The organism is Sphingobacterium sp. JB170, assembly GCF_900163865.1.
In the GTDB taxonomy this organism is placed as follows: domain Bacteria; phylum Bacteroidota; class Bacteroidia; order Sphingobacteriales; family Sphingobacteriaceae; genus Sphingobacterium.
Genome location: NZ_FUKU01000069.1, coordinates 1 through 51,674 on the forward strand (window position 1 = coordinate 1; position 51,674 = coordinate 51,674).

A 51,674-nucleotide genomic window follows, 5' to 3' on the forward strand; every position below is an offset into this window, starting at 1 on the left:
AAGCAGACATCACGTATATACCGATGTTCCGAGGCTTTATGTATATGTTTGCTATAATCGATGTATACAGTCGCAAAATCATGGGTTGGGATATTTCCAATACGATGCCTGCAGAATGGTGTACAGATGTTACCTTAGAGACGATTGCTCGGCATGGTAAGCCCGCGATATTTAACACCGATCAAGGTTCGCAGTTTACCTCCGAAGTCTTTGTAAAAGCCCTTCAAAAAGAGCAGATACAGCTCTCCATGGACGGCAAAGGACGTGCACTAGACAACATCTACATTTATCCAAACTTATTCAATATCCCAACTTCTAATTTAATAGTGTCATAATCAATAACTTCTGTGTAGAAAGTTGGGGTAATATTATCGTAAATTGTGTCTGTAATTTAAATATCACAACTATGGACACATCAAATCTTCGGAAGACCCATCACAAGTTAATGGAATTCCTTGTTGAAAACGGTTACAAGAGAAATGCTCTCAGGCAAACTAGAAAATGCATCCGATTGGCTCTGGAAGTTGGGGCATCACCACAAGTTACCTCCTATGAGGAACTCTTTTTTATAGAAGCCGAGAAGCAGGGTTATACGCCTGGGGAAGGAAGATACATTTCCTTAAAGACCTATCTGGGAAATGTCTGGCGATTTGACTGCAAAGGCTTATACCCCAGTAGAATCCGCCCCAAGAATGGTTTTCTCGCACCCAAACCCTTATACGATCAACTAAACACAATTTTTCGATCGGCTATAGACCATCATTTAGCCACCGGTGGATTACAAGGAAAGCTGGAAAAGACCGTATGGACCGAGTATCGTGCAACGATGAACTTCTTTCTGCATGTACAGGAGCTTGGGGCAGAAACATTCGACGATATCGAGAACAAAATGGTCTATACTTTCTTTTTCGATGGAGATCGGCAGATCAGAGGCAAGGATTATTGCAGCTTGATTAAAGCTGCATTGAAAACCGCTGTCCCATTGTACGCAGAAGCGGTACTAAGAACGCTAGAGATGCTTCCCGCCATAAAATCCGGCAAAAAGAACTTTCAATACCTGACTGAAGAGGAGTCTACGAAAATACGGACGTGCCTTGAAAAAGAGGATTCGGGACTGACGCATCTTGAGCGGAGTATCGTATGCATACGTTGTTTCAATAGGATCTCACACTTACTTAACGGAAGAAAGTACCTCAAATGCTACGCTGTGAACCATGGCTTGAACTGTTTGTGCCGTAATTCTCTATCACACTTGAAATTATACTGCTTATCTGTGTCTGTTTTTAGCAAAATGATCGAATAAAAGATAATCTGAGTAGCTCTTAAGTTGGCGAAAATACTTTAGGTAGTTCAGGCATCGATCTTCCAATGCAGGAATATTTATTTCCAAATTTCGAGCGTCAGTCTCCGCGATATCACCCAATAATTCAATAGAATACATGCCGTCTTTTGTTATTTTTTGAGATATTTTTTTATTAGTTGAATTCGGCAAGTACCGTTGAACAAATTCCCACACTCTTTCATCGTCGTATGTAACGTCCCACTTCAAAAGATTTCTATGTAAAAACTGGATAGAATGATCCGTACCAAATTGAACCATTGTGTTGCCTATAAACATACCGTCTACAATTCGTCCGCAACTACCAGGAAGCACGTCGATCATATAGTAGTCGGTGTTACTGGCGAGCCAACTAAATTTAAATGTATCTTTATCACCCAATAAAATGCGGTAATAGTATTCTCCTAGACGATTAAAATATAGACATAGATTTAATGCTTTCCAACACCTTTCCACGTCGATGAGTATTTGTCCGCTTTCTTGTTCAATAAGATCTTTCGGTTTTACACCTGTGATTTTCCAAATAGAATTGCTTTTTCCGGTTTTCCAAAAATCTGGCCAAAATAGAGCACCGTGCACTCGGTATTCCACGCTCTCGAATAAGTAATTTGGATCTTTTACACAGATATTGTCGGCGTCCAGAAATAAAACTTCTTTAAAACTACTATTCAAAATCGCCAAGGGTTTCAATATATAACCTCTTTGAGTGACATTTGTATAGCGGTTAAAATCCCTGAAGGTCACATCCAAATTCCGAAATTCTGCGATGATCTCATTCGAAACCTCATTTCCAACGTGCCATACTTCTATTGGCAGTGTACAACCTGTATTCCTTAACTGCGAAATTGATACCCACAAACAGGTCACATAGCTCACGCCTCCAGCCGTATATACGATTCCTTTCCCCTGATATCTATCTCGCGGAAATTTGCCGATATCCGATAGGTAATCTTGCCAATCTTCTTTCAGATGTGCTGCCTGATCCTCGGTATAAGTAAAAGAGACTGTACGAAATCTATCCTTTCTAAAATTGTTTTTCATGCTCGTCGGTTAATTGTTTTGTGGAATTATGGGGTAAATTTATCAGAAAAGATACGTTCTACGTAGGGTTTCCATCAGAGAATCTTCTGCTGGATTTAAGTTTCCCTCGGTGCCAAACCAATCCCACATCTTATTCCAAAGATGAATGGCATATGCTTCTTCAGGTAATTGGTTCGCCTTCTTGGTGAGTATATCTTTATAGTCGTAGAAGTTGATTGGACAAAATACAACCGGATCTAATACATTTTCCTGCCTGTTTTCAATTATGATATGCTTCGTGAGGAGGCCTGCACCAATCTCTGTCCATTGTATATCCCTAGTATTTTTCTCTTTTAGTAGATCGCCAATGTCTGCTAAAATCCCGAGTAATAGCGGTGCGTTTGCTGGTGATTTTATTACCGCATTGCAGATGGTAATGTTACCGTTTTGATCTGCCAGTTCTGTCGCGAATGCGTAATCGTCTTCCAAGTGAAAATGCTTTAAGCAAATCACGTCCGAATCAACCCACCATCCACCACGTGCATTCAAAAGTGCTATTCTAAACCAATCGGAAAAAGTAGCGTACGAATTATATTGGTCGCGAAACACATTGCCGGAAGGCAGTATTTCGTTGGCATCACAAAGCACGACACCTTGTGGCAAATTGTTAATATGTCCATATGAATACAGCTTCACGAGGTGTCCGTGTGCACAAAAAGAATTGTAGCACATGCGTTGAAGATCGGTAATTTCATCGTCAATCCATAAAGATTGAACTGTTCGGTTTGAACTATTTGCATGTGTACTCATAACTTATCGAGTTTGTTTTTTGTTGGATATGGTCTGCATTAATGGTTCGATTCGCCGAAGCCAAATAACTTTTTAGCTTTAAAATAATATAGGTCAGCGTGATCAGAAATGATCGGTAATATACCTGAGAAAATGCGTGTCGTAGAATGCTACCTGTATTTAAGTTTCGGGTGTTCGTGTAGAACTTAGTAAATTGGTAATTGATCAACTCTAGAATAGTTAATTTGTCATTCAAGAACATTTTCAATGCCGTAAGTGAGAATATCGGAGATTCATTGATGTTTACTTGTAATAATACGTTTGACGCGATATTATTGAAGCTCGTTCTGAGTTGGAGCTTATTCTGAAACTCAAAGTTCAATAAAACACAGATATTTCTGTGAAATCCATGTTTCTCAGGCGTATTGTTAACAACATTTCCTTTAAGTCGCAGATCACTAGTTAATTCGTTGAGGCCTATACGAGATTTCTTTGATATCGACGGATTTATATGGACATTGACATCTCTCGCGTAGCCAATATTGGCAAACGAGGCGTTCAATATTGAACTACTAGCTAAGTGTGTGACTTTTTTGTTGTTGTCGTTGATGATAAATCCCAAACCAAAAATAGTCGTACTCTTTCCCATTTTGAAAAATGAAAGGTCAAAATTATTAGAAATGGCTGTCCCCAACAACGGATTACCGAAAGACACAGAGAACCGACTTGACTGACCTACGGATGGATTCCTCACGTTGATATTTGGTCGCTGAATGCGTTGATTGTACGATAGATTGTTAGACTTTTTTGCTCGCTTCCGTTGTAAATTAACCGGAGGTAAGATACACCAGAATGAGCTGCCGTGGGTTTCGTCGTATACGGTTGGTAAATTCGTGTAATCGAATCGCGCACCCGCTTTTACTACATGTTTTTCGGTCGAATATTCTAGACTTTTGTATAGGTTGTACACATTACAATTGTATATGGAATCGATCGTTGCTACATTTTGTATTCCCCGATAAAAGGTGTTTGGATTTTCTTGGAGATTAATTTTTACTCGCGTGTCCATAACAATATCTTTGATCTTGTAAGAATAATCGGCTTGTACAAAGTTCTCTAGTAATGTTGTGTTTTGTTTTGTTGATCGAATGCATCTGATTGATTCGACGTTTCTAAACTCCATAAGTGATTGTTATCGGTGATATCGTTTTTCGTATTTGCATGTTTGTTTCTGAAATTAAATGTTTTATATTTCTTGTCTTTGAAAATGTGTTGATAATTCAAAACGACATCTGTTGAACGCCAGTTGGCGAAGGAATTCTGGTCGATGAAATTCGATATTCCTTGATCCGACGACATTATGTTTTGCTGTAGTTGAGCCATTCGATAAAAATCATTGAGTTTTGTATTGTAGCGCACGATAAGGGTATTCAAAGCGTCGATCTCGCAATTCAACTGTAAGTTCACATTTTGTACATCGCCATTGTACTTTTGTGTGCCATTTTGTGCGATGCTTCTTCCGTTCTTCGGAAAATTAATGCCTCCGCCAAACGCGGTTACCAGTTGGTGAACGTTTAAGTAAAAAAGAAAACCATCCACACAAATTTTCCGGTTTTTATCTGTGACGCTAGTACTTCCGATAATAGCGAATTGGTTATTGTATGCCGCGGAAATGCTTCTCTTGAATTCCTCCACGTTGTTTTCCAAGATAACAACATTTACTAAACCTGGCAAATTTTCGGAATCATATTTCGCTGGATGCGATGTAATGACTTCGAAGCGCTCTATTCTGTTGGCAGAGATGGTAGACAGAGCACCCGTTAGATGATTTTTGAGTTGGGCAGAAGGCTTTGCGTTTAAAAGAACTTTGAAATTTCGTATTCCTTCGCGCTTCACGTTATTTGAATCGTCAACTGCCATGAGTGGCATCTTTTGCGTAATATTTAATGTGGATTGTACACTATACGCAATGCGATCAATCTCTTGTCTGACCAAAAGACGAGAGCCAGTTGCGCTAATCTCTTTGAGACCAATGATGTTTCTTTTCAATTCTATTTGCCGGGCGACATAATATGTTTGTTCGATTTGCATTGGTACGCTAATATTCAAAATTTTCGTCGCGCGCGTTCTCGCTTCGACGCCCAACTTGTATTCTATCTCTTTTCTGCCATTAAATGTGAATGACCCGGTTGAATCACTTATTGATATGGATATACGCGTGTTTTGAACAAGATACTGTATATCATTCAACAGACGCCCTATAAGTGATTTTGCATTTATATCCAAAACTTTATCCGTGATAAATTACGTCCGAGGAATCCCGTTGATATTCATTCGTGACTCCAGCAATCGTGAACAGGGACAGGGGGGCTAGATAATTTTTCATGACATCAAAACTTTAAAATAGGAATCACAGATGTTAACAAGCGTTCATTAGATATAATCACCTGTGCCGGTATATCCAAAACGTCTAACATTAACTGGTTGCTGTCTGTCCGTACATCGTTTAAATCGATCCATACGCGGAAATTATTATTCTTTATCAGTATCGGTGAAAGTATTTCAAAACTGTATTTTCCATGTACGGAATTACCATCATTGGGGTTTCGGTAGATCATTTCTATTTCTTTCCGGTTTTTTATACTTTCTAAGTATTTTGCGGGGATATCCAAACTTCCGAGCACGTCGGGGTCTTCAACTCTTAATATGAAAGCAGAATCCACCTTCCATATTTTTCCGCTTTCATTAACGTTTGCAAAATAAATGTTTCCGCTTTCGGGGGATACAATCACGTTATTCGTGTCTCCGAACGTACATATCGTATCGTTCCGCGCGATATGTTGGCCATGTTTTAGGCTTGTATTGATTTGTTTAGTGCCAATCGGTAGATCTATAGCAATTTGTGAACCCGACGTGTCGATGGTCAATATTGTGTCGGCAACAACACGTTTTCGGATCAATAATGCTGTTAGAATTAATAAAACTAAAGCCGCGAACACGGCGAAAGTCCCCCAGTTGGTTATCCATCCAGGCACTTTATTCATCACTTCTTTGACATTCGGGTTTATATCGTTCAAATATTTATTCGCCATTTTTTTTTGATTAGTACGTTTAGCCAAAAACAGGAAATGTAACATTGCATGATTCTTAAAAAGATCATCAAGACAATTGTTTTGTGACCAATTGATAATATTCGCCTTGTAAACTAATAAGTTCTTCATGCGTGCCTTGTTCAGAAACGGATCCATCCTTCAATACGATAATATTGTCTGCTTTTCGTATGGTGCTCAATCGGTGAGCGACGATCAAGGCCGTTCTGCTAGCGAGAAAGTGGTCCAGATTATCGAGTATTTGTCCCTCATTGTTTGCATCTAATGCATTAGTCGCTTCGTCTAGGAATATAAATCTGGGATTTTTTGCAAAGGCTCGTGCTAATAAAATTCGTTGACGTTGTCCTTGACTGATGCCGTTTCCCTCATCGCCAATTCGTGTTTTGTATTGGAGCGATAGTGCATCAATAAATTCGTGAATATTGGCTAGCTTTGCGGCGGTCATGACGGTGGCTGTATCGATTGATTCACATCCAATTCCAATATTGTTTTCGATCGTGTCGGAAAAAATAAAGCTGTCTTGTAAGACACTTGAACAATACGAACGCCATTTTCGGTGAGAAATTGTTCCGAAGTCAATGTCGCCAACCGTTATAGTTCCACTAGTCGGCGTGTAATACTTTAATAAGAGTTTGCAAATCGTGGTTTTTCCTCCACCGCTTGATCCGACTATTGCGGTAGTTTTCCCCTGTGGGATTTTGAAATTTAAATTTTGTAGAATTGCAGAGTTTCCTGCACCGGGATAGGTAAAGCTAACGTTTTTGAATGTTATGTCGCCTAGTTCGGGCAGTTGGACGACAGGATGATCGGTTGTATTTTCCTCGTCTTGTTCTTGCTGAATTTCGTTCAGACGATGTAGGCTTAGTTTTGCATCTTGAAAAGATTGTATAAACTGTATGAACTGTTGAATAGGGCTATTTAGTTGACCAATAATAAATTGGATAGCTATCATCTCACCAATCGAAATCAATCCGTTAATAACTGCAAGTGCAGAAATAAATGTAATTACTATATTTTTTCCCTGATTGATAAACGTTCCACCAACTTCTTGATATTGCGTCAAGGTAAGACCGCGTATTTGTAGTTTGAATTCCTTCAATTGTATATCTTCCCAAGTCCATCGTTTTAGCTTTTCGCTGTTCGTCAGTTTGATCTCCTTAACGCCCTGTATTAACTCGATCATAGCGCCTTGATTGATCGATTGTATTTCAAAGCGCTGTATATCAATTTTGCGTCGGTATTTCAGAAAGAAAAAAACCCAACCGATATAGGCTAGTGAAAAAGCAACAAATGTGATGAATATCGGAATGTAATAAAATGATAAAATAATCGAGAAAATAACGACGGTGAAAAGTGAAAACGCGACCGAAACGGTATTTCCGGTAACAAATTCTTCCAATCGTTTATGATCTTTGAGGCGTTGAAGGATATCGCCGGTTTGACGGGTCTCAAAGTAGGTGATCGGTAGTTTCAATAATTTTCGGATGAAATCCGATACGATCGAAAGGTTGATGCGCGTGCTGATGTGAAGTAAAACCCAAGCTCGAGTAAGATCTATAAGCACCTGACCGCATAAAAGCATTATTTGTGCGAGCAATACCAAATAAATAAAGGATAAGTCCTGACCTTTTATCCCAACATCTACTAATGATTGCGTAAGAAATGGTAAGGTCAATTGGATGAGGCTCGCGAGCAGAAAGCCGAGCAGTAGTTGAAATAGTAATCTCTTGTATCTCAAAAAGTAGCTGAAGATACTACGCATAGAAGATATATCCTGCGCATCATCGTCATCTTCGATGATTTCTGCGGTAGGATAGAGTACCAGTGCAGCTCCTCGTGTATCCGAATGTATGTATTTTTCATCTTCCATCATCCATTTGTGCAAGAATATGCTTTTCGAATATTTTATTTTTCCTTTCGACGGATCGGCAATATATACGTGGGTTTTAGAAATTTTGTAGACCACTACGAAGTGATTACCATTCCAATGGATAATACAGGGCAATGCAATTTTTGAAGAAAGATCGTCCCAGCTAAGTTCCGCAGCCATCGCCCTAAAACCGATCGAATTGGCAGCATCGCATAAACCGAGCAACGAGCCGCCTTCTCGCTCGATATTTACTTTTTTTCGAAGGGTATGCATAGCGAATTTATGACCGTAATACTTGGCGATCATTCTGAGGCAGGCCGGACCACAATCCATGCTATCGAATTGTCGGTAATAAGGAAAGCTGCTTGGCAACGAAATATCCATTTAGTACTGAATAGTTAACGTATCTTCTGCCAGGATTCGGCCATTCAGTGTAGTGTACTTCCAATTGTAATTACCCGGAGGTAACGAGAATGTTAAGGTATTCTGATTTCCTTCGATTACTGAAAAGCCAAGAAGCATGAGATTGCTTGTGTCGTAAAATTTGACAATACCCAGATGGTCTGCTTTCTTGCGCTGTGGAATCTCTATTTGAACAATTTCCGCAGCATCCGGTGCGGAAAAAGTTGTGCTTGGATAAGAAATTTCCTTGCGCTCCGGGGAGTAACTGTTCATTTTAGCCAGTCGCTCAATATCGCAGTACACGCATTCGTCGTCCGTATTTTGATAATACAGTAAATGAATGTTGGCCGTGGCTCGTGGAATTATCGCATGATAAATTCGTTTGTTCATCAGTTCGCATTTGTTGTAGTAATATAACAAATGATTTCCTTCCATGTATTGTTTATAACCTTGATACCGTGACGAATTTTGGTCTATATTATTTTGCTCGACCAATGCGACTATGTTATAAAAAGGTTGCGTATCTGGAGTACCTGAAAAAAGTGCCTTAGCGTGTTTGGGAACCTTAAGCTTACGCAACAATTTCTTATCCAACCGATCGAGTTTTGTCGTCGAGAAACCGTTTTCGGTATCTTCATTATACCTCGTATAATCGCCAAACACGTCCAATACAATTTGAGATTCCTCGTTGTAGTAAGTAGGGTCCCCATCTACCATCACTCCGCTTGACAAAACCTTATACCCGCTACATCCACTTAAAAGCAAAGAAGCTACTAGTTGTGCGAAAATTATGTTTCTAACTTTATGCATAGCTTGTATCGTTGTATGGGTTATAATTACATTTAGCAGGTTTTGATAGAAAGTTGTCCTTATCACTAACATAGGCGCGGCAATCTTGACATATATACCTGAACTCACAGTCTTTACAAACTTCAATTTTATCTTTTGTCACGGACCAAATGTCTCTGAAATCTGTGTGATGTACGATGTCATCCAATGTTTTCGTTTGGATATTTCCATACGATTTTACCATAGAAGGGCAGTTCTTGATGCGGCCTTGTGTGTCGATACCGATCTTCTTGTTTAGACAAGAGTTATACGATTTTGCTTCGACGAAAGAAGGTGTGTTTATTGTGAAATACCATGGACTTACTACTCCACAGCATTGTTCCGACGAAACTTTTTCCTTACAGAAATAGAGAATTATGTCGGTGTGTTCGTGCAATTGATCCGCAGGAGCGGAGTGAACCAAAATACGTTTTAGTCGGGGAATTCTCCGTTGTAGCATTAGAATGCTTTCTTCCGTGTAACCGTCTCCATATTTCATTAGAACATGAATTGAACGTAATGTGGAATCTTGCGTGGAGTTCAGCAGTTCTTCAATTGCGCTAAGCGTACGGTATGAAAAAAAACGGATCTCAAGAGATTCGCAACCCAGTGCCGATAATTGATCGACAATAGTTTTTATGTCGTGTTTTGAATTGTCATCAAAATCAACGACCGCATTGGTGACAGTCTGATAATTGAAAAAATGTTTGGTATCTAAAAGCGGAAATTGTTCGGTATCATCCGTAAAGAATCCGTATTGTTGATCTTTTAAATACGTAAAGTAATCATCGATAACGGCATCGTGCTTGTTATTAAAGTATTCTTTAATATCCGCTATACGGTGTCCGCGAAATGTGGTTAGAATTTCATATAGCACATTGGGTATGGAAAGATAATCTTCGCGTTGCAGGTCGCAAACAATGCTTCTTTTGGCACCTTTAACGGGTACACAACATGAAAACAGCAGGAAATAATTATTCATCATCTTTAAAATTTTCGATCATTCGCGTAATATGTTTATGAAATGGTTGCGTATCGTAATTTTTGTTGTGGTGATACGCACAAGATGGCATAAATTCCTGCGCTGGTACAGGTAACTCCGAATATTTACCGAGTTCTTCTGCCAGTAAGGAATTTAATGATAAGAGCGACTTATCGGATCGGCTGTCGATTTCTGTGATAAAATTTTTCATGACACAAGGTTTTTGTGATCCATCTTTATTAATGTTCGAGCAACTTCGTGATGCAGGTTGTAGTTGCAGGGAAAATCCACCATTCCGAATTGTCCGGTAGGATTAATTTCTAAAAAAAAGTAGTTACCTGCTTTGTCTCGGATAAGATCTACCGAACAACAATTCAATTTGAAGCGTTTAATGAGTTTTTTTAATTTCATTTCCAACTCTTTCGGTAGTGTATATGGAACAGTTCTATTGGGTACTTGCCAGTTGTATCTGCGGAAGTCCACTTCGGTTTGGTTATCCAATTGCGAGAAAATTGCCATAGAATAGAATTTTCCAGATAGAAAGAAGCTTCGGATTTCGTATTCCTTTTCTACTTTTTTCTGAATTAATGAGGGAAAAAAAAGGCTTGGGATATGTGGTAAATCCTTTTGCGTCACAACAGTGGTGAACATGGTAAATATGTCGGATTTCGCATCGGATTTGCGTAATATCCACGGATCTTTGATCGATTTCGTGATGTACGAATCGGGATTGTCTTGTAATACAGTTTTGGACGTAGTAACTGCGGAATTGGGAATGTTAATGCCGAGGTTTGAGGCTTCGATAAGTACTTCAATCTTGTTTAAGTTTGTTGATTCCGGCAATGTCAACCATTTTTTCTCTTTTAAAGTGCCCGTTACCGCACCAAGCACTGATGAAAACTCCTTGGATATATTATCTGCCACGTCGATTCCAAAAGTTCGAGATATCGATTGATATTGTTGGCTTTTTCGGAAAAATCCAAACTTGCGAAACCAAACTGCACCTACTTTTTTCAGATCTATTTCCTGTCCGTTTATAGCCATCGTGCAGCGATTATCGGAAATATTAATATAAAATCCAGCATCCAGAAGATCGTAAGAATTTATTCTGTAGTGCGGATAGTCATAGTATTTCAACACATCCATTACGAGGTCTGTTGACAAATCACCATCACCAGAAAGTAGTAAAATCATTGGCGTATATTATTAGTAGTGGACAATTCCAAATAGGTTCTGTTGACAATTCGTGATCAAAGTGATCATTATTTATTATATAGCTACATACATATCATCTAGCTAAATACAGGGGGGAATACACGTATTCACCCCTGAAAAATAAAACGATTAATCGTTTTTGATACCATCGTCTCCATCGTCGGTACCACCTGGTATCGTCAATGTGTTGGCAGTGTACCCACCTTTAACACTTTTCATTCTGCCTCTACCCATTTTTTTGAGGTTGTTGAAATCAACTGCGTCGATTTCCGGGAAATTTAACTTTTTCATAAAAATAAATTTAAAATTTTGCCTACTCTAGTACTTGTTTTCGGCTTCCCAAGTTTGTCTAAAATGTATGTCCAAAAATCATCGTAGCGCGACATTTTTTTGCAGTTTGGCCTTTCGGAGATTCCAGCGCTCCATAATACATAATATGTTGGCCATGTCAATGCCGAGATGGTTTTCTATATGTGTGAGTAAATCAAAAACAATGCGTTTAATGTCTCGATTTTCGTCTTTATTTGCGTGAGATTGGATGGTTATTTTCTTGAGCGCTGATTCCAGTGGAGCTAAATGATGTGGATGTTGTGTTGCTTCCTGGCTTCCGTCAACGAGTTCGATGTATTGTTCAATTAGGTTTGTCGATAACAGGTTGCTATCACCATGATGAACAATATCAAGCTCGCGAATGTGTTCTAATATCTCCTGAGAAATGTGTATACTGTTTACAATTATTCCGAGGTAACATGTGGTCCAGTAGAGTAGCGATGGGTAAGAAACCCCTTCCGTGAGAACGGTGTCCAAACTAAAAAGCGTCAATATTTCTTTGATCTCCTGTAAGTACAAGTCATTCTCCTCGCGATTGAAATTTTTCAGCGTATTATTGTGTATGTTGTAATAGATCACCTGTGACGGAAAATCCATGAATATTTCGTCGTTGTTATTGATTAAATCAAACGTTGATTTACTATTATGTCGCATCAAATAAGATTCAATATGCTCAATAATGGTCTGGACACGACACGTTTGATCGGTATCGGACTCACTAAAAAGGTAGGTGAAGTTGATACAATCTCCACGAGTAGTCGACAGATAGATGACGAATCTTTCGGGACTGTCATCGATTATTATTGGCTTGACAATATTCATAATAGCATGCCAATATTCCATATCAATAAAAACGCTGAAACGCGCCGCAGAGTATTTCTTTGATTCCATAGTGTGTGTTAATGAATAGCAATGTCAGATAACCAATCTTTTGTATTCACTTGAATCGTACTGAAATGATAATTTTGCATCATCTTTCGACGATTCGTGATGGCCTCATGAAACATGATGATCTCTTTTGCCAACTTTTCGTTCTTGATATGGTGTAGAAATTCGGTCGGCCGAAGCAAATTAGGCGACGCTAATCCGAAGGGCGTTTTTAAATACGTTTGGTTCAGCGAGCTCGGTTTGTTTACGAATAGTGTTATGTCATCAATTTCCTGCCAAAATCCCGTGCAAACTGACTCGTCGCGAACATCGTATTCGAATTGTGCTTCTATAGGGGTTGTCAGCCTCGATTTGTTTGTCGCATCTAGCGTTGCCGTGCTGAACATTGTCGCCGAGGCGAGCGAATTATCACCACGTAGTATAAGATAGTAGGTCTCGTAAAATGTCTTTTGCTTGATGTAAACGTCAGATTTGATTTGATCTGTTTTTCGCAAAGAATCTTCGTGTGGTATGGCATTTCTAAATTGATGACCATCTATTACAATTCTTCTTAAACCCAACATTTCCAGTCGGTTTATCAAATCTGCATCCTCAAAACTATATCCGGTAAAGCCTTCATCATATCCGCGTACGCGGAAAAAGTCGCACTTACGGACAGCTATTTTACCTAAAAAGTCGCTGTTTCCAGTAATCCAGTCTTTTGTATTGGGCGAATAGAATGTGCGTGACGTTGTCGATAGAAATATGTTTGCGTTTGTATCGAACTGGTCAATCAGGTATTCGGCAAACCGTGGTCCGGTAAAGTTGTCAGCGTCAATATTGCAAACAAGCTCACCTTTCGCAAGTTTAAATGCTTGATTTTTCGAATGGCTATGATTATATGAGGCTTTACCTTCAATTCGGTAGTAACTCATAGATCTATTCGACAACATGTCATCATAATTTGAATATAGCCATTCCTTTAAACCGTCGCCAGAACTATAATCGAGAATAAGAAATTCCAATTGATTTATACAATCAATGTTATCTATAATGTTTTGAGGAAGCGTCATTTTTAGAAAATCTAACCTATCCATAATTGTTGTGCATAGGGTCAACTTTATATTGTTTATCATGGTTTATAATTTTAAGAAGATATCAAAGATCGCCCTTGAAGATTCTAATTATATTCGTTAATGAGGAACGATTACTAATATATAACGCTATTTTTTGTGATTTGTTGTGAGATATGATGAATTAATTTTATTATGTTGATAATTAGAATGTTGATTCTTGTTGGTGGACACTCAGCGATATCCCCGATTCCATATTTCAACATTAAAGTCGACACTTTTGTTTGTATTTAGTTATTTTGGTAGGTCGAACTTTGGTATGGAGATAATCACCGACTTTATAACAACAGCGACAAGTTGTCATAGTGAGCGTATTGAGTATTCGCCAATATTAAGGCTAAAGATTAAACTTAAGATCTTAACCGGAGATTTATCTACAATGTAAATGGTAAGTAGAAAGGGATCCAGTGCTGAGTTTAGGGCTGGATTAACGTTCGCGGCTCTAAAGGCCCCATGAACTGTTACGGAATTGGCTGTCCTTTCGAAGTCCTTCCCACACTGATCGAAACATGAAAGAGGCATTTCCTAGAAGAAGACAGTCGGTTGTATTTTGAGAAATCTGTTAATGTGAAGGTTCAACATGCGGAGGAATCCTGTGTACACGAACAGATCGGCAAGCTTCAATGTAGAATAACTGGTAAAAAAAGAAGTTGTCTTAAGCTTCAGTGTGTGAGGTTGGTGGCATATGGTCTATTAGGAAACATCCACGGGTAAAAGCGAGAAAGTATGCTTCTGAAGATCCACCATTCCGGATTCCATTGTGTACTCAATGTAGAAAGCGAACTGAATATGGCGTTGCGCGGGCTAATTGATCGGTTTTTTCTGGTGAACGTGCGCAAGGGTGTTGTGTTGATACGCGCGTATCTTTGGATGATTGAAGATGATGGGATCTATGTAAAATGGAGACGTTGTTTGATGCGTCTAATGGCAGTTGGCAATGATACGCTTGGGCCCGTATGCAGTCTTTCCCAGACCAAATTTATTCTCTGTTGGGTTGTTCCCCAGGACTTACACGATTTTGTGATACTTGTGCTTTCTAAGGGTTTTGCATGCAGCTATTCCTAGTTCTTTCAGAAACCTTCTGTTCTAGCGGTTGCAATCGATCTTGTTGGGCAATACCGTTTGTAGAGAATTTCCGAAGCTACTCCGGCATTTTGTGCGCTCGTCGGTATGCATGCAGCCTCATTATATGCGTCCCATTCGAGATTATCCAGTAATGCAAATCCAGAAACTAACTTTAGGTTAATTTTCGTGCCAAACTCCACTTTTTCCGTAGACTTTCCTGTAACGATAGGACGAACGTGAGGCTGATGAATATTGACAATTCTGTCATTTATGCTGTATGCCGATGTCCGTAGGATAGGTGATGTCGTGAGGGCAAGGAGTCACATCAACGTTGAGCTAGCCCGATGATGCGGTGGATCCTCAGGATTGTTTTTACCATTCCAAATTCCCGATAGAACCTACTCTCGATGTTCAGAATTTAGAAAAACGATGAGATTATTTATCTTCACGAACCCACCTTTGCCAAACGGTTTTCGAAACTGAACAAATAGAGAATAATCAAATGGCTCTACATTGCCAAAGCTCGAATAGTCTAAAAAATACTGTATATTTCAATTGAAAAGTATACCACTTTTTCATTTTAAAAGTATACCATTTTTCACAAAAAAAGAAAACTTAGTGACTAATTGAGAGTTTTCAATTAAGAGTATCATCTTCATCGAATGTTCTCGCAATTTTTCATTTTCATTTTTTTTGATTCATTAGTTTTGTTTCTTTCAATCGAAATGACTTTCCGTTCATATTCAGTAAATATGCTTTATGGGTGAGCCTATCTACCAAGGCTGCTGTTAATACAGGATCACCAAATATTTCTTCCCACCGATCAAACCCCAGGTTTGTCGTTATGATTGTTTATTTTCTGCCTGTTCTTAATGAAAGGTGATTGAATAACAGTTCTGCTCTCATTTTATCACGAGACAAATCCGAATTCATCACAGATGATTAGGTCATAGTTCTCAAACCGGAGCTTAGCTTGTCGAAGGGTACGTTCAGAATGGATTCACGCAACTGCGTCAACAAGCGATGGACAGTAGTAAACAACACCTTATGCCCTTGTAGACAAGTCTTTACCCCGAGGTCTACCGCGATATGTGTTTTACCAGTTCCCGGATTTCCTGCTAGAACAATGTTTTGCCCACTTTTAATAAAGTCGAGCTTTTCCAATATCGGAAGTTTCTCTAGGGTATCCTTAGGCAATTGATCTCGTTTTTAGCTTATTCAAATACATTTTTGAAAGAAAGCACGCTTGTCTTATTTACGATTTCTTTCTCGTCTTGGCTCTGTGTTAATATTCTCGTTCCATCAGCTGCAGCAGGAATACCTCATATTCCATTTGCTGCTTGGTTGCCTCCTGGCAAAGTTCCTTAAAATCACGCCTGAAAGCAGGAAGTCGTAATTCTTTGCTGTATTGAATGATGGTTTCATTTCTTTTAGTATCCATGTTATAAGGGGTTTAATTTAGTAATGATGTTTGCTCCGATAATTGTTTCTTAGATAAATGAGCAATGTGATCAAAAGGAATGGGTGGGGTTGGAATGGATTGATTCCCTAAGAGTACAATGATCATCTCTGTGGATAGCTGTCGAACTCCTGATGCATTCAATCGATTCACTACTGCTTCCAACTGCTCATTATTAATCTGGTTTTTATGGCAATAATCTAACAAGTCAATAAAGTCTCGTGCTTCATTTTCAAAATGGGTCAGGAATAATTGTTTCAAGTAAACACTACTGGCAAGCGCAACACTTCCTGACAAAGCTCCCGGTTTCTGTTTAAAGGTTCTCAGGTAATGCTCTATGCAAATTACCCATTGATGAGTTTTATAGCTTCGTTCGTGTGAGGCCACTATGTCATTGAGTTCAAAGATCTGTATTCGCCTGCTGAGTATCTTGACATGAATAAATTTGCCTACTAAACGATCGGGAACTGAGTACCGGTTGGTACGGTAACTAATGGTTGAGTATTTATCCACTATGAGCTGTATTTGCTCGGCACAGGTTAGTTTAAAGGGAGGTATAGCGCAGGTTGCTCTTTTGCAAGTAATTCATTAGCTGAGAGTCCTCTGGTTTGTTGCTTCTTTGCGATAAGCCTTTTCAAAGTGGACTGCAACCATCCTTGAGCCTCCTCAAGACTTGAAAATTTACTTTTTACGCCAAAAGATTTGTGACGTATGTATTCAACGTTTCGTTCAACATGGCCTTCTTATGTAAAACTTTACATAAGAAGGGGCACATAGAGCGTTCAATTTGTAAATGCTAAGTGACAATTTATTATTTTAATGGGTTGATTTCAAAGGAATTTTGGTCATTATTTTCGACCTTTTTCTTAATTTTTTTAGTTTTTAAGTCAGTACTCCCGAAGCTGTAGCTTATACTAAATACAAAAGATCTATAGTTTTGCTGAACAAAAGTATGCGAATCAAATTCAGGTACGGAATAGTCGTTTATACGCGTATAGTATGTTTTAAAAGGATTGTTCACTGAGGCAAAAATTGACATCTTTTTCTTGAGTAGTTGTTTTGTAAAACTGATCGAATACCCCGTAAAGGAATTAGATTTACCTTGAAGGAACACATTAGGCCCGGTATGTCTTATGGATACGTTCGACCTAAAAGAGCTTGAAATGGGGATAGACATATTGAAAGACATATTTCTTTCTAAGCCCTCATTTTTCAATTTAACATCTTTATAGAGCCCCTCTAGTTCGACGTAAGATAAGCTACCGTTGAGGCTCATTCGAATGTTTTTGAGAGTATATCCTAAATTTAGGTTTGCGTCATAGCTGTTCTCTCTACCAATATTAGCGTACGATATATTGATTAAGGAGTCACCCTGAGCGTTGAAAACTTGTTCTATGGCGTTATTCGTGTAATAATAACCGAAATCGGTTATCACGGATAGCTTATTTATATAACTATAAGAAAGGTTGTAATTGTGTCCTTTCGTTGGGCTCAGCAATGGGTTACCTACTGATACAAAGTTCGGATTTGATCTATCGCTAAAGGGACTCATCTGTGATATGTTCGGCCTTGTAATACGTTCGTTATACGAGCCATTAATGCTGTGATGTGCACCTATTTTCCGTTGAATAGCAAGCGAGGGGAGTAAATTAAATTTATGCTCTTGTGTACTGTGATTGTCTGGGAATGTCATCAGATCCATTCTCAGACCTCCTTTGTACGACCAGTTTCCTTGTTCGTACCCGATGGTTTGATATAGGTTAAATACGTCGTAATTAAAATTAAATTCATCGCTATTCAATGTTCCGTTCGCAACGCCGTACTCGTACTTACTGGTGCTGTTTCGGGACACGAACTTACCGCCAGACTCGAGCAATAAATTTCCAGATTGATTTTCATAATCTATCTGAAGCGAATTTTCTGTATATCCGAAGTCATTGTTTTGTTCATTCGCGTCCCAGTTAATTCCCGTGTAATGTAGATTGTCACGTACTGCATTTCTTGATGTTAAATACTTGTAGGAGAAGTTTAAATACTCTTTTGCGTTGTTTTTAAAACCTCGTTGATAATTAAAGTCCAGGTCTGTGGTATTCCAATAGGGGCTGCCGTTTTGGTGTATGGTATAATCTTCAGGCGTACTAGACTGGTGATTTAGAATTTCGGACGTCATGTCATAATTGTAGCCATTCCAGCTGCCAGCTAACGACAACATATTTAAGGAATCTATATCAAATAGGACTTCCCCGCGAATTAATCCGGTGTTACCTTCAAATTTTTGCTGTCCCTGTTGTTCGACTGTTTGGCCGTCATGAAAATAGATATTGTTTGCGGTAGAAGTGGATGGCGTTTTCTGCATAGAGCCTGAGGTCATTAGGCTAAATTGAAGTCTATCCTTTTTTGCGTTCGCAGAGAGACTAGCTAGGGGACCAAGAGGATGCATGTACGATGCGCCAACATAAATATCGTATCCGTTGTCCATCTCCTTTTTTGTCACAATATTGATGAGTCCCGCGATCCCTTCTGCATCATATTTTGCGGGTGGCGATGTTATAACTTCTATGCGTTGGATATCTTTGGAGGGCATCGCTTTTAAAGCTATGCTTGGGTTTCCCGAAAATAATGCGGAGGGTTTTCCATTGATCAATAATTTGAAATTTGATTTTCCTTTCAGTGCGAGATTGTCTTGTCCGTCGACGCTTATCAAAGGTACTTTTTGCAACATATTTAAAGCGTTGTAAACGTCTTTATCCGGGTCGCTTTGTACATTATAGGTGATCCGGTCAATTTTTCTTTCAATCGTTGGGGGTACGCCGGTTATTTCGACCGTCGAAATTGTGTTGGCTTTTGAGTTTAGTAAAATTAGGCCAAGGTCGATGTGATCTGACACGGTGTCTGAAATGTGGACTCTTTTGGAATGGTAATTTACGTGAGTTATTTCTAGAACTCTCACTTTTTGATCGGTTTCAAGTAGAAAAGTGCCGCTATTCGAACTCATCGTTTGTGGGGATTGGTCGATGTGCCGTAAAGTCACGGTAGCGTCTGGAATAAGCTGGTTTGTTAGCGAATCCACGAGTATTCCCTTTACTAGGATCGTTCTTTCTTGCGCAGTAGCAAAGGAATAAAAGAAAGAAAAAGAAATTGTAAGTAATACATTAATCTGCGTACGGGTCATATGAGCTTATAATTAATCGAGGGTTTAAATTTATGCGATCTGTCACGTCAGGGCGATGATTTCGGCATATTTCTATATCCACCGTCTGAACGGATTTCCATGTTAACTTTGTGCGATGTCTATCGTCATTAACAATCACTTTTGCGAATGATACCAACGATTGCGATGCGGTTTACATTTTCGAACGATCTACGAATAAATCGACGATTCTTTATCTTACCCGGTTTATCAATCAGTTGAATTTTTATTCAGGTAAGAAGTAAATATAGTAATTAATTTTAAACATATAGATTAATATTCGAAATTGTCTAAGGGTCGACGTACTATAAATTTACATTGACAATTAACTTCAATGGGTCTGCATTATTCCATTCTGCTTTTTTTTATTTATCCCTGAAGCTGGATTATTGGATCGATCGGCTTTGAGTATATTTAACGCCAGTTTCCTTACAACCGAAAAATTCTAAAGGACTCTTCGATGACTTGTGGTGTGATAGTTTTGGACGAATCCTACATCCAGACGCCTGTGTAATTGATTCTCGATCTCCTAATGTGCATAGATTTAATGATGAAAATATGCTGTACCGTTTTGTTTATTATAGGTGTAATATCTATGCTGCGTATTGTGTTTATAACCTATGATTCGCTCTGAAGGGGGGGGCATGAAAATTGAAGAAAAGCCAAAACGATCTGTAATTGTCTACGAGTATAAAGGTAGGAGTTACAGGAATAGGAAATTTGCTCATTTTTTTCTGTACACATTTATTTTTTTTCCATTAACAATTTTGGTTTGTGAAATTTCTATCAGATCATTATTTCGCACCATAGCAGTTGAAATATATGAACTAGAGTAATCCCATTTCAATACCGAAAAATATTCTTTGATCTCATGGACCGTAAGTCCAATTTTAAATTTCTGCTCTTTCAAAAGATAGTATCGTATGGCGTAACTAATACTAGGCTTCTTTTCTAAAAGTGGACTATAAGCGGTGTGATGTTTATGTTTCGCTAATAGATTATGACGAAAGTTGTCTTCAAATTTTATTTTACTATTATTCATTTTACGAATATCAATTTGAAAAAACGAGGCGGACTTATTTATGTCATCGACGGTAAATAAAGACTGCTGTTCTCTTATTCGCTTAATCGTTCTTACTGACTTTTCCAATAGATTTGCAAATTCAACATCGGTGATTCCTGATTGGTCGATAAGCTTTAAAATATTTTGTGTAACTGTGAGGCGGTTAAGATTCTTCATGTCACAAAAGTCTTTCAGGTCATGATAACAAAAAGTGACATTTTATTCTTTTTTTGTTATTTATTATGTACCTTTGATTTTATAATAGTAAATGTGAGTATTTAATAAAGAGTCTTGCGGCTACATTTTTCTCAGGCCGTAACGCAGGGCAGTAGTTAAGTATCCATATCTATACTTTTATGCTATATTTGCATATAAGATAGATGTGGGGCTACTGTAAAGCCGTGTTACGTAAGGCCTGAGAACTGAAAAGTAGCCACGGTTTGTAGCCCCACATGTATCATGTGGCCTAATTAGCAGGACTCGTTTTTATCCATAACGAGTTATGAAATATAAAAAACAACTTTACAAGAATCTTATCTCGGCGCCAGTATAATCTGGCCCCACGTTAATCATTGGATGCGTTGACACGATACCGTTTGAACCGACATATGAATACCAAGAAATAACCCGCATTCCATCCCAATTTATTTACTAACAGCGTCGCGGTAACCGACCGAGCTTCGAAGACTGTATCAACAGTTTTCGAATTCAATTTTACCGTGGTCGCGTAACCTTAAAAGAATGCGAAAATTACGCAGATGGGAGAACTACGCACTTTTGCGAGGCTTTATTCCCCAAATAATTAATACCATTTTTAAATCAAAATATAACCAAAGCAGAACGCTTTTCAGCTTGATTTTATCTTTTTCGTTATTGTTTAGTAATCTAGTGTTTGCTCAGGAGCCCCGTCAGGACAGCGGGGCCGATGGGCCGACGACGATTAGTCCTGTGCAAACAGGAAGTTATTTACCTGAACGCCTCTGGAACCTTCCGCTACAGATTGTAAACCGTCAGGAAGGAAAAGAGCATATTATGCTGGGTGACTACAAGGATAATAAACTGATTATCCTGGATTTCTGGGCGACCTGGTGTGGGCCGTGCCTATCTTCCCTTAATGAGGTAAATAGCTTTTATAAACGCCTGCCTGATGATGTTCTATTTTTGCCGGTAACTTACGAAAGTAAAGAGAAGGTACAACAGCTCTTAAATGAGAAGAACTGGATTATGCCTTCTGTGTACGGAGATACAATATTAAAGAAATATTTCCCTCATCAGAGCATGCCTTTTGTGGTTTGGATAAAAGACGGTAAGGTGATGAGCAGTACGGGGGGGCAATATTCAAAACTTGCCACAATAGAAGCATTGCTAAAAGATGAAGAGGTAGCCATGCTGCAGGACGCAAATGTGGAGTTTAATACCTATGACCCGGTAGATACGAACAATTTTTTGTACCGCTTTGAAATCGGGTCGAGGCAGAAGTCAAATATTGGCGGTACTATCTGGCAGCCTGCCGGCATTAGCAGCTATAACTTGTCCTTTGTGAATATGCTAGGTCAGGTGTATATGGAACGTATACCGGAATATGATCTGCCGTATCGGCTAAGATGGGAAGTAGCGGACAGCGTGCGCATAGAACTTGAGCGCCACGGCCAGTTTACAGGAAAGTATGAGGAAGATGTAGCATGGCAAGAGTGGTTAGGGCGGAACACATTCTGTTTTAAGCTCGAGACTACACTGCCAAACGTGAAAATATCGCGGCCTGCAATTCGTCTGGCATTGGGGGAGGAGCTGCGGCTATTTTTTGAGCGCAGCCGAGGGGTTACATTTGGTCTAGTGAAAAGAAAAGCTAGCGCATATGTTATACGGCCCGCCGCCGATTACCGGATATGTCAGGCACAGCTTACTAGTGGTAGTGTTACCACTGGCTTCCGGTGGATGTCTCTTACAGCATTTCTATCCACCTGGCGACCAAAGCTGTCACGCGCCGATCTGCCACTTCTAACGAAATTTTCAACTGGAAACGCGAAAATGTGGCTGCCAGATCTAAAAGACGCCAGCGAAGCGGAAATCATTAAGAAGTTAAGGATGGTTGGCGTCGTGGTAGAAAATAAACAGACAGAAATAGAGATGCTAATTATTAAACCAAAAAATGCGAATTTATGAAAAATGTATTATCGGGAATACTGTTTCTACTCTGCCTATGCTGCCAGAGAAATAATGTGCTAGCTCAGCAGCGCTACATGGCACGAGTAGTGGACAGCCAAACACGCTTCGCGATAATAGGGGCTACTGTTCGCGACAGTATGGGGGCTTTCCTATCTGCAAGTAATGAACAGGGGGAGTTCATGCTCCAAGAGATGACAAAAGGGCAAATCGTAAAGATCAGCGCAATGGGGTACCAGGAACAGCAGTCGAGGATAACGACCAGTGACACATTATTCCTTCTTATCCCAGATTCGCACATATTGGAGGCTGTCGAGGTTAGCACGGGCTACCAGAAAATTTCTAAAGAGAGATCCGCAGGCTCATTTTCCTACATTGATCAGTCGCTTATTGAACGTTCAGTGAGCGCGGATATCATTTCGCGCCTAGAGGATGTGACACCTGGCCTTCAGTTTGACAAGCGTAGCAGTAACCCTTCAAATGGAAATAGTGGAACCTCGCTGCGGGTACGCGGGATAAACACAATCAACAGTTCTTCGAGTCCTTTGATTGTTCTGGATAATTTCCCCTATGAAGGTGATATTGAATCCATCAATCCCAACGATATTAAAAGTGTGACCGTACTTCGGGATGCCTCAGCAGCATCTATATGGGGTGCAAGGGCGGCAAATGGCGTGATTGTCATAACTACAAAGTCAGGTGCAGCTAGTGGGGATATGAAGATAAACTATAGCGGGAGCACCGAATGGACGGAGAGACCTGATCAGTATTATAGTCGGGACTTCATCAGTTCGGCAGACTACATTGAGCTAGAGCGATGGTTGTTCGGCCAAGGCTATTTTGACGCGCAAGAAAACTCTTCGGCCCAGCCTGTGCTTTCCCCCGCAGTGGAGCTACTAATAAAAATGCGCGACAACTCCAGTCTTGAGCAGCAGGTCGACGATGAACTGAAACGCATGTCAGGGCTCGATGTCAGAAGGGGTATTGACCGTTATCTTACGCGTACTGGTTCGGCGCAACAGCATCACGTGTCGATATCTGGCAGTCCCGCCAGAGCCGATTACTACGTTTCTGTGGGTTACAATAACGATCTCAATAATCAGGTATCCCAAAGTTCAGGGCGATTCACACTGACAACGCGTAATACCTTCCATGTGCTTCCGTGGCTCCGGTTGAAATCGGACATCAACTGGATGCGCGGAGAAGAAAAGGATAAAGGTCTTTTTTCAGGAATATCCAGTTATCCATATAATGAATTGATGGGTCAGGACGGTCGTGCCGGTTCGATATATACTGGCTATCGGCAGAACTTTAAAGAGGAATCTATGGCGCAGAGCGGAGTGGACTGGCTTTACAGGCCATTGGAGGAAATGGACAGGTACAGCTCTAACGGTGTTACCAACAGGTTGATACTCAATTCCGGACTGGAGGTAGATATCCTCGACGGTTTGTCTCTGCAAGGGATGTACCGATACCAGACCCGACGCGGAGAAACGACGATGGAATATTTTTCAGATTCTTACTACGTTCGAAATTTGGTAAACAGATACATGCAGAGTGATGGTGTTAGTAAATTTCCGGACAACGGCATATTGCGGCTGGACGGTACGGATGAAAAAGGGTATGACATTAGGGCGCAGCTAAACTACCGTAAATCGGTTGGGGAGCTGCTGGATGTTGATGCTTTGGCAGGATATGAAAGGCGGGAGTTGATACAGGAAGGTTCTATTGCACAGTATTTTGATTACGATAGGAATCTACTGACAAATAACAACCAACTGGATTATGTGACGCGTTTTCCGGTTAAGCCCAGCGGAACAGCACGACTGCCAACACCATTAGCGTCTCTAACGCGGCTGATAGACCGCAATGTTTCCTATTATGGGAATATTGGTCTTTCCTTTTCCTCTAGATATACGCTGACCGGTAGCTTGAGGTGGGACGCGTCCAATCTTTTCGGAGTAAAGGCAAACCAAAAGGGTACCCCACTGTGGTCAGTGGGAACAGCGGTGTTTTTAAGTTCGATGAAAGCGTTCCAAAGGCCGTGGCTCGATATGCTGAAATTGAGGTTGACATATGGCTACAACGGGAATGTGAACACAGGAGCCAGCGCAGTAATGACGGCATATTATTCTACGAACTACAGCACAGGGTTGCGGTATGCAGAAATTAGAAATCCGGGTAATCCGCAGCTCCGGTGGGAGCGTGTAGGCGTGTGGAACCTGGGCGTCGATTTTTCATTATTTGACAACCGTCTTCAGGGTAGTGTCGATGTATACCGTAAAAGAGCAACAGATTTGCTGGGCCAGCTTGAAACCGATCCCACCAATGGTTTTGTTGTCATTGATCAGAAGAAGAATTTAGTCAACTATGGCGCGATGGATACGCGTGGCCTTGATCTGCAGCTGTCGATTACTCCTCTGCGGCGGTCGTTTGAATGGCGCATCGACAAAATAATAGGATCCACGGGAAACAAAGTTACTCGCTATGAGTTTGATGCTCTGAGCGGCGAGACTTTAAGGACCCGGGTGGGAAATGCATATTCCGGAGCGATCGTCAAAGAGGGAGTGTCATTGGATGCTCTTTACACGTTGCCTTGGCACGGGCTAGACGAAGCAACCGGCAACCCGTTGGTTATGTTGAATGAACAGAAGAGTCAAGATTATACAGCTTATATAGCGCAGCTTTCAGTAGAGCAATTGCAGCACCAGAAGATCCAAGTCCCTCGATATTACGGATCATTACGCAATACATTTTCGTGGAAAAATTTTAACGCAAGTTTTAATATTGTCTGGAAAGCAGGTTATTATTTCATGCGCAGTACTGTTAACTATAATACCTTGTACAGTATGAATAAGATGAACAAAGATTATGAGAATCGGTGGCAGCGGCCTGGTGATGAGGAACGCACCGATGTACCTTCCCGAGCGCTGATCACCCAAACAAACTTGGGAGGACGCGATTTTGTCTACGCCTCTTCGGCAGCAGTAATGGAGAACGGTGCACACATCCGACTGCGAGATGTACGGCTAGCTTATCAGTTGCCACAGAACCACAGTTTTGGGAAAGGGGTAAGAGCTACCGTATTTATCTATGGAAATAACTTGGGTATTCTGTGGAGGGCAAACAAACACGGGATTGATCCGGATCTTTCACAAGCAACTTTGCTGCCAGGCCGTTCGTGGAGTGCCGGCCTTCGGATTGATTACTAACAAAAAATAGAAACGATGAAAGCAAGAATATTAAAATACGCGATGTGCCTGGTTGGCCTGTCGTTCGGATGTAGCGAGCAGTGGCTGGACGTAAAAAAAGATCAGAAATTGATCGTGCCTTCAACCATTGAGGATTTTCAGGCGCTACTGGACAATACGACGATCTTTAATATGAGTGATGGTTACTTGGGAGAAGTATCTAGCGATGATTATTTCTGTCAAGACGACCAATTGGAGTCAGCGACCGAAAGTCAGCGACGTGGGTATGTCTGGGATAAAGAATTGGTAGAAACATATTCCAATACGAACTTTAATGACTGGGCTAATAATTATCAGAAGATTTTCTATGCGAATGTGGTGCTGGAAGGTTTGAACAAAATGGAGGCAAAGAAAGACGTAGCGGCCTGGAGATCATGTTATGGGCAGGCGCTTTTTTGGCGCTCGTGGGGCATGTTTCAACTTTCACAGCTTTTCTGTATCCCGTATGCCCCCTCCGGGAATTCAGGAGTATTGGGTTTGCCTCTTCCTTTGGAGGCGGACATAAATATGCTGCATGAAAGAATGGGATTAGATGAGACATATCATCAGATAAAAGACGACCTTACCTCCTCGATTGACTTTTTGCCCCCGACGTCTAACGTGAAGACTCGACCCTCGGCCCTTGCGTCCTTTATTTTGCTTTCAAGACTCTGTCTTATAACCTCGGAATATGCCCAGGCATTAATTTATGCAGAGTCGGGATTGAACATAAACGACAGATTGTTAAATTATGCCGATCTATCATCGGATGAAGCTTATCCATTTGTAACAGAAAATTTGGAGGTTGTACTTCATACAACAATGAGCTACCTTCCTAATGGTGTACTTGCTGAGGGTCGCTTACGGGTCGATACCGTACTATATAAAATGTATAATGAAGCAGACTTGAGAAAAGACCGGTTTTTTAAACAGATCGATGATTATCATACTTTTAAAGGGATGTATACAGGGACGCTTCAGTTTTTTGCGGGTCTTGGAATGGACGAACTCTATCTTAATTTCTTTGAAGCAGCGCTTAGAGTCGGTAAGCGTGATATAATCAAAAAATCTCTAGATTATTGGCTATCTAGCAGGTACGTGGAAGGATATGATCTTATTTGGGACAACGATGGCGATATTCTTGATTTTATTATGAAAGAGAGGAGGAAGCAGTTAGTATTCCGAGGAATAAGGTGGTTTGATATCCGCCGGTTAAACCAAAATGAGGGGAGCGAAATTATACTACAAAGAAAGATCAAGGGTGACCTCATCACACTCGCCGCAAATGATCCTAGGTATGTTTTTCAGATTCCGACGAATGTTCTTTCTCTTAACGCAAAACTGATTCAGAACGAAAGATAATTTTAACTCCTACGTTCTTAACGTAATTTTTTTGGCGAACCAATTGCAGATACCTTGTTCGATAACTGATAGATGAGAAGCGTGTTTATCACGTTTTACTACGGCACTTTAGTACTCGCTTATAAGGCAGCAACAAAGATAATGGTAGCGACTTCACCGTAAGGATAGAAAACGGACCCCACTATTAGGGGGTCCGATAACAGTGTAGCATGGACGAAGGTTAGTTTGTAGATGCTTTTCTTGTCGTTTCCTGAATTAATTGATCGGGATCTTGACTTGCATTATCTATTGGAGCATCCCCTTCAGAGGTAAGATCCTCTTGATTAAATGAGACAGCACAATATGCGGTTCCAGTTGAACAGTCTGCTGGCGGTGCCGACATAGGGTTATCCTTATCAATATTTCCGGCCTCATCTGTAGGGAACCATACCAGGGCGAGGTTACCCTCGGCAGGCCGTTGCGCGAATGTGTAGGCTGAAAAACTGGCTGTGAAAATAAGCGCCAAAGCGAACATCATCACGCGTTGTGAAATTTTTAAATTTCTCATTGTTTTAAATTTAATTTTTAAAGAATTTTATTAACTATATAGTCTTTTGGCAGACGTGCCCTCAGCGGTGGCTCGTCCAGAGCCATCACTTCGATGTTGTGATCGTTTTATTACAGCAGCACTAAAGCTGATAAACAAGAAAAGAATGTTAAACAATAGGTGAATATTCCAATCCAGTTTTTCGATAAGCAAATTGCATTTACAGATATAAGTGTTTGCTCCCAGAAAAATAGCCATTCCTATGTAATTTGTATATGCCGTCATAAGAATAGTAGAAATGCGTAACGCAGTTGATGTATAGCGCTGGAACGCCAGTAGTGATGCCGTCAAAAGCTCGGATATGGGAAGTAGATATGCGAGAATCATGGCTGCGAAGTCTGGGAACGGTTGCGCCAAAAGTGCGGCTTTAAAGGAGTTAAAGTGGTACACTTTGTCCAGTCCAGACAATAGCCACAAAATTAAAAGTATGATTTGAAAAGCGGTAAGTAAATGAACGTGTCGTTTCATATCTGTTTGTATTTGTTTACAATAACAAAGTTAGAGGGAATGATAAACGGACGGCGGACAATTTTAGACCAAATAGGGGACATTTTCTGACAACATTCCCAGTTAAGGTTTGACTAGTGGCGGTTAAATTTGGTATCTACTCGAGACACTGAATAAAATATGGTAATAGTTTCCTATATGCAATTAGGTAAATGTATTGATGGATGACTGCGCCTCGAGTTATTTGTTTTGTTTAAAGAGGCCTGTTGACGTCTTTCACTTTTTTCCGATAATCATCGGGCGTTATTCCGACGAAATTTTTGAATAACCGTCTAAATGTTCGAGAATCAGTAAAGTAATAAAGTTCACTTATATCACCTATTCGCGCCTCGGAATAGAGCTGTTTTTTAGCCTTTTCTATTATGCAGAATTTTTTATACCATACCATAGTTTGTCCGGTTTTCTGTTTGAAAATCCTATTTAGGTAGCTTAGACTCATAGGAATGGTGTCAGTCAGAGAATTTAAGCTAAACAGCATGCCTGATTTTTCAACGCCCAATTCTATAAGTTCCTTTGTTTTTAGTAAATATAGATCCATATAATCACTTTGTCCATTCGCTATTTCGATTTTGGTGAGTGAAAGTTTAATTAAATTTTTAATTTCCATCAACAACGAAACTTGTCGATCGATGTCTCCGGTTTTTATATTTGCACACAATCGGTTGATATAATGAGTCGTTAAATGTCCGATTTTGAATTGCATGCTCTTATGTGCAGCAGACGCATTTTGGCGATAGGCATATAATAATTCCTTTAAAAAAGCAAAATTGTTGTCGGCGCCGTCGTCGAAAATCCCGACGTCGAAGTAAAACCCGAAAAATTGATATTTACCTTTTTTTAATTTTAAAAGGTACGTGTCAGAAGGCAGATAAAGGTAAAATGCGCGACGATTGTCCAGTACAGCGATCGATTTGTGGTTAATAGTCGAGATGCAGCCCTGTTTTTCTACTAGTAATGGATATATCACATACACATCTTTTTGTTTGGTTTGAATTTCTATTGCGGATGGCTGTTGTAACACGAGGTCGAACTGATGCAAATACGCTAATCGCCCTTTAAACTCTTGCTCAATGCAGGTATTTCCGTTCGTGCTACGATAACTGGTAGTGCCATCGTTAAAGCAGGGGGACGGTGAGAGTGATCCGAATTGTGCGCGGGACACTTTGGGACCAAAAGTAGGTTCTAATTTTAAAAATATACTTCGTCTCACCGTTAGTCAAATGCTTAATGCCAAGGTATCTTTACTTGTTACTGTAGGTGTTTTGCACGATTTCATTTCTTTACGATTTACGGTGCCTTTAATCCGTGTTAATTATGCCGTATTCGCTCCATTAAGGGTAGCTTTTCTTCCACTTTTTGTAATTTTATCCAATCGCTAGGTGTTTCGCCAGTCATACGTTTGAAAAACTTACCAAATGAATTTTGAGTATTGTAACCTAGATTATATGCGACCTCCTTTATGGTGAGATCTCCTAAAAGGAGATACACAGCAGTTTGTAGCTTGACAGAATTGTAGTACTCGCGAAATGTTATTCCAAAGTACAGAAGATGGAAATGATTTAACATGCTGTACTCTAAACCAAATTTTTTGGCGACATTCGTGTATGATACAACTTCGGTTCGAGCGACTACAAACCCGTAAGTTTCCGTGCGTATTAACCCGACGCTATGATCAGAGATGTACGACAAATCGCCAATAATAGATATTTGTCGCCCCAAACTGATCAATTCAGTTGTCATACTGATGATAAAAGCCTCATTAGTTTGACCGTCAATTAAGTTTTGACAAAAATATTCAATAGTACATCTGATCCTATGATCGATGGGGAAAAGATTGCTGATATGTACATTAGGGGATTTTTGATCGTGAGCATCAAATATTTGCGACATAAAGCCAAAGTGAGGCTCATATTTAGGGCTGATAGTCTTTCGATTAAAATAGATGATGAGGATATTCGTTTGTCCTTTCGGTAAACGAAGCTTATATTCTCCTTTGGGTATATACAAAATACGGCTTAAGGAATTTTCAAAAATGTAGGTTTCACCGCCATAACTGAGCTCAAAGCTGCTATCACAATGCAATGCATATATCATGTGAATATCGTTGAATACTGCTTTCATTGGGATTTCTCTTTGATCCGCTAAGGAAAACTCCGTGAGATGAAGGTAGCCGTAACGACCATCGAACTCTTGCTCTGTACAGCTGTTTTCGCCATTCTTCCACATTTGCCGGTCGGACAACTCCATCCGCAGGGAAACATCTAGGCTTGCGTTTTTGCTTTTGGAAAGCGGGCGTCCGAAGACGCTTTCTAAATTGATGTAAATGCTCTTTTTCATAATATTAATTTGTTTAATAGTAAAGATCGACGTTATAAGTATCGCTGTCGAGTGACAAGGGTGACATCATATAGATGAAATTTTATCTGTGTAACTAATATTCCGAGTTTAATGGTCCTTGAATAGGGTGACATTGGGCAAAAAAAAAATTAAAATATTTTGATTTTTTTTGAATCTGTTTCAATTTGTATCAATAAGTTAAGTTTATAGGGCAGTTGATCACAAAACACAGAATCATATGGTTCGACTGGGGGCCCCGTCCCGCTAGCTCTCAGGCTGAAAACAAACTTCATATAATGAAAGACATAATGGGAATCCAGAAACTTTATATGTCAGTCATCGGAGTACTTTCAACAGGATAAACACATGCGGACATGGTGGAGCATGAAAAGACTGCTCAGGGCTCTATGGTTTCTACCGGGCTATTATTCAACTATGACTATACAATGCTGGTAGTACCAATACTTTTCACCCCTTTTTTGCCAGCGCATTTCATATTCACCCATAAATACTTCGATATGGAGACTGCTAAAGCGGAACGCCGGCATTTCAATGTGCTTCCGTTCTTCCCTTGCGGCCGTGTTGAAGCTTTCTTTAAAGGCATTTTGGTTAAGTAAAATCATACTTCGCTGATGTTTATCAATTTCAGATTTTCGAAAATCGTACCTACGATCGTCGAGTGAATTAACATCGTAAAATTGATGAGTTTACAAATAAAAATTCCCCTAAAAATTAATTTTTAGGGGAATTTTTTCAGGTAAAAACCTGAAAAACATAGGTTTAATTTTTAATTATATATCCTATCAGATTCTTTAATGTTGAAATATCTGCGTCTGTTTTTCGATTTGAGCATCTCTTTGCCCAGGTTATCCTTAAAATACTCCAGTATGGTATCGTAGCTTAGCAGCTGGCGGCAATTCTCTTGGCCGTCCCCTTGAGAGAGCGTGAAATAGTTATGGATCAATCTTGCCCATAGCTCGGGCTTTGCCGAAAGGAAATCTCTGTCTGTTCCAGGAGCACGGAGACCTCTTAATTGCATGAAAAGGTCGATCAGTAGTTTTTGGTCGCCGTTCAAAATCGTAATTCTGTTATCTGGAGCAATATTTTTCAGTCGGTCCTGTAGGTCCTTTACGGCTAATCTCTCCGTCTCTAAAAGAGATTCCAGTCTGTTTTTCTGCTCAATGATTCTTTTGTGCTCTATAAAAAACTCATCGGAACCGACTTCGTCAAAAAGTAATTTTTTTAATACAGTTTTTGTGTCGTTAACATTCTGCCAATTCATTATTTCCTGCACATAGGAGATGGACTGTCTCATCCGTTCGTCGTTTGTTAGTGATAGATCCCATTTATCTACCTCTTTGAGGACATTCCGGAATCGGGACAGTTTATATATCCTGGTTTTAGACGTCGTGTTATAATAATCCACTGTTTCCCTTGAGTTCACATCTTTGCCAACAATTTCCAGAACCTTTGTGAGAAACAACCGCTCGCTGCCATCTACGTGGTTTGCGAGAAAATATTTCAGATGGTAACGGTAGAAAGGTAAGTATTCCTGCTCTGGTAGACCAAAAATCCGCATCACAAAATACCCCGAAATGTGAATAAGGTTCAAGTTGAATGACGGTCCTAGATCAAATCTGTTTTTTCGTGGTCTCCATGTTTTTCTGAGCTTGAAGTATTTATCGTCCATAGTCTAAAATTTAGTCAGTGCATTATTAAAGAATCGGTACTTGTCGGTTCGTAGTTCACTAAAGCTCGTATAACCGAATGTACCTCAGCTTCTTCCCAATTGTAATCTACTGGTAATTATGTGAATTGCATAATCCGTTGAGGAATAAAAGAAGATTTTTAATTTCCAACACGCAAGGTTTTTCCCGCTTCCTAATTACCATTTATCCAACGAAAGCGTATAGATGTCACGCTCGAAAAAGAAATTGGATATTGATTATGTGTTTTTTTTGGCTCCAGATGAGATTGGACTTTGGAAGAAATTATGATGCTCGATAAGGTTCAAAAAAAGCAACCGTTATCGAATTTTGAAGAAAAACATTTAAAAAAAAGCCAATAGAAGGTAGAAAGCCCAATTTTTACATAGTTAAAGAGGTTCAAAAAATAGGTCAAAAGGTTCTTATAAATGTGGTATCTATGACTGCGGCTAATTTTTCATTAACGCTATGTTGTTTTGCATAATAAGGCCGTTTACTTACCGTTTCTATCACTTCGGTTATTATAACTTTCGTATTGCGGACGGAATGCGGCCCCCTGGTAGGAAATCTATCAGGTAGAACAAGATTTTATTACACTGCAGGCTTTGGATGCTTTATTTAGTGGTGAATTTATCAAAGAACGTTTAACATTCCGTGGAGGAATAGCATTGCATAAATTAATTATTATTAAATTTGCGTTGTAAATTATTTAATCAATTATGATCTTGAAATCTCCATTTAATTACAAAACATTGCTCTGTTTTGTCGGGGCATCGTTTGTATTCTTTACGAGCTGCTCTAAAGGATCTGTAGTACCTAACGTTGGTGAAGATGACACGCTTGCTAATGAATACGAAATTGAGAGTTTAGTGTATTTTCTCTCTGACAGTGATAAAATAGATACGGTAAAAGTTAATTTTGATGCTGAAGAGTTTAATAACTCCTCAAATACACTTAAAACAGTACAGCAGGTTGAAACATTTAATGATCTTGTCAAAACTTCCGTTTTTCAATTGGATAAGACCGGGGATGAGTTGCCTCATGATTTAGATATAGCTCAATTTGAGGTTAATGTTCCAGGCGTATACTATCCTGATGGAACCTTTAGTTTTTACTCGGAACGATTTTCATTAAGTGATACCCTAGTGAAAGAACCGTATAATTACAACAACTCATTCACCTTGGATTTGAAAGTGCCTGCAAATTCAAAATTAATAGTTAAAAAATCAATTGATCAACATAATATGGTTTGCTCTTTTGAATTGGTATTCCGAAATAAAACTACTGGTGAAATAATTACTTTAAATGGGAAATGGAGAGGGGTATTACGTTATTTTAACGAACACTTCAGGGTAGAAGAAAAAACATGGGACCGATTTTAAACCGGTTTCGAGCTAGGGAATTATGTGTGCGTCGCTATTTGTATCCGTTACCTTGCAGTCCTAATGAAAATATTAAATAAAAATTAGTCGCTTGACCAGATTTGGAAACTAAGGGGATATGGTATATTCGATTTATCAGAATAAATTTTACAGAAGCGAGATGAAAGCCGTATAATTTAGAATTGCAAGACATTCTAATAATCTAAAAGGAGTTGCTAAATTTTATCATCAAGCTATAGGGTTAGAGATATTGGGGGATTTTGAGAGCCATTTAGGTTGTGACGGAGTAATGTTGGTGTTGCCTGACAGGGCACACCATTTAGAATTCACTCACCATATACATAAAGTTCCCTCGCTAGAGTCTACAAAAGAAAATTTAATGGTCTTTTATTATGGTAGTCCTGATGAATACAAACACGCCAATAAACGAATCCAAGAAATGGAAATCACGCCTGTTGCACCAGAAAATCCTTGTTGGAAAGATAAAAGCGAAACCTATGAAGACCCAGACGGTTGGAGAGTTATTTTGTTTAATGGTGTTTATAATCCATAATTAATTGGTTTCTCGCGAAAAATTTAACGTGGATTGATAGTTCCCCAGTTCAGTGCTTCTTCTGTTCTCGCTCTGGACATTTACGGTAAAAAATCTAGTGTATTTTAGAGATTTTTTCATTCGACAGTCAATAAAATTTGTACCTCATTGCTTGTTTTATTGGTTAAATTGCTATCTTTAAATCAGAAACTGAACGGTTTTTTACCAATAGTCTTAATTAGAGTGGAATCGTTCCAAAAATTTTCTCCCGCTTTTTCCAAAACGACTCGTTACCTAAACTCCAAATGCCATTTTAATATTTATTCACGATGAATTCATCTTCCGAAACGGAAATTAAATAGTGTAAAATGAAAAATAATTTTTATGTGATAACTGGTGGTCCAGGAGCAGGAAAGACCATCTTACTAAATGAATTGAACAAAAAAAAGTATAAAACAGTTCCAGAGGATGCCCGAAGAATTATAAAAGAACAAATAAAAATTGATGGTATTGGCTTGCCTTGGAAAGATAAGGCGCTCTATGCGAAACTAATGTTCAATGAGTCAATAAAGACATATCAAAAGATTATAAAAGAGAAGCCGTCCGGAATTATTTTCTTCGATCGTGGCGTCTTAGATACTTTTTGCTATTTCATTTTGGAAAACATCCCGATTCCTAAAAAAATGACGCTATTAATTAATGAAGTTATCTATAATAAAAAAGTCTTTATCCTAGCACCTTGGAAGGAAATTTATGAAAATGATGGTGAAAGAAAACAAAATTGGGAAGAAGCGGTGCTGACATTTGAGAAAATGAAAGAAATCTATTTTTACTACGGATATAACCTTGTCGAAATACCATTTGGTACTATTGAAAATAGGGTGAAATTTGTTCTTGATAAAATTAGATAGTTTATAATATGGGGTCGTTCCATATACCTACCTTCTCGTATTGAGGTGATTGCCGAAAGCCAACTTCATGAGGTTCCACGGTGAGGGTGTAAAGTAAACGCGTCAGATAAAGAATAAGTATTTTTTTATATTAGACACAGATAATGAAAAACGACAAATTTGAATTCGAGCGTTTCAAGGAATAAGCGATGAAAGGCCTCTACGAAGGCAAGAAAATGAGCGGTACCGATGGTGTATTTGCTCCTATGTTAAAACACCTCCTGGAGTCTGTGCTCGAGGGAGAGCTAGAACATCACCTTGAGGAGAATAAGGCCTCTGGTGACTCCAATCGAAAGAACGGTAAGACCAAGAAGACCGTCAGAAGCCTTCAATCGGGACATTTTGAACTCGAAAGTGGTCGAGACCGCAATGGTACTTTTGAACCCAAGATCGTTGCGAAACGTCAATTAATTATCACAGAGGAACTTGAAGACAACGTTATCGCCATGTACGCACGAGGAATGAGTACGCGTGATATCTCGAATTATGTAAAGGATATGTATGCCATGGATATCTCTGCGATGGAGATTTCTCACATTACCGATAAAGTTATCCCCGCAATGAATGAATGGCGCAACCGTCCATTAGAGCCTATATACCCACTTGTATTTCTCGATTGTATGCAGCACTATAAAGTTAAAGATAATGGTAGTGTTCAGACCCGTGCTGTATACAATATTCTTGGGGTGAACAGGGATGGTCACAAAGATCTGATCGGCGTCTATCTTTCAGAAAATGAGGGCGCTAAATTTTGGCTTTCTGTCCTAACCGATCTAAAACAGCGAGGTGTGAAGGATATTCTTGTTGCATGCGTCGATGGATTGAAAGGATTTCCCGAAGCTATTGCGTCTATCTATCCAGAGGCCCAAGGTTCAGCTTTGTATCGTTCACCAGATTCGGACAAGTTTACGCTATGTTCGGGAAAAAGATAAAAAAGCTGTTGTTGCGGATTTAAAGCCTGTTTATCGGGCTAATAACCAGGAGCAAGGCTACGAAATGTTGTTAGAATTTGAGGAAAAATGGGGGTAGAAATACCCTCTTGCTGTAAAGGGATGGTTGAATAATCGAGGAAATATATCTACTTGTTTTGAATATTCGACAGATATAAGACGAGCTATTTATACCACCCATGCTATCGAGGCTTGCAGCCTCTTAATCCGAAGCCTAATAGGAGCTCTGACAGTTCGCTGTACACTACCTCCACGGTTGTCCATTCGACTAAAAGAATATATTGGTTCGTCACTTCAGTACATTTATTCAAAGTATGTCGGATATATCCCTCGATTGAAGAGATGTACTGTCCTGTCGTCTGAAAATCTCGTTCAAATGTGGATGCTTTTTCGGGTTTCACATTTAGTATAGCAACTTTTAAAATCATCGTGTTTTCGCTTTTTTAGTAATTAGGATCAGCATTTAGACAAAACTCAAATTAAACTCATCCCACTATTCTTTATTTGAATATCTATAATTTTGTTTGAGGGGTTACTTCAGGAATGACAATTAGATAATCAAACCCCTCAATAAAGTTCGTAAGTACTGTTGAGCCCATAGTTATCTTTTTCTTTGTTGCTTCATTTCTAACCTTATTCAAATCAAAAAGTAACCATTCTTTTTTATCAGTTGTCAGGTCTAAAAAAGGCTTTAAATAAGGCGCACCATTAGTCGCTATATCTTCACCAAAAGGCGCTCCTAAACTTCCAGATTTTTCCATGACGGCGATATGTAATGATTTTTGTCCCTCTGCATCTGCAAGGTTAAGTGCCATATTACCCACATCGGGTGTGTTGTGACTAAGACTTTTATGCTTAGTGACATGATTTGCCCCAAACTTAAACAGATTCCGCTTTCCGACCAGCTTGTCATAATTATTTAACAAGTTCTTTTTCATCAATGAGATTCTCGTATCATGTGAGCGAAGATAACTACCTTCGTAAACTAGAGCATAGATGTTATCGCTAATGACAAGATCATGTATTATTCTTTCCTCCTCAGATGAAAGGTTCAAGGATAATAATGGTTGTAGTCGTTCCGTAAGTTCTCTTACACCTAACAAGGGAAGTTCGTCTTTATTAAAGGGTGGCTGTATATTAGGGTTTTGTTTGTATTTTTCCCACCTCGATTCAGATAAGTCCAACAACTGCCTGTAAACTGTTTTTGCCTCATTGTTTTCCGTAATATTTATTAAGTCGTTCAGTATTGGTCCATCGCTACTGCCATACACTTGATCCAGTTCAATTACATTCTTATCTGCTAACAGAAAAGTTTCTAATATTTTTCGGTCTTTAGAGAACGTATAAAACCCTAAATGCTCTGGATATTTTGTTATCAGTTCGTTGTAATCTTTTTCCGATTTTTTAAGCGTTTTCTCCAATAAATTGGTAACAAATTGGTTTCCCTCCATGATGTAATTATCAAACTCGATTTTTTGCATTAAATAGGTGACGAATAATGGCACTTCATTTGTATGGTGCTGTTCTCCTATTAGGATGTAACGGTGTTCGGCTATTTTATTTACCAACGTATCTAAAGCCTCTCCACTAAACGTATTATTACGGTAAGAAAAGGTTTGCTTGTGTTCTGTAATGATACTGTCCACAACATTTTCTTGTGCATTAGCAACAAATGAACTAAAGGGCAGCAAGAGCAACAATAAAAGTGATCTCATAGTTGTTTTTTTGTGAATATAATGATTTTGGTGTTATTTATTTTGTGTTCTTTAATTCGTTATTAATGAATGCTTGCAGTTTTGCTTTATCGGGTAGTGACAATCCTCCAGTTGGGATATTGCTCCTTTGTGATTATCGGACAATCCAACCTTTCGTATGTGAGCGTGTTGATCTGTCGTTTGAGTTCCTTTACGATGGGTTGTGTTTTTAAAATTAGTAACTCGTAAAAAAGCCTTTTTAGATCATCTATTTTGATGAGTTCAGTAAAGTGGGTATAAAAAACAGGTTGAAAAACACTAGAAAAGTGAGCTAGATCGTCTTTTCTATTATCGTTTTGTAATTTTTGGGCTGTCGACCCAAGAATTGATTTTTGGATATTTGAAATAGTAAAATCTTCAAAGAAATCGGGAGGAACCAGTTTTTGAATTCTTTGATTATCAACCCAAAAATCTGTAGAGAGGTGTGGTAAACCTGTCTGCAGCGGGACAGTTCTGGCGCTGGCAGGCCTTTGATATTGATATTTTTCGCTAAGTTCTCAAGTAGTTTAACCCCGTATTCAGCACAGCCACTTCCGTTTTGCTCAAAACCTACAAGGTAAAATCCCCTAAGCAAATTTTTGCGTATAATTTGTTTACAGCTTTTACTGCATTATTCTGTAAAAACTCGTTAGTCCGCTGTATGCGAAAAGTTAATTTTTCAAAATTCATTTCTCACCTCTTCATTGGTTGTAAAGATAATAAAACCGCATTCCTAAATTTTTCATATGTGCCTCTAGAAAATAGTGTCTCTGAGCGGGCGACACCTCTTTTATCTTTCCAATATGGGGTGTCTCAGTTAAGAATTTCTTCCAATAATGCTTTCCAAAGCATGAAGCCTTTATCGGGATCGCTATAGTCGTGTACAACGCGGCTGAAGTTGCTAGGGACATTATCTTCCAAGAACCTTTGCCGGCCTTTTTCGCGAATAATCTGCAGGTTCTTGTCGATCATCACTATGGTGTCTTTCAAGACAGTTCTATTTTTCTCGGTGTGCCAGACGTAGGTGGCCTCTTCCGTGTCTAATGTTTCGAGAACTACATGGTACTGGTTTTCTCGCGACAAAAGAAATACAAATGCGAATGGACGGAGAACAAACCTAATTTTCATGATACTGGTCAGGTGATGATCGGCTAGAAATTGTACATGTCGAGCGTGTTTGTATTTTCGTAGTTTAAGGATTTCCGCGAGTAATTCTTCGCCATTTGCATATACAGTCTCGCCATGCTGTAATTGATCGGAAGTCAATATGTTTTGTTTTTGCAAAGGTGGCTTACCTAATAAGCCTTTATTTAGAAACTGAAATTTTGCACCTTCCACAATTTCTTTATTTATCCGTTCTATTTCTTCCGAGTTAGCCATTTGAGCCACCAGTTTTCCATATTCAAATTCAGCGTTTAACTGAACCTTAATGTTTTTAGATTTTAGGATCTTGATAAAGTACGGTTTTAAAACCTCAAATTCTGGTCGTATCTCCAGATTGTCGATTCGAAATTCCAAAACTGCATGCATCTCTTCCACTTTATACGTAAACGCTACGTGACCATAATGGAATGAAAGGTCCTCAATAGCGATCTTGATGTTTTTTTCAAAGTTAAACTGATGCCCCATTTCAGGTTGGTGATCTATAACCGGTTCATCAAACAATGTAGCTTGCTTAGAAATTTTGCGGTAATAGATATTTCGTTTAAGGAACATTTTGTCAAGGTAGTTGATCTGGATATCACGATAGTCGTATATCGTTGGATTGATTTCAGAGCGTTGTACGCGACCAATGTATTGAATTAATTTCCCATGGAAAGAAAACGGATACGCTAAAAAAAGTGTGCTGATGTGCTGAATATCCGATCCCTCGCCAAAATACTGGCCCGTTGTAATTAGCACTTGAAAATTTCCTTCTGACAATGATTTCCATTTTGTTTTCTTGCTGCTGTCCGAGTCGTCTCCACTAAGTGTTACCGTTTCATATATGGATTTCAATAGCAGATTTAGGGCCTCAATATGTTCTTTCCGTTCAGTGATTATAACAGCCTTTTTTCCTTGGTTTAGTTCAATGGCCACATCTTCCACGATGATTTTATTCCTCGTCGTATCGTGAATGAGGATCTGGGAAAGTGTTTCAAAGCTATCTGTTTTAGAGCTAAAAGGAACATTGAGCTGCGTATTCCGAATGACAATCCTTGCTGATTTGTAATCTTCAATTTGTTCTGGACGAATTTCAGTGATAATATCGCCTAGATATGTGAAGATCAATTTGTCATCGTTATACTTTCGAAAAGGAGTAGCTGTAAGTCCGTAACAATATACACTGTCTAGTGATCCTACAGCATTACGAAAAGATTCCGCCGGAATATGATGACATTCGTCGATTAAGATTGTGCCAAATTTGTCGTGAATAGCTTCAATCTGTTTTGGAATGCTCTGTATCGTTGCAACGGTTACTTTACCAGTACCCAATTTTGCTTTTCCCTGACCTATAATTCCAATCTCTGCTTTCGGTATCCCCAGGAATGATTCTATACGCGCGACCCATTGATCCAATAGTTGCTTGCGGTGGACGATAATAAGTGCAGGCTGTTGTTTGTCGGCAATAATTTTCAGACCGATAACAGTCTTGCCAGCTCCGGGTGGGGCAACGATCACACCGAAATCCTTTTTTGCGACTGCGTTTACGGCATTGGTTTGATGATTTCTCAGTGCGGCATTAAAAGAGAAAAGAATGGTTGGGAGTACTTGTCTGTTATCGACAAATTCGTGCGCTAGTTGTGCTTCTCTACAGAATCGCAGAAGTTTTCCAATAAACCCTCTTGGGATGCGAATTTCATCTGCCGTTTCCTCGATTAATTTAAAAAATCTGGGAGTGCCGAAAGTGTTTCTACCAGAATTTTTCTTAATGATAAACGCTGAATTCGCAAAGTTGAGTTGTTCTTTTAAAAAAATGACGAGTTTATAAGGTATAGCATTACTATTTAAACAGATTGTATTACGTAGGCTGATTCTTATTTTTTTACCTACGGCTGGATTATAGCGGTCTATTCCAGCACCTGTTGCGTCATATAACTTTTCTAAATGATCGAAACTAACCCGCTCAATGCCTCGCAAATAATTGATCTGATCAGGAAAGGGATCCGATGTTTCCGGATCGATAAAAGCACTATTACCTTTTTGTAATGCAGGTAGAAATAACGGAAGTGCAATTAAATTTCCCAGCGCTTTGCCGGACAAGTAGTCCTGATTTGGGAACAAACGGTCGAAACTGGAACTTTTATCAAACGGTGAGAAAGCACCACACCTCTCCAAAATATATGTAAATAACTTACGGCTTTTTGCTGCCGGATATGGTTTTTCAAAGAAAATCCATACATGCCCTCCGTTACCTGACCGAGAACGTTCAAGATATGCCGGGATACCCTGCGCCTGACATGCTTCGAGGAAATTTAAAGTTTGCGTATGCCAATCGGATTTATCAAAATCAGCAACCAAAAAATGTGAGGTGTCGTTTAGAAGTAATGGATAAATTCCGATTTGCTGCACACCATTGAGATGCTTCGTGATTTCCATGCCGGACAATGGCCGATAGGTTTTATCTTGATAACTTTTTAAGTTGCCTCCTTTTGCTTTATGAAGTCGGTAGTGATGCGGATCATAATTATATGCTGGCATATATCCACTTTTATCTCCTTTCTCCCAACGTATAGCAAATACTTCGTCACGACCTTTGAAAAGGTTAATAAGGTATGCTATGTCGTTGTTTGTGAATTTCACGCTGGAATTAACATTTAGAGTCAAGATAATAAATTGGAATTTAATAGCCAATATTTTCTCCATGTAAATATCCTTGTATGATACGGTAAATTTTACCTTAAAAATTTAATAATCTGGTACGTTTATTTTTATTTCCGATGTTTATTCTGGGGAATAATTAACCGCTTGTGGTCGGCAGGAATTGTTTTCTTAGGGATCGATTTTGAAAAAAAACTGTCTGTTCCAAGATTAAGAATCTTCATTCTTATTTAAGCATTGTTATTTTAGCTTTAAGGTAGTGGGCTTCTCTAAACTTTGGATGTGCGCATCAAATATGCGTCCAGTTCATGCTAAGATATGCAAGGTGCGCCGATGACTGAAAAAGTATAAACTAGAGTTACTGTATGCGTTATTTATTCGCGTGGTTTCGAATAGGTATTATGATAAATAACTGCTGCCTACTGCAACTTGGAAACCATAGTCTGTTACGATTCCATAAGGTTTTCGTGTAATAATTTAATACCTTTATAAAGAGGTGTTTAGCGTTGTGATCTTGATGGGAAATAATTTAAGTTTGGTGAAAGATGATGTAATAGGCGCTACTTCTAAAGCTTTGCTTCTGCTAAAGTTGGATCACAGATTAATCAAATCATTACTTACGTTACTGATAAAATGGAGAAAGAAGGAAGGTTGAAGGAAGGGTGCTCTTGGATAGCTAGCTGCTTATAGGAAGTAAATTATATGAACAAAATAACCGATGGGACGAATATGGCAACAACAAGTCAAATAGAAATTTATAATGCCAATGATGGCTCTACACAAATTGGAGTACAGTTACAGCAAGATACTGTTTGGCTTACGCAAGCGCAAATGGGAGAATTATTTCATAAAGATGTTCGTACCATAAGTGAACACATACAGAACATCTATTCTTCAGAAGAGCTTTTGGCAGATTCAACTATCCGGAATTTCCGGATAGTTCGACAAGAAGGTAAAAGGCAAGTTAATAGAAATATCGATCATTATAATTTAGATGTTATTATATCTGTAGGTTACCGGGTCAACTCAAAACAAGGTACTCAATTCCGTATTTGGGCCAATGGTGTTTTAAAAGAATACTTAATTAAGGGCTATGCTGTCAATGAAAAGCGTTTAGCCCAAAAAGAACAAGAAGTACAGATTTTAAAAAATGGCATTCAAATATTAGGTAGAGCTATTGAAGAGAAAACGGCTGATAATTCCTGGCTAAGTATTTTTGCTAAAGGATTAAGTTTGCTGGATGATTACGACCACGAGCAATTAGACGCAGAGGGATTAACTAAAAAAGCTGCGCAATATCCAAGCCTGAGAGAGTATCAAACCCTCATTCACGAAATGGTAGCTGATTTTGATTCCGCAGTGTTCGGGAAAGAAAAAGATGATAGTTTTCAAAGTTCCTTAAGTCAAATTGAAAAAGGCTTTGGTGAGCATGATTTTTATCCATCTTTGGAAGAAAAAGCAACCATGCTTTTATATTTAATTGTTAAAAACCATTCCTTTGTAGATGGCAATAAACGAATAGCAGCAGCTTGCTTTCTAAAGTTTTTGCAGCAAAATAATATGCTTTATAATACTCAACAACAACTTATAATCAATAATGACACATTAGCGAGTTTAACACTTTTTATTGCTTCAAGTAAACCAGAAGAAATGGAAACCGTAAGACGATTAGTGATTAGCGTATTAAACAGAAATAGATAAAATAACCGATAGCTCAATTATCTAAAATAATAAGAGTAATATAACTACCAAGCACAAATTAAAACTATGCGCACAAAAAGGTGACCTCGGTTTGTGTTTGATCGTAAATAGGTTTGTTTGGTAAATTATGATTTAGCGAACTTACATTAGGGTTTCTTATATTTGCTGTATAGCAGTCGATTCGATAACGGATCTTTTTTGAATTTAAAATGGCAGCTAAAATAACTTAATCCCAATGAACTAATGTGATTATGGCATTACCTATAAATATAGAAGAACTTGTACATGGGAATACCATTGAATGGGAACGGCTTGAGTTTAAACAAGGCTGGAATCCTGAAGATGTTTTGCATTCTATGTGTGCATTTGCAAATGACCTGAATAATTGGGGTGGTGGTTATTATTATTGGAGTAGGTGAAAAGGACGGCCAACCCGTTTTGCCTCCAATCGGATTGCGGCAAAACCAATTGGATAGCATTCAAAAGAAAATTATAGAATTGGGTCATAAAGTTAGTCCGAACTATTTTCCTATTGTGCAGCCCTATGTTTTACAAGACAAACATGTACTGGTGCTGTGGTGTATCGCTGGAGATAATCGGCCTTATACAGCACCAGTGTCATTAGGGAGCGATGGTAAACGCCAACCTTATATTCGATTGGGTGCTACTACAGTTATCGCTAAAGGGGAAAACTTGAGAAGATTGCACGAATTAACTGCAAGAATCCCTTTTGATGATCGGATGAATAACCAGGCAAGTATCCAAGATTTTGATTTAGGTTTGATTCAGGCCTATCTACAAGAAGTGAAAAGTAGTTTGTATGCTGAAAGCCTAAGGATGTCATTGTCGGATATTAGTAGAGCCATGTATATCGCTAAAGGCCCTGATGAAGATCTACGTCCCCTTAATGTAGGATTGCTTTTCTTTTCAAAGGAACCAGAGCGGTTTTTTTCTAGACCATGGATTGAAGTAGTTTGGCATGAAAGTACTTCTGGTAGAAAATTCAAGGAATTTTATTTTAAAGGACCTTTGCATAAGCAATTAAGAGACGCTCTATCTTTTCTGAAAACAAACATCATAGCTGAACAAATAGTAAAGCGACCTGATCGGGCGGAAGCTGATCGTTTTTATAATTTTCCATATGAAGCCGTGGAAGAAACCTTGGCTAATGCCGTTTATCATAAAAGTTATGCGTTAGGCGCGCCAATTGAGGTGCAAATATGGCACGATAAGATCGAAGTATTAAGTCTCCCTGGCCCAGTTCCACCAGTAAATGCGGTTACTCTAAAGAATCAAAGAAGGATTGTTGCACGAGAAAATAGAAACAGACGAATTGGCGATTTCCTGAAAGAGCTTCATTTAACAGAAGGTCGTGGAACGGGTTTTCCTACTATTTATGATGCGATGGAGAATAATGGATCACCTGCTCCAATATTTGAAACTGACGATCAAACTTACGTTTTGGTTACACTTGCTACTCATGAGCTTTTTCAGACTAGTGTTCAAGAAAATGACCAAGTTGGTGACCAAGATAACTCGCTTTATATTAGTACTTTGGTAGATTTGATGGCTTTTGTTAACCAAGCTGCTAACCAAGTTACTAACCAAGCTACTAACCAAGCTCTAGCTGTACTTGACAAGGAGGTTCATGGACGGGTTTTGGATATTCTGGCAGAAACAGTTAATTGGGTAAAACGGGAAGATATCTTTAAACATATGGAATTAAGTAATCAGACATTTAATCGGAAAAAATTTTTGGATCCATTGATTGATATTGGGTGGATTCAATTAGCGTATCCTGATACACGTACCCATCCCAATCAGCGTTATAAGATAACCGACACTGGAAGAAGATTATTAAATATAATAAATAAATAGAGCGAAGCTATAATTAAAAGAACAGGAATGTAGATAGAATTCAGTTCCAAACATAATCCTTGATGGATCACGTCAAAAACCTGATTACGCAACACATTGTATTTGTAACTATAATCGGAGTCGATTTCCTGTTTCATCTGCTCGAACAGCACCATAAATTTTGCTGCTTGGCTATCGCTAATGTCCAGAATGCCAAAACCTCCCGGTTTATAAAAAGGGTATTCTTTGATATTGCCGTTCCGATTGATAAATTCTTCGGTAAATACGCAAAAGGCACCGTTATTATTGCACGGATCAGGCGTCCACCTGTAGGGCACCAAGGATTAGCAGACATGAGCATATTCTGATGTACGTCAAAAATTTTGTCAACATAGTCTACCTGATGTTTTCCTTTTATCAGTGCAATTTTGTAATAATCTTTTCGGCTCTATGGCATTGGAAAGGGGTACTCTGGACCGGAGAAATTGGTCATTTCAAATACATTGAAGTATGCTGTCCTGATCTTCCAACAACTTCGCCGCCTTTCTTAAGTATACTATGTAGAGTAATGCTTTTATTTACAGGTTATTGTATTTTTAAATTTATAAGTAGCTTAAAAAGAAAGAATCGCAATATCGAAGAAGTCAATATGTGTTTTTTTTTAGTTATTTGTTTCTATAAGTAAATGAAAAATTTCAGGACTTAGAAGAATAGTTTCTCATACTGGAGATATCAGTGCCAGCATAGAATGGTAAGCCAAGCGTTCATGTCTAGCTTACATTGAATCACCTAGCGTTATGGACGACTATCGTATGAGGTGGATCGATTGGGCAAAAAAACAAACCAGAAAATAAGGAGTTAATAAAAGTTCCCGACTTTTTGTTAAAAGTCTTGCTACAAAAGAAAGAAATTTTTATAAAAAAAAACGATGAGAATAATTATTTTAATCCTAATGCTTTCATGCTGTAATCTTACATCATGGGCGCAAAATAAACCAACAGATATTATGGAATCAGAAAGATTTAAAAAAGGCTGGCAAAAACTAATGGAAGTAGATGGAGCACTCGGCGAAAAAGTAATTAACGGATTAAAAGATGTTTCGCCCGATTTAGGTAAATATATCATCGAATATTCTTTTGGCGATATTTATAGCCGAGAAGCACTTGGCCTAAAATCCAAAGAAATTGCCGTTGTAGCAGCATTAACCGCAATGGGTAACGCAGCACCTCAACTGCAAGTACATCTCAACGGTGCGTTAAATACAGGAAGTAGCATCAATGAGCTTAAGGAAGTGATATTGCAAATGTCGGTTTATTCGGGATTTCCTTCTTGTATCAATGCCATGAATATGTTAAAAGAAGTATTGGCCGAACGTAGAACGCAAGGTGTTATAGATTCCATCGGAGAAACCGCAACCAATATTAGTAGCGATAGGTTGGAGTTGGGAAAGAAAGTGCTTTCTTCAATTGACAATTCCATCGTTGATAAATTAAAAAACGCCTACGACGATATATCTCCAGAACTGACACAGTTTGTAATGGAATATGCCTACGCAGATATTTTTTCCAGAAAAAATTTAGATAGAAAATTTCGACAAATAGCTACGATAGCGGCTTTAACAGCGTTAGGTAATGCAGCATCCCAGCTGAAATTCCATATCAATGCGGGCTTAAATATTGGCCTGACCGTAGAAGAGGTCAAAGAAATTATGTTACTGATGACGGTTTATGCAGGTTTTCCTGCAGCAATTAATGGCACGAATAGTTTGAAAGAGGTAGTGGAGGAAAGGGTGGCGAATAAATAGTAACATTAAATAAATTCGTGTCATATATTCAGAAAGTTTTTCTAATATTTCATGCCTAAATAAATTGAATAATTAATCCTCTAATTATGTCGACTATACAACAGATTTCAAAAAAAATGGTAAAACTACTTCTAGACAAAAATTTTGTCTTGGCTTATCAAGAACTATTTAGTATTGATGCTCATAGCATAGATCCTCTTGATAGTTCGCCGAACTGCACTATGGGGCTAGACAACCTCATCGCAAAAGAAGAAAAATTCCTTGACATGACCCAAATACGTGAAATTATGATATCAGAAGTACTTGTTTTTGGCTCCTATTTTACTTTCGGCCTTCGTATGAGCTATTGCATAGAAAACGTCGAAAATGAATTAAATGAACTCTGCCTATATAGGGTGGAATCGGGAAAAATTATCAGTCAACAATTTTTTATTTCATAAAGGATGAAAATACTTCTTGAGAACTTTGTGAGAATAATGAGAAGCAAAGTCTAGTAAGAACTCCATTTTAAAGGGACGCCTTGTCTAGATATTAAAAAAAAATTATGAACACAAAAGAAAGCTTATTGAATTTTTAATCAAGCATATACACCATTTAAAAAAAGAAAAGTATTATATTTACTGTTTATGAAAAATATTAATTTCCTTCTGCCTACAATAGAGGCCTAGCCACAGGTTAGACCATTACTTTATTGTAATATACGATGTCATTTCCTGTGGCATTAATCTTTTATACAATTAACTTAATTAATAATTGTGGCGGTTTACGCGTGGTCAAAAAATCCCCATGCCATAAACGTCGTGAAAAAGAATACGGAAATGAAAACATCATCCATCATAATACGTCCGGAAAGAAATGACGATCACGCAAAGATTTCTCGACTAATTAACCTGGCCTTTGGCCGACTTGACGAAGCAGAACTCGTCGATAGGCTAAGGAATAGCCATGCCTTTATACCTTCCTTGTCCTTGGTCGCAGTTCAAGAAAATGAAATCGTAGGACAAATACTTTTTACTCATATTAAAATAGTCAACGGAAAACAAGAAACGTCTGCATTGGGACTAGCTCCCTTGTCTGTACTTCCAGTGTTTCAAAACCAAGGCGTTGGAAAACGGCTGGTACAGGAAGGATTGCAGAAAGCAGCAGCGTCAGGGCATAAATTAGTCTTCGTATTAGGACATGAGTTGTATTACCCTAAATTTGGTTTTCTCCCGGCAGATAAATGGCATATCAAATTTCCAATTGATGTCCCATATCAAAATTTTATGGCGTTAGCCTTGGCACCTGAAGCGTTACAGAATATTTCAGGAATGGTCCAATACGCTCCCGAATTTAATATCTTATCTCCAAAAGTGACCACTGGAATAACTATCGAGACTGAAAGATTAATATTAAAGCCTTTGACCTACGATCAATTGGTTAAATATGTGCAGTGCGACAATTCTTTAGAGTCGGACCTGAACCTCAATAAGTCATCAAGAATGATCTCAGCGGATTTGAAAGCTGCATTCGAAGAGACAATCTTTCCTAATGTGGCAGACAAAACCAAAAACTATTTGTTTTGCACAATATGGACAGCAATCTCCAAAACCGAAAACATAATGGTCGGCGACATCTGTATGTATGGTGAACCGAATGAAAAGGGAGAAGTGGAAATTGGTTATGGGGTTTACGACGAATATCAAAACAAAGGATTTATGAGCGAGGTCGTTGCTGCCATGATAAAGTGGATTACTAAACGGCCCAATATAAAATCTGCCATTGCTTCTACAGAAAAGGGCAATATACCTTCGTATAAAGTTCTTGAGAAAAATGGTTTTATTAAAATAGGTGAAACAGACAGTTTGCTCCATTGGAGGCTTTCAACCGATTGCTAGAAATCAGTCTTGCTTCTTACGCATTTAACCCGTATGGGTTCGCTGAACAACCTTGTCTTCATCATTAAATCTTGAAGCAAAAATACAACTACAGTGTAATCTTTTGATTACGAAGGACAGTTGCATGCTTCATTTTAATAAAATCAAAAAACTATGAACGTAGAAATATGCCTAAAGGGCTATCTTGAAAATAGAATTGTCCAGGCCATGGACTTTATCGAAAAAAACTATGCGGAAAAAATATATCTTGAGGATATAGCCATGGAAGCATGCCTTTCGAAATATCACTTTATTCGGATTTTCAAGGAAATTAACGGGATCACACCTCATCAGTACTTGACATCTGTACGAATTGAAAAGGCGAAGCGACTACTAGAAATTGAAGTCGCAGTAGCTGAAGTTTGTTTTGCAGTAGGGTTCGAAAGTATAACTTCATTCAGCATGTTGTTTAAACGTGCTGCTGGTGTATCACCCTCCTTTTATTTACGGCAAAAGGACAGCTAATCGGACGAAGTCGTATTATTAATGTAACCGTCTTTATTGAAATTCAATAAAGACGGTTTTGCTTTCATGAATAATTTTCTATTGTACGATGCATTTGAAACTTCACAAAATTAAATACGTAATAATTCTCCTGAATTTATCAGATACGACTGATATCTGGTAAATAGTCGCGTAAAAAAGCGCTTTGATTAAAAACCGCAATATTCAAGAGGATAATTTGAAATTATGTCCTGAAATTTGACTTATGTAGATCTGTAAAATTTAGGTACAGAATAAACATATGATAGAATTTCAAATTTATAATTACTATTTGCGTATTGTATTTGTGATTCGAATACTCGTCAAGGAGTGTAATTGGAAACCATAATGCGAGTTATTTAAACTTTTGAGACGCAAAAACGTATGCTAAAAAATCGACAGCGTAATAGAAAGTAACCTTTTACTGGTACAGCATACATTTGTTACCCTGTTTTTGAGTACGGAGGTTCCTTTGGAAAACTTGCGAAAATTGTTCGGGCGCACGAATATTGCCACTACGCCGATTCTTGTCCCAATACCGATGAAAAAGTACGTAAGAATATGCAAAGGTATCACATAAATTTAAATGTTTGGAACCGTCTTATATTTCGCAGCTGTTCACCTTCGAAGGCAATCAGGTGAAATTCAATGCGCTTAAGATTTATTTTTTTAGTTTAGCAGTTGAGAAAATAACTTTCATAGACATATAAAATGCCGTTGCGATTACCCGAGAAATGATTATAATCTGATTAAAAAATAACGTCTCCATAAATTGAAAAAAATGATAACAAAAAACGATGTTTTAAATCTTGAAAACCAACTTTACGAAGCTATGAAAAGTAATAACGTCGTAATGCTCGATAAACTGTTGCACAATGATTTGCTTTTCATCGTCCCGAGCGGTGAGACCATTACCAAAGAAATGGATTTAGAAACCTATCGGAGTGGTAAACTAAAAATAGTTGAGCTTATTCCAAATATTGAACAGCTAAGTATTATAGATGATTTAGCTGCTATTACGCTGAAAATGAACTTAAAAGGAAGTTATGACAGTCGACCTATTGAAGCCCAATATAGATATATTCGCTTTTGGAAAAATTTCTCCGATGGAATAAAAGTTGTGGGAGGAAGCGGTATTTCGATTTAATTTTCCGAGAAAAGTTGCAGTACCTTGATCATATACAACTCTCGGGAAAAATTTTCCATTTGAGTTTGAGAAAAAGGATTAGTTCGTCCTCTCTATTTTGTTGCAATGTCGCTTAACTAATATGTAGCATCGCGCTGATCTGACGCACTATGGGTAGATTTCGCCGTGCAATAAACCTAACCACAACTGATGAGAATTTAAAAATAATCAAATAAAAGTGGACATAAAATAGAGCATCCCCCAAAAAACTAACATGAAAATAGAAATACAGACATCGATTCGGACCCATCATCCCAGAATAGATTCTGATATAGTACTGATGCGTTAAGTTTTCGCATCAAATAAGTTCCATAAATTTTGTTCTTTGATATTTTGATTCTGAGCGATCAGTTGAGTTAATGGTGTTTTATCGAATGTCGACACGCCCAATATTTGCATAATCTCATAAATAGAGAGTTTGCTTTTTAGGCTGTGTTTTACCAGCGCTACGGTCAGATAAGTGCATATGGCCACCCAAATATGAATATTGACTGCATTTTCCGAGTGTCCCCATAGCGACTTAATGACCAGATTTTGTTTGATCCATTTGAAGAACACTTCTATCTGCCATCTATGGCGATAAAGTCGTGTGATTTCAAGTGCCGACACTTCAAAGTTATTGGTAAGGAATACCAGTTCAATCTGTTTATCCCCGTCGTAATACCTTATCAGTCTTAATGGCCCCGGATATAGTTTTTTGGATTTGTATCCGTTAAGTACAATGGTCTGGTCGGCCAATAACCCTGTTAGGGAATCAATGTTGAAGTTGTTTTGTAAGCTGTCAATACAGCACATGTAGTCCTTTTTCCAAGAAAGGGTCTTTGGA

General features: G+C 38.7%; 47 protein-coding genes and 1 pseudogene. 20 read left to right on the forward strand and 28 right to left on the reverse strand.

What is annotated here, in order from left to right; translation table 11 throughout:
• Both FM107_RS17845 and FM107_RS17850 read left to right on the forward strand, forming a co-directional pair.
• A partial coding sequence (locus FM107_RS17845) for a DDE-type integrase/transposase/recombinase (RefSeq protein ID WP_143559529.1) occupies positions 1-335 on the forward strand: 335 nt, incomplete at its 5' end.
• A gap of 71 nt (positions 336-406) precedes the next feature.
• The gene (locus tag FM107_RS17850; RefSeq protein ID WP_086949843.1) at positions 407-1,303 is read left to right on the forward strand and encodes a hypothetical protein; all 897 of its coding nucleotides are present in this window, start codon (positions 407-409) and stop codon (positions 1,301-1,303) included.
• Here the strand turns inward: FM107_RS17850 and FM107_RS17855 are convergent.
• The 13 genes from FM107_RS17855 to FM107_RS17910 form a co-directional block, all read right to left on the reverse strand.
• On the reverse strand, positions 1,268-2,380 hold the full coding sequence (locus FM107_RS17855) for a hypothetical protein (protein WP_086949844.1): 1,113 nt from the start codon (positions 2,378-2,380) through the stop codon (positions 1,268-1,270). The genes FM107_RS17850 and FM107_RS17855 overlap by 36 nt on opposite strands.
• A gap of 42 nt (positions 2,381-2,422) precedes the next feature.
• Complete coding sequence (locus tag FM107_RS17860; RefSeq protein ID WP_086949845.1) at positions 2,423-3,169, reverse strand: capsular polysaccharide synthesis protein; 747 nt, start codon at positions 3,167-3,169, stop codon at positions 2,423-2,425.
• On the reverse strand, positions 3,150-4,331 hold the full coding sequence (locus tag FM107_RS17865) for an outer membrane beta-barrel protein (protein ID WP_086949846.1): 1,182 nt from the start codon (positions 4,329-4,331) through the stop codon (positions 3,150-3,152). The genes FM107_RS17860 and FM107_RS17865 overlap by 20 nt, the downstream gene beginning before the upstream one ends.
• The gene (locus tag FM107_RS17870; RefSeq protein WP_218779041.1) at positions 4,265-5,398 is read right to left on the reverse strand and encodes a hypothetical protein; all 1,134 of its coding nucleotides are present in this window, start codon (positions 5,396-5,398) and stop codon (positions 4,265-4,267) included. Before FM107_RS17870 ends, FM107_RS17865 begins: the two co-directional genes overlap by 67 nt.
• A 140-nt stretch (positions 5,399-5,538) precedes the next feature.
• The gene (locus FM107_RS17875; RefSeq protein ID WP_143559530.1) at positions 5,539-6,240 is read right to left on the reverse strand and encodes a hypothetical protein; all 702 of its coding nucleotides are present in this window, start codon (positions 6,238-6,240) and stop codon (positions 5,539-5,541) included.
• A gap of 67 nt (positions 6,241-6,307) precedes the next feature.
• Entirely contained in the window at positions 6,308-8,512 is a 2,205-nt protein-coding gene (locus FM107_RS17880; protein WP_086949849.1) for a peptidase domain-containing ABC transporter, read from the reverse strand.
• A complete protein-coding gene (locus FM107_RS17885) occupies positions 8,513-9,340 on the reverse strand; it encodes a hypothetical protein (protein ID WP_143559531.1) in 828 nt (275 codons plus the stop codon).
• Positions 9,333-10,343: a grasp-with-spasm system SPASM domain peptide maturase gene (gene gwsS / locus FM107_RS17890; protein WP_086949851.1), complete on the reverse strand. Its 1,011-nt coding sequence runs from the start codon at positions 10,341-10,343 to the stop codon at positions 9,333-9,335. The genes FM107_RS17885 and gwsS overlap by 8 nt, the downstream gene beginning before the upstream one ends.
• A complete protein-coding gene (locus tag FM107_RS17895; RefSeq protein ID WP_086949852.1) occupies positions 10,333-10,551 on the reverse strand; it encodes a hypothetical protein in 219 nt (72 codons plus the stop codon). The genes gwsS and FM107_RS17895 overlap by 11 nt, the downstream gene beginning before the upstream one ends.
• Complete coding sequence (gwsG, locus tag FM107_RS17900) at positions 10,548-11,534, reverse strand: grasp-with-spasm system ATP-grasp peptide maturase (protein WP_086949853.1); 987 nt, start codon at positions 11,532-11,534, stop codon at positions 10,548-10,550. The genes FM107_RS17895 and gwsG overlap by 4 nt, the downstream gene beginning before the upstream one ends.
• Before the next feature lie 150 nt (positions 11,535-11,684).
• Positions 11,685-11,846, reverse strand: coding sequence for a hypothetical protein (locus FM107_RS19620; RefSeq protein ID WP_179204539.1), 162 nt, complete (start codon positions 11,844-11,846; stop codon positions 11,685-11,687).
• A 78-nt stretch (positions 11,847-11,924) separates the two neighbouring features.
• The gene (locus FM107_RS17905) at positions 11,925-12,776 is read right to left on the reverse strand and encodes a hypothetical protein (RefSeq protein ID WP_086949854.1); all 852 of its coding nucleotides are present in this window, start codon (positions 12,774-12,776) and stop codon (positions 11,925-11,927) included.
• 8 nt (positions 12,777-12,784) lie between these two features.
• On the reverse strand, positions 12,785-13,888 hold the full coding sequence (locus tag FM107_RS17910; RefSeq protein ID WP_086949855.1) for a glycosyltransferase: 1,104 nt from the start codon (positions 13,886-13,888) through the stop codon (positions 12,785-12,787).
• A 723-nt stretch (positions 13,889-14,611) separates the two neighbouring features.
• On the opposite strand from FM107_RS17910, the gene FM107_RS17915 reads away from it, so the two are divergent.
• Complete coding sequence (locus tag FM107_RS17915; protein ID WP_143559532.1) at positions 14,612-14,950, forward strand: hypothetical protein; 339 nt, start codon at positions 14,612-14,614, stop codon at positions 14,948-14,950.
• A gap of 684 nt (positions 14,951-15,634) precedes the next feature.
• On the opposite strand, the pseudogene FM107_RS20115 reads toward FM107_RS17915, so the two are convergent.
• The 5 genes and pseudogenes from FM107_RS20115 to FM107_RS17935 all read right to left on the reverse strand — a co-directional run bounded on the left by FM107_RS20115 (position 15,635) and on the right by FM107_RS17935 (position 20,839).
• Positions 15,635-16,147: pseudogene (locus tag FM107_RS20115) on the reverse strand (ATP-binding protein).
• A gap of 88 nt (positions 16,148-16,235) precedes the next feature.
• Positions 16,236-16,391, reverse strand: coding sequence for a hypothetical protein (locus tag FM107_RS19815; RefSeq protein WP_218779043.1), 156 nt, complete (start codon positions 16,389-16,391; stop codon positions 16,236-16,238).
• A 12-nt stretch (positions 16,392-16,403) separates the two neighbouring features.
• Positions 16,404-16,994, reverse strand: coding sequence for a hypothetical protein (locus FM107_RS17925; RefSeq protein ID WP_373408004.1), 591 nt, complete (start codon positions 16,992-16,994; stop codon positions 16,404-16,406).
• Between the two features lie 226 nt (positions 16,995-17,220).
• Positions 17,221-19,581 (reverse strand): outer membrane beta-barrel family protein, encoded by a 2,361-nt coding sequence (locus tag FM107_RS17930; protein WP_086949858.1) that lies wholly within the window; start codon positions 19,579-19,581, stop codon positions 17,221-17,223.
• A gap of 742 nt (positions 19,582-20,323) precedes the next feature.
• Positions 20,324-20,839: a hypothetical protein gene (locus FM107_RS17935; protein WP_086949859.1), complete on the reverse strand. Its 516-nt coding sequence runs from the start codon at positions 20,837-20,839 to the stop codon at positions 20,324-20,326.
• Between the two features lie 564 nt (positions 20,840-21,403).
• On the opposite strand from FM107_RS17935, the gene FM107_RS17940 reads away from it, so the two are divergent.
• From FM107_RS17940 to FM107_RS17950, 3 genes are read left to right on the forward strand one after another with little or no spacing between them, the layout of a single operon-like run.
• Positions 21,404-22,825: a thioredoxin domain-containing protein gene (locus FM107_RS17940; protein ID WP_086949860.1), complete on the forward strand. Its 1,422-nt coding sequence runs from the start codon at positions 21,404-21,406 to the stop codon at positions 22,823-22,825.
• Positions 22,822-26,037, forward strand: a complete 3,216-nt coding sequence (locus FM107_RS17945) for a SusC/RagA family TonB-linked outer membrane protein (protein ID WP_086949861.1) — start codon at positions 22,822-22,824, stop codon at positions 26,035-26,037. Before FM107_RS17940 ends, FM107_RS17945 begins: the two co-directional genes overlap by 4 nt.
• A gap of 15 nt (positions 26,038-26,052) precedes the next feature.
• Positions 26,053-27,417 (forward strand): RagB/SusD family nutrient uptake outer membrane protein, encoded by a 1,365-nt coding sequence (locus FM107_RS17950; protein ID WP_086949862.1) that lies wholly within the window; start codon positions 26,053-26,055, stop codon positions 27,415-27,417.
• A 220-nt stretch (positions 27,418-27,637) separates the two neighbouring features.
• Here FM107_RS17950 and FM107_RS17955 read toward each other — a convergent pair whose 3' ends face one another.
• From FM107_RS17955 to FM107_RS17980, 6 genes are all read right to left on the reverse strand, one after another.
• Complete coding sequence (locus FM107_RS17955; RefSeq protein WP_086949863.1) at positions 27,638-27,964, reverse strand: hypothetical protein; 327 nt, start codon at positions 27,962-27,964, stop codon at positions 27,638-27,640.
• Between the two features lie 30 nt (positions 27,965-27,994).
• On the reverse strand, positions 27,995-28,471 hold the full coding sequence (locus tag FM107_RS17960; RefSeq protein WP_086949864.1) for a MauE/DoxX family redox-associated membrane protein: 477 nt from the start codon (positions 28,469-28,471) through the stop codon (positions 27,995-27,997).
• Positions 28,472-28,703: 232 nt separating this feature from the next.
• Complete coding sequence (locus FM107_RS17965) at positions 28,704-29,720, reverse strand: helix-turn-helix domain-containing protein (protein WP_143559533.1); 1,017 nt, start codon at positions 29,718-29,720, stop codon at positions 28,704-28,706.
• A gap of 98 nt (positions 29,721-29,818) precedes the next feature.
• Positions 29,819-30,847, reverse strand: coding sequence for a helix-turn-helix domain-containing protein (locus tag FM107_RS17970; protein WP_086949866.1), 1,029 nt, complete (start codon positions 30,845-30,847; stop codon positions 29,819-29,821).
• Positions 30,848-31,272: 425 nt separating this feature from the next.
• Complete coding sequence (locus FM107_RS17975; protein WP_086949867.1) at positions 31,273-31,470, reverse strand: hypothetical protein; 198 nt, start codon at positions 31,468-31,470, stop codon at positions 31,273-31,275.
• Positions 31,471-31,634: 164 nt separating this feature from the next.
• Positions 31,635-32,537, reverse strand: coding sequence for a hypothetical protein (locus FM107_RS17980; RefSeq protein WP_086949868.1), 903 nt, complete (start codon positions 32,535-32,537; stop codon positions 31,635-31,637).
• 735 nt (positions 32,538-33,272) lie between these two features.
• Between FM107_RS17980 and FM107_RS17985 the strand changes: the two genes are divergently transcribed.
• The 5 genes from FM107_RS17985 to FM107_RS20315 all read left to right on the forward strand — a co-directional run bounded on the left by FM107_RS17985 (position 33,273) and on the right by FM107_RS20315 (position 36,446).
• On the forward strand, positions 33,273-33,935 hold the full coding sequence (locus tag FM107_RS17985) for a hypothetical protein (protein ID WP_086949869.1): 663 nt from the start codon (positions 33,273-33,275) through the stop codon (positions 33,933-33,935).
• Positions 33,936-34,116: 181 nt separating this feature from the next.
• The gene (locus FM107_RS17990) at positions 34,117-34,488 is read left to right on the forward strand and encodes a VOC family protein (RefSeq protein ID WP_373408005.1); all 372 of its coding nucleotides are present in this window, start codon (positions 34,117-34,119) and stop codon (positions 34,486-34,488) included.
• Between the two features lie 347 nt (positions 34,489-34,835).
• Entirely contained in the window at positions 34,836-35,378 is a 543-nt protein-coding gene (locus FM107_RS17995) for an AAA family ATPase (protein WP_086949870.1), read from the forward strand.
• Positions 35,379-35,566: 188 nt separating this feature from the next.
• Positions 35,567-36,349, forward strand: a complete 783-nt coding sequence (locus FM107_RS18000; RefSeq protein WP_086949871.1) for an IS256 family transposase — start codon at positions 35,567-35,569, stop codon at positions 36,347-36,349.
• On the forward strand, positions 36,261-36,446 hold the full coding sequence (locus FM107_RS20315) for a transposase (RefSeq protein WP_143559534.1): 186 nt from the start codon (positions 36,261-36,263) through the stop codon (positions 36,444-36,446). The genes FM107_RS18000 and FM107_RS20315 overlap by 89 nt, the downstream gene beginning before the upstream one ends.
• A 103-nt stretch (positions 36,447-36,549) precedes the next feature.
• Here the strand turns inward: FM107_RS20315 and FM107_RS18005 are convergent, their stop codons facing one another.
• The 3 genes from FM107_RS18005 to FM107_RS18020 all read right to left on the reverse strand — a co-directional run bounded on the left by FM107_RS18005 (position 36,550) and on the right by FM107_RS18020 (position 41,946).
• On the reverse strand, positions 36,550-36,795 hold the full coding sequence (locus tag FM107_RS18005) for an antibiotic biosynthesis monooxygenase (RefSeq protein WP_143559535.1): 246 nt from the start codon (positions 36,793-36,795) through the stop codon (positions 36,550-36,552).
• Positions 36,796-36,879: 84 nt separating this feature from the next.
• Positions 36,880-38,082: a hypothetical protein gene (locus FM107_RS18010; RefSeq protein WP_086949872.1), complete on the reverse strand. Its 1,203-nt coding sequence runs from the start codon at positions 38,080-38,082 to the stop codon at positions 36,880-36,882.
• Between the two features lie 831 nt (positions 38,083-38,913).
• Positions 38,914-41,946: a DEAD/DEAH box helicase gene (locus FM107_RS18020; RefSeq protein ID WP_086949874.1), complete on the reverse strand. Its 3,033-nt coding sequence runs from the start codon at positions 41,944-41,946 to the stop codon at positions 38,914-38,916.
• Between the two features lie 684 nt (positions 41,947-42,630).
• Here FM107_RS18020 and rhuM point away from each other — a divergent pair.
• The 9 genes from rhuM to FM107_RS18060 all read left to right on the forward strand — a co-directional run bounded on the left by rhuM (position 42,631) and on the right by FM107_RS18060 (position 50,809).
• Complete coding sequence (gene rhuM / locus FM107_RS18025) at positions 42,631-43,602, forward strand: virulence protein RhuM/Fic/DOC family protein (RefSeq protein WP_086949879.1); 972 nt, start codon at positions 42,631-42,633, stop codon at positions 43,600-43,602.
• Positions 43,603-43,853: 251 nt separating this feature from the next.
• Positions 43,854-44,021 (forward strand): helix-turn-helix domain-containing protein, encoded by a 168-nt coding sequence (locus FM107_RS19820; RefSeq protein ID WP_218779045.1) that lies wholly within the window; start codon positions 43,854-43,856, stop codon positions 44,019-44,021.
• Positions 43,996-45,480 carry an ATP-binding protein gene (locus tag FM107_RS18030; protein ID WP_218779046.1) on the forward strand — a complete coding sequence of 495 codons (1,485 nt, stop codon included), beginning with the start codon at positions 43,996-43,998 and terminating at the stop codon, positions 45,478-45,480. The genes FM107_RS19820 and FM107_RS18030 overlap by 26 nt, the downstream gene beginning before the upstream one ends.
• A 62-nt stretch (positions 45,481-45,542) precedes the next feature.
• Entirely contained in the window at positions 45,543-45,827 is a 285-nt protein-coding gene (locus FM107_RS18035; RefSeq protein ID WP_086949875.1) for a hypothetical protein, read from the forward strand.
• 638 nt (positions 45,828-46,465) lie between these two features.
• Positions 46,466-47,263 carry a carboxymuconolactone decarboxylase family protein gene (locus FM107_RS18040; RefSeq protein ID WP_256959622.1) on the forward strand — a complete coding sequence of 266 codons (798 nt, stop codon included), beginning with the start codon at positions 46,466-46,468 and terminating at the stop codon, positions 47,261-47,263.
• 86 nt (positions 47,264-47,349) lie between these two features.
• Positions 47,350-47,703, forward strand: coding sequence for a SnoaL-like domain-containing protein (locus tag FM107_RS18045; protein WP_086949876.1), 354 nt, complete (start codon positions 47,350-47,352; stop codon positions 47,701-47,703).
• A 378-nt stretch (positions 47,704-48,081) separates the two neighbouring features.
• On the forward strand, positions 48,082-49,140 hold the full coding sequence (locus tag FM107_RS20075; protein WP_256959623.1) for a GNAT family N-acetyltransferase: 1,059 nt from the start codon (positions 48,082-48,084) through the stop codon (positions 49,138-49,140).
• Between the two features lie 153 nt (positions 49,141-49,293).
• Positions 49,294-49,644, forward strand: coding sequence for a helix-turn-helix domain-containing protein (locus FM107_RS18055; protein ID WP_086949877.1), 351 nt, complete (start codon positions 49,294-49,296; stop codon positions 49,642-49,644).
• Between the two features lie 799 nt (positions 49,645-50,443).
• A complete protein-coding gene (locus tag FM107_RS18060) occupies positions 50,444-50,809 on the forward strand; it encodes a nuclear transport factor 2 family protein (RefSeq protein WP_086949878.1) in 366 nt (121 codons plus the stop codon).
• 324 nt (positions 50,810-51,133) lie between these two features.
• On the opposite strand, the gene FM107_RS18065 is transcribed toward FM107_RS18060, so the two are convergent.
• A partial coding sequence (locus tag FM107_RS18065; protein ID WP_143559536.1) for a transposase occupies positions 51,134-51,674 on the reverse strand: 541 nt, incomplete at its 5' end.

What these genes read in the sequence shown, in the direction of transcription:
- FM107_RS17850 (WP_086949843.1), top strand. Translation starts at nt 407, where the DNA reads ATGGACACATCAAATCTTCGGAAGACCCATCACAAGTTAATGGAATTC.
- FM107_RS17855 (WP_086949844.1), bottom strand. Translation starts at nt 2,380, where the DNA reads ATGAAAAACAATTTTAGAAAGGATAGATTTCGTACAGTCTCTTTTACT.
- FM107_RS17860 (WP_086949845.1), bottom strand. Translation starts at nt 3,169, where the DNA reads ATGAGTACACATGCAAATAGTTCAAACCGAACAGTTCAATCTTTATGG.
- FM107_RS17865 (WP_086949846.1), bottom strand. Translation starts at nt 4,331, where the DNA reads ATGGAGTTTAGAAACGTCGAATCAATCAGATGCATTCGATCAACAAAA.
- FM107_RS17875 (WP_143559530.1), bottom strand. Translation starts at nt 6,240, where the DNA reads ATGGCGAATAAATATTTGAACGATATAAACCCGAATGTCAAAGAAGTG.
- FM107_RS17880 (WP_086949849.1), bottom strand. Translation starts at nt 8,512, where the DNA reads ATGGATATTTCGTTGCCAAGCAGCTTTCCTTATTACCGACAATTCGAT.
- FM107_RS17885 (WP_143559531.1), bottom strand. Translation starts at nt 9,340, where the DNA reads ATGCATAAAGTTAGAAACATAATTTTCGCACAACTAGTAGCTTCTTTG.
- gwsS (WP_086949851.1), bottom strand. Translation starts at nt 10,343, where the DNA reads ATGATGAATAATTATTTCCTGCTGTTTTCATGTTGTGTACCCGTTAAA.
- FM107_RS17895 (WP_086949852.1), bottom strand. Translation starts at nt 10,551, where the DNA reads ATGAAAAATTTTATCACAGAAATCGACAGCCGATCCGATAAGTCGCTC.
- gwsG (WP_086949853.1), bottom strand. Translation starts at nt 11,534, where the DNA reads ATGATTTTACTACTTTCTGGTGATGGTGATTTGTCAACAGACCTCGTA.
- FM107_RS19620 (WP_179204539.1), bottom strand. Translation starts at nt 11,846, where the DNA reads ATGAAAAAGTTAAATTTCCCGGAAATCGACGCAGTTGATTTCAACAAC.
- FM107_RS17905 (WP_086949854.1), bottom strand. Translation starts at nt 12,776, where the DNA reads ATGGAATCAAAGAAATACTCTGCGGCGCGTTTCAGCGTTTTTATTGAT.
- FM107_RS17910 (WP_086949855.1), bottom strand. Translation starts at nt 13,888, where the DNA reads ATGATAAACAATATAAAGTTGACCCTATGCACAACAATTATGGATAGG.
- FM107_RS17915 (WP_143559532.1), top strand. Translation starts at nt 14,612, where the DNA reads ATGCTTCTGAAGATCCACCATTCCGGATTCCATTGTGTACTCAATGTA.
- FM107_RS19815 (WP_218779043.1), bottom strand. Translation starts at nt 16,391, where the DNA reads ATGGATACTAAAAGAAATGAAACCATCATTCAATACAGCAAAGAATTA.
- FM107_RS17930 (WP_086949858.1), bottom strand. Translation starts at nt 19,581, where the DNA reads ATGACCCGTACGCAGATTAATGTATTACTTACAATTTCTTTTTCTTTC.
- FM107_RS17935 (WP_086949859.1), bottom strand. Translation starts at nt 20,839, where the DNA reads ATGAAGAATCTTAACCGCCTCACAGTTACACAAAATATTTTAAAGCTT.
- FM107_RS17940 (WP_086949860.1), top strand. Translation starts at nt 21,404, where the DNA reads ATGCGAAAATTACGCAGATGGGAGAACTACGCACTTTTGCGAGGCTTT.
- FM107_RS17945 (WP_086949861.1), top strand. Translation starts at nt 22,822, where the DNA reads ATGAAAAATGTATTATCGGGAATACTGTTTCTACTCTGCCTATGCTGC.
- FM107_RS17950 (WP_086949862.1), top strand. Translation starts at nt 26,053, where the DNA reads ATGAAAGCAAGAATATTAAAATACGCGATGTGCCTGGTTGGCCTGTCG.
- FM107_RS17955 (WP_086949863.1), bottom strand. Translation starts at nt 27,964, where the DNA reads ATGAGAAATTTAAAAATTTCACAACGCGTGATGATGTTCGCTTTGGCG.
- FM107_RS17960 (WP_086949864.1), bottom strand. Translation starts at nt 28,471, where the DNA reads ATGAAACGACACGTTCATTTACTTACCGCTTTTCAAATCATACTTTTA.
- FM107_RS17970 (WP_086949866.1), bottom strand. Translation starts at nt 30,847, where the DNA reads ATGAAAAAGAGCATTTACATCAATTTAGAAAGCGTCTTCGGACGCCCG.
- FM107_RS17975 (WP_086949867.1), bottom strand. Translation starts at nt 31,470, where the DNA reads ATGATTTTACTTAACCAAAATGCCTTTAAAGAAAGCTTCAACACGGCC.
- FM107_RS17980 (WP_086949868.1), bottom strand. Translation starts at nt 32,537, where the DNA reads ATGGACGATAAATACTTCAAGCTCAGAAAAACATGGAGACCACGAAAA.
- FM107_RS17985 (WP_086949869.1), top strand. Translation starts at nt 33,273, where the DNA reads ATGATCTTGAAATCTCCATTTAATTACAAAACATTGCTCTGTTTTGTC.
- FM107_RS17995 (WP_086949870.1), top strand. Translation starts at nt 34,836, where the DNA reads ATGAAAAATAATTTTTATGTGATAACTGGTGGTCCAGGAGCAGGAAAG.
- FM107_RS18000 (WP_086949871.1), top strand. Translation starts at nt 35,567, where the DNA reads ATGAAAGGCCTCTACGAAGGCAAGAAAATGAGCGGTACCGATGGTGTA.
- FM107_RS18005 (WP_143559535.1), bottom strand. Translation starts at nt 36,795, where the DNA reads ATGATTTTAAAAGTTGCTATACTAAATGTGAAACCCGAAAAAGCATCC.
- FM107_RS18010 (WP_086949872.1), bottom strand. Translation starts at nt 38,082, where the DNA reads ATGAGATCACTTTTATTGTTGCTCTTGCTGCCCTTTAGTTCATTTGTT.
- FM107_RS18020 (WP_086949874.1), bottom strand. Translation starts at nt 41,946, where the DNA reads ATGGAGAAAATATTGGCTATTAAATTCCAATTTATTATCTTGACTCTA.
- rhuM (WP_086949879.1), top strand. Translation starts at nt 42,631, where the DNA reads ATGGCAACAACAAGTCAAATAGAAATTTATAATGCCAATGATGGCTCT.
- FM107_RS19820 (WP_218779045.1), top strand. Translation starts at nt 43,854, where the DNA reads ATGGCATTACCTATAAATATAGAAGAACTTGTACATGGGAATACCATT.
- FM107_RS18035 (WP_086949875.1), top strand. Translation starts at nt 45,543, where the DNA reads ATGGATCACGTCAAAAACCTGATTACGCAACACATTGTATTTGTAACT.
- FM107_RS18040 (WP_256959622.1), top strand. Translation starts at nt 46,466, where the DNA reads ATGGAATCAGAAAGATTTAAAAAAGGCTGGCAAAAACTAATGGAAGTA.
- FM107_RS18045 (WP_086949876.1), top strand. Translation starts at nt 47,350, where the DNA reads ATGTCGACTATACAACAGATTTCAAAAAAAATGGTAAAACTACTTCTA.
- FM107_RS20075 (WP_256959623.1), top strand. Translation starts at nt 48,082, where the DNA reads ATGAAAACATCATCCATCATAATACGTCCGGAAAGAAATGACGATCAC.
- FM107_RS18055 (WP_086949877.1), top strand. Translation starts at nt 49,294, where the DNA reads ATGAACGTAGAAATATGCCTAAAGGGCTATCTTGAAAATAGAATTGTC.
- FM107_RS18060 (WP_086949878.1), top strand. Translation starts at nt 50,444, where the DNA reads ATGATAACAAAAAACGATGTTTTAAATCTTGAAAACCAACTTTACGAA.